The 55443-nt window shown below is 53.8% G+C and carries 57 protein-coding genes, 2 pseudogenes and 3 riboswitches; of the genes and pseudogenes, 21 read left to right on the forward strand and 38 right to left on the reverse strand.

From position 1 onward, the window contains the following. Nucleotides 1–133: pseudogene (locus FCL42_RS19760) on the forward strand (IS110 family transposase); the annotation flags it as partial. A 34-nt stretch (nucleotides 134–167) separates the two neighbouring features. On the opposite strand, the gene FCL42_RS19765 reads toward FCL42_RS19760, so the two are convergent. The 4 genes and pseudogenes from FCL42_RS19765 to FCL42_RS19785 all read right to left on the reverse strand — a co-directional run bounded on the left by FCL42_RS19765 (nucleotide 168) and on the right by FCL42_RS19785 (nucleotide 2928). Next, a complete protein-coding gene (locus tag FCL42_RS19765; protein ID WP_136865159.1) occupies nucleotides 168–674 on the reverse strand; it encodes a hypothetical protein in 507 nt (168 codons plus the stop codon). Between the two features lie 521 nt (nucleotides 675–1195). Then, nucleotides 1196–1483: pseudogene (locus FCL42_RS19770) on the reverse strand (zinc ribbon domain-containing protein); the annotation flags it as partial. A 173-nt stretch (nucleotides 1484–1656) separates the two neighbouring features. Then, nucleotides 1657–1995 carry a hypothetical protein gene (locus FCL42_RS19775; RefSeq protein ID WP_136865160.1) on the reverse strand — a complete coding sequence of 113 codons (339 nt, stop codon included), beginning with the start codon at nucleotides 1993–1995 and terminating at the stop codon, nucleotides 1657–1659. Nucleotides 1996–2130: 135 nt separating this feature from the next. Next, nucleotides 2131–2928, reverse strand: a complete 798-nt coding sequence (locus FCL42_RS19785) for a hypothetical protein (RefSeq protein WP_045390242.1) — start codon at nucleotides 2926–2928, stop codon at nucleotides 2131–2133. A gap of 770 nt (nucleotides 2929–3698) precedes the next feature. Continuing rightward, nucleotides 3699–3895, forward strand: a riboswitch (cobalamin riboswitch). Between the two features lie 106 nt (nucleotides 3896–4001). Here FCL42_RS19785 and FCL42_RS19790 point away from each other — a divergent pair. The 6 genes from FCL42_RS19790 to FCL42_RS19815 are packed head-to-tail and all read left to right on the forward strand — an operon-like array spanning nucleotide 4002 to nucleotide 9039. Continuing rightward, entirely contained in the window at nucleotides 4002–4982 is a 981-nt protein-coding gene (locus tag FCL42_RS19790) for a sirohydrochlorin cobaltochelatase (RefSeq protein ID WP_136865161.1), read from the forward strand. Continuing rightward, entirely contained in the window at nucleotides 4982–5887 is a 906-nt protein-coding gene (locus tag FCL42_RS19795) for an ABC transporter ATP-binding protein (RefSeq protein WP_136865162.1), read from the forward strand. The genes FCL42_RS19790 and FCL42_RS19795 overlap by 1 nt, the downstream gene beginning before the upstream one ends. Next, entirely contained in the window at nucleotides 5880–6629 is a 750-nt protein-coding gene (locus FCL42_RS19800) for an ABC transporter permease (protein WP_205729307.1), read from the forward strand. Before FCL42_RS19795 ends, FCL42_RS19800 begins: the two co-directional genes overlap by 8 nt. Then, a complete protein-coding gene (locus tag FCL42_RS19805; protein WP_136865163.1) occupies nucleotides 6626–7576 on the forward strand; it encodes a FecCD family ABC transporter permease in 951 nt (316 codons plus the stop codon). The genes FCL42_RS19800 and FCL42_RS19805 overlap by 4 nt, the downstream gene beginning before the upstream one ends. Beyond that, on the forward strand, nucleotides 7569–8315 hold the full coding sequence (locus FCL42_RS19810) for an ABC transporter ATP-binding protein (protein WP_136865164.1): 747 nt from the start codon (nucleotides 7569–7571) through the stop codon (nucleotides 8313–8315). The genes FCL42_RS19805 and FCL42_RS19810 overlap by 8 nt, the downstream gene beginning before the upstream one ends. Next, complete coding sequence (locus FCL42_RS19815; RefSeq protein ID WP_169308468.1) at nucleotides 8260–9039, forward strand: ABC transporter substrate-binding protein; 780 nt, start codon at nucleotides 8260–8262, stop codon at nucleotides 9037–9039. Before FCL42_RS19810 ends, FCL42_RS19815 begins: the two co-directional genes overlap by 56 nt. On the opposite strand, the gene FCL42_RS19820 is transcribed toward FCL42_RS19815, so the two are convergent. Further along, complete coding sequence (locus tag FCL42_RS19820) at nucleotides 9036–9998, reverse strand: putative metalloprotease CJM1_0395 family protein (protein WP_136865166.1); 963 nt, start codon at nucleotides 9996–9998, stop codon at nucleotides 9036–9038. The genes FCL42_RS19815 and FCL42_RS19820 overlap by 4 nt on opposite strands. A gap of 212 nt (nucleotides 9999–10210) precedes the next feature. On the opposite strand from FCL42_RS19820, the gene FCL42_RS19825 reads away from it, so the two are divergent. The 3 genes from FCL42_RS19825 (at nucleotide 10211) to FCL42_RS19835 (ending at nucleotide 11639) form a co-directional block, all read left to right on the forward strand. Beyond that, the gene (locus tag FCL42_RS19825) at nucleotides 10211–10447 is read left to right on the forward strand and encodes an RNA recognition motif domain-containing protein (RefSeq protein ID WP_136865167.1); all 237 of its coding nucleotides are present in this window, start codon (nucleotides 10211–10213) and stop codon (nucleotides 10445–10447) included. Between the two features lie 203 nt (nucleotides 10448–10650). After that, entirely contained in the window at nucleotides 10651–11244 is a 594-nt protein-coding gene (locus tag FCL42_RS19830) for a histidine phosphatase family protein (RefSeq protein WP_169308469.1), read from the forward strand. 2 nt (nucleotides 11245–11246) lie between these two features. Continuing rightward, on the forward strand, nucleotides 11247–11639 hold the full coding sequence (locus FCL42_RS19835; protein ID WP_136865169.1) for a hypothetical protein: 393 nt from the start codon (nucleotides 11247–11249) through the stop codon (nucleotides 11637–11639). A 79-nt stretch (nucleotides 11640–11718) separates the two neighbouring features. Here the strand turns inward: FCL42_RS19835 and FCL42_RS19840 are convergent, their stop codons facing one another. The 4 genes from FCL42_RS19840 to FCL42_RS19855 all read right to left on the reverse strand — a co-directional run bounded on the left by FCL42_RS19840 (nucleotide 11719) and on the right by FCL42_RS19855 (nucleotide 15460). Further along, nucleotides 11719–12810 (reverse strand): alkene reductase, encoded by a 1092-nt coding sequence (locus tag FCL42_RS19840; protein ID WP_136865170.1) that lies wholly within the window; start codon nucleotides 12808–12810, stop codon nucleotides 11719–11721. Continuing rightward, nucleotides 12803–13450 carry a glutaredoxin 2 gene (gene grxB / locus FCL42_RS19845; protein WP_136865171.1) on the reverse strand — a complete coding sequence of 216 codons (648 nt, stop codon included), beginning with the start codon at nucleotides 13448–13450 and terminating at the stop codon, nucleotides 12803–12805. The genes FCL42_RS19840 and grxB overlap by 8 nt, the downstream gene beginning before the upstream one ends. Nucleotides 13451–13523: 73 nt before the next feature. After that, the gene (locus FCL42_RS19850; RefSeq protein WP_136865172.1) at nucleotides 13524–14711 is read right to left on the reverse strand and encodes an MFS transporter; all 1188 of its coding nucleotides are present in this window, start codon (nucleotides 14709–14711) and stop codon (nucleotides 13524–13526) included. A gap of 80 nt (nucleotides 14712–14791) precedes the next feature. Further along, nucleotides 14792–15460 (reverse strand): SDR family oxidoreductase, encoded by a 669-nt coding sequence (locus FCL42_RS19855; RefSeq protein ID WP_136865173.1) that lies wholly within the window; start codon nucleotides 15458–15460, stop codon nucleotides 14792–14794. A gap of 109 nt (nucleotides 15461–15569) precedes the next feature. Here FCL42_RS19855 and FCL42_RS19860 point away from each other — a divergent pair, with 109 nt between their 5' ends. The 3 genes from FCL42_RS19860 to FCL42_RS19870 all read left to right on the forward strand — a co-directional run bounded on the left by FCL42_RS19860 (nucleotide 15570) and on the right by FCL42_RS19870 (nucleotide 18730). Continuing rightward, the gene (locus FCL42_RS19860; protein WP_136865174.1) at nucleotides 15570–16499 is read left to right on the forward strand and encodes a LysR family transcriptional regulator; all 930 of its coding nucleotides are present in this window, start codon (nucleotides 15570–15572) and stop codon (nucleotides 16497–16499) included. A gap of 63 nt (nucleotides 16500–16562) precedes the next feature. Beyond that, entirely contained in the window at nucleotides 16563–16901 is a 339-nt protein-coding gene (locus FCL42_RS19865) for a hypothetical protein (protein WP_136865175.1), read from the forward strand. A 317-nt stretch (nucleotides 16902–17218) separates the two neighbouring features. After that, nucleotides 17219–18730 (forward strand): phospholipase D family protein, encoded by a 1512-nt coding sequence (locus FCL42_RS19870; RefSeq protein WP_136865176.1) that lies wholly within the window; start codon nucleotides 17219–17221, stop codon nucleotides 18728–18730. 48 nt (nucleotides 18731–18778) lie between these two features. On the opposite strand, the gene FCL42_RS19875 is transcribed toward FCL42_RS19870, so the two are convergent. From FCL42_RS19875 to FCL42_RS19940, 14 genes are all read right to left on the reverse strand, one after another. Beyond that, nucleotides 18779–20884, reverse strand: coding sequence for an alkaline phosphatase family protein (locus FCL42_RS19875; RefSeq protein WP_136865177.1), 2106 nt, complete (start codon nucleotides 20882–20884; stop codon nucleotides 18779–18781). Nucleotides 20885–21356: 472 nt separating this feature from the next. Next, complete coding sequence (locus FCL42_RS19880; protein ID WP_136865178.1) at nucleotides 21357–23285, reverse strand: TonB-dependent receptor plug domain-containing protein; 1929 nt, start codon at nucleotides 23283–23285, stop codon at nucleotides 21357–21359. Next, nucleotides 23282–24205, reverse strand: coding sequence for an ABC transporter substrate-binding protein (locus FCL42_RS19885; protein WP_136865179.1), 924 nt, complete (start codon nucleotides 24203–24205; stop codon nucleotides 23282–23284). The genes FCL42_RS19880 and FCL42_RS19885 overlap by 4 nt, the downstream gene beginning before the upstream one ends. Further along, entirely contained in the window at nucleotides 24192–24851 is a 660-nt protein-coding gene (locus FCL42_RS19890) for a hypothetical protein (RefSeq protein WP_136865180.1), read from the reverse strand. The genes FCL42_RS19885 and FCL42_RS19890 overlap by 14 nt, the downstream gene beginning before the upstream one ends. A gap of 78 nt (nucleotides 24852–24929) precedes the next feature. Continuing rightward, nucleotides 24930–26273 carry a uroporphyrinogen-III C-methyltransferase gene (gene cobA, locus FCL42_RS19895; RefSeq protein ID WP_136865181.1) on the reverse strand — a complete coding sequence of 448 codons (1344 nt, stop codon included), beginning with the start codon at nucleotides 26271–26273 and terminating at the stop codon, nucleotides 24930–24932. Further along, complete coding sequence (cobM, locus tag FCL42_RS19900) at nucleotides 26266–27054, reverse strand: precorrin-4 C(11)-methyltransferase (RefSeq protein ID WP_136865182.1); 789 nt, start codon at nucleotides 27052–27054, stop codon at nucleotides 26266–26268. The genes cobA and cobM overlap by 8 nt, the downstream gene beginning before the upstream one ends. A 1-nt stretch (nucleotide 27055) precedes the next feature. Next, the gene (cobJ, locus tag FCL42_RS19905) at nucleotides 27056–27874 is read right to left on the reverse strand and encodes a precorrin-3B C(17)-methyltransferase (protein ID WP_136865183.1); all 819 of its coding nucleotides are present in this window, start codon (nucleotides 27872–27874) and stop codon (nucleotides 27056–27058) included. Next, nucleotides 27871–28698 (reverse strand): sirohydrochlorin cobaltochelatase, encoded by an 828-nt coding sequence (locus FCL42_RS19910; RefSeq protein ID WP_136865184.1) that lies wholly within the window; start codon nucleotides 28696–28698, stop codon nucleotides 27871–27873. Before FCL42_RS19910 ends, cobJ begins: the two co-directional genes overlap by 4 nt. After that, a complete protein-coding gene (locus FCL42_RS19915; protein ID WP_136865185.1) occupies nucleotides 28695–29207 on the reverse strand; it encodes an NAD(P)-dependent oxidoreductase in 513 nt (170 codons plus the stop codon). Before FCL42_RS19915 ends, FCL42_RS19910 begins: the two co-directional genes overlap by 4 nt. Next, on the reverse strand, nucleotides 29198–30700 hold the full coding sequence (locus FCL42_RS19920) for a cobalamin biosynthesis protein (RefSeq protein ID WP_136865186.1): 1503 nt from the start codon (nucleotides 30698–30700) through the stop codon (nucleotides 29198–29200). Before FCL42_RS19920 ends, FCL42_RS19915 begins: the two co-directional genes overlap by 10 nt. Next, entirely contained in the window at nucleotides 30700–31470 is a 771-nt protein-coding gene (gene cobI / locus FCL42_RS19925) for a precorrin-2 C(20)-methyltransferase (RefSeq protein ID WP_136865187.1), read from the reverse strand. The genes FCL42_RS19920 and cobI overlap by 1 nt, the downstream gene beginning before the upstream one ends. Next, nucleotides 31464–32720 (reverse strand): precorrin-6y C5,15-methyltransferase (decarboxylating) subunit CbiE, encoded by a 1257-nt coding sequence (cbiE, locus tag FCL42_RS19930; RefSeq protein ID WP_136865188.1) that lies wholly within the window; start codon nucleotides 32718–32720, stop codon nucleotides 31464–31466. The genes cobI and cbiE overlap by 7 nt, the downstream gene beginning before the upstream one ends. Then, nucleotides 32717–33370, reverse strand: coding sequence for a precorrin-8X methylmutase (locus FCL42_RS19935; RefSeq protein ID WP_136865189.1), 654 nt, complete (start codon nucleotides 33368–33370; stop codon nucleotides 32717–32719). The genes cbiE and FCL42_RS19935 overlap by 4 nt, the downstream gene beginning before the upstream one ends. Then, nucleotides 33367–34464, reverse strand: coding sequence for a cobalt-precorrin-5B (C(1))-methyltransferase (locus FCL42_RS19940; RefSeq protein ID WP_205729308.1), 1098 nt, complete (start codon nucleotides 34462–34464; stop codon nucleotides 33367–33369). Before FCL42_RS19940 ends, FCL42_RS19935 begins: the two co-directional genes overlap by 4 nt. A gap of 157 nt (nucleotides 34465–34621) precedes the next feature. Then, a riboswitch (cobalamin riboswitch) is annotated at nucleotides 34622–34796 on the reverse strand. Between the two features lie 244 nt (nucleotides 34797–35040). Here FCL42_RS19940 and cbiB point away from each other — a divergent pair. From cbiB to FCL42_RS19960, 4 genes are all read left to right on the forward strand, one after another. Next, on the forward strand, nucleotides 35041–35961 hold the full coding sequence (cbiB, locus tag FCL42_RS19945) for an adenosylcobinamide-phosphate synthase CbiB (protein ID WP_136865191.1): 921 nt from the start codon (nucleotides 35041–35043) through the stop codon (nucleotides 35959–35961). Continuing rightward, on the forward strand, nucleotides 35958–36953 hold the full coding sequence (gene cobD, locus FCL42_RS19950) for a threonine-phosphate decarboxylase CobD (RefSeq protein WP_136865192.1): 996 nt from the start codon (nucleotides 35958–35960) through the stop codon (nucleotides 36951–36953). The genes cbiB and cobD overlap by 4 nt, the downstream gene beginning before the upstream one ends. Nucleotides 36954–37010: 57 nt before the next feature. After that, nucleotides 37011–37820, forward strand: coding sequence for a helix-turn-helix transcriptional regulator (locus FCL42_RS19955; protein WP_136865193.1), 810 nt, complete (start codon nucleotides 37011–37013; stop codon nucleotides 37818–37820). 79 nt (nucleotides 37821–37899) lie between these two features. Further along, the gene (locus FCL42_RS19960) at nucleotides 37900–38952 is read left to right on the forward strand and encodes a DUF2860 family protein (protein ID WP_136865194.1); all 1053 of its coding nucleotides are present in this window, start codon (nucleotides 37900–37902) and stop codon (nucleotides 38950–38952) included. Nucleotides 38953–39042: 90 nt separating this feature from the next. Here FCL42_RS19960 and azu read toward each other — a convergent pair whose 3' ends face one another. Then, nucleotides 39043–39501, reverse strand: a complete 459-nt coding sequence (azu, locus tag FCL42_RS19965) for an azurin (RefSeq protein ID WP_136865195.1) — start codon at nucleotides 39499–39501, stop codon at nucleotides 39043–39045. A 388-nt stretch (nucleotides 39502–39889) separates the two neighbouring features. Here azu and FCL42_RS19970 point away from each other — a divergent pair, with 388 nt between their 5' ends. Next, nucleotides 39890–40477, forward strand: a complete 588-nt coding sequence (locus FCL42_RS19970; RefSeq protein WP_136865196.1) for a GNAT family N-acetyltransferase — start codon at nucleotides 39890–39892, stop codon at nucleotides 40475–40477. 255 nt (nucleotides 40478–40732) lie between these two features. Here FCL42_RS19970 and cobO read toward each other — a convergent pair whose 3' ends face one another. The 13 genes from cobO to FCL42_RS20035 form a co-directional block, all read right to left on the reverse strand. Continuing rightward, complete coding sequence (cobO, locus tag FCL42_RS19975) at nucleotides 40733–41332, reverse strand: cob(I)yrinic acid a,c-diamide adenosyltransferase (protein ID WP_136865197.1); 600 nt, start codon at nucleotides 41330–41332, stop codon at nucleotides 40733–40735. After that, nucleotides 41319–42314, reverse strand: coding sequence for a TIM barrel protein (locus FCL42_RS19980; RefSeq protein ID WP_136865198.1), 996 nt, complete (start codon nucleotides 42312–42314; stop codon nucleotides 41319–41321). The genes cobO and FCL42_RS19980 overlap by 14 nt, the downstream gene beginning before the upstream one ends. 3 nt (nucleotides 42315–42317) lie before the next feature. Next, nucleotides 42318–43094 carry an adenosylcobinamide-GDP ribazoletransferase gene (gene cobS / locus FCL42_RS19985; protein WP_136865199.1) on the reverse strand — a complete coding sequence of 259 codons (777 nt, stop codon included), beginning with the start codon at nucleotides 43092–43094 and terminating at the stop codon, nucleotides 42318–42320. Then, complete coding sequence (locus FCL42_RS19990) at nucleotides 43084–44454, reverse strand: cobyrinate a,c-diamide synthase (protein WP_136865200.1); 1371 nt, start codon at nucleotides 44452–44454, stop codon at nucleotides 43084–43086. Before FCL42_RS19990 ends, cobS begins: the two co-directional genes overlap by 11 nt. After that, on the reverse strand, nucleotides 44444–45910 hold the full coding sequence (locus FCL42_RS19995; protein WP_136865201.1) for a cobyric acid synthase: 1467 nt from the start codon (nucleotides 45908–45910) through the stop codon (nucleotides 44444–44446). The genes FCL42_RS19990 and FCL42_RS19995 overlap by 11 nt, the downstream gene beginning before the upstream one ends. 50 nt (nucleotides 45911–45960) lie before the next feature. Then, a complete protein-coding gene (locus FCL42_RS20000; protein WP_136865202.1) occupies nucleotides 45961–47025 on the reverse strand; it encodes a nicotinate-nucleotide--dimethylbenzimidazole phosphoribosyltransferase family protein in 1065 nt (354 codons plus the stop codon). Further along, entirely contained in the window at nucleotides 47022–47639 is a 618-nt protein-coding gene (locus FCL42_RS20005; protein WP_136865203.1) for a histidine phosphatase family protein, read from the reverse strand. The genes FCL42_RS20000 and FCL42_RS20005 overlap by 4 nt, the downstream gene beginning before the upstream one ends. Further along, nucleotides 47629–48180, reverse strand: a complete 552-nt coding sequence (locus FCL42_RS20010) for a bifunctional adenosylcobinamide kinase/adenosylcobinamide-phosphate guanylyltransferase (RefSeq protein ID WP_136865204.1) — start codon at nucleotides 48178–48180, stop codon at nucleotides 47629–47631. The genes FCL42_RS20005 and FCL42_RS20010 overlap by 11 nt, the downstream gene beginning before the upstream one ends. Continuing rightward, a complete protein-coding gene (locus FCL42_RS20015; RefSeq protein WP_229359918.1) occupies nucleotides 48180–49016 on the reverse strand; it encodes a cobalamin-binding protein in 837 nt (278 codons plus the stop codon). The genes FCL42_RS20010 and FCL42_RS20015 overlap by 1 nt, the downstream gene beginning before the upstream one ends. Continuing rightward, entirely contained in the window at nucleotides 49016–49552 is a 537-nt protein-coding gene (locus FCL42_RS20020; protein WP_136865205.1) for a bifunctional adenosylcobinamide kinase/adenosylcobinamide-phosphate guanylyltransferase, read from the reverse strand. Before FCL42_RS20020 ends, FCL42_RS20015 begins: the two co-directional genes overlap by 1 nt. After that, the gene (locus FCL42_RS20025; protein WP_136865206.1) at nucleotides 49549–50562 is read right to left on the reverse strand and encodes a FecCD family ABC transporter permease; all 1014 of its coding nucleotides are present in this window, start codon (nucleotides 50560–50562) and stop codon (nucleotides 49549–49551) included. Before FCL42_RS20025 ends, FCL42_RS20020 begins: the two co-directional genes overlap by 4 nt. Beyond that, entirely contained in the window at nucleotides 50534–51349 is an 816-nt protein-coding gene (locus tag FCL42_RS20030; RefSeq protein WP_136865207.1) for an ABC transporter ATP-binding protein, read from the reverse strand. The genes FCL42_RS20025 and FCL42_RS20030 overlap by 29 nt, the downstream gene beginning before the upstream one ends. 134 nt (nucleotides 51350–51483) lie before the next feature. Further along, a riboswitch (cobalamin riboswitch) is annotated at nucleotides 51484–51663 on the reverse strand. 134 nt (nucleotides 51664–51797) lie between these two features. After that, nucleotides 51798–52682: an ABC transporter substrate-binding protein gene (locus tag FCL42_RS20035; protein ID WP_136865208.1), complete on the reverse strand. Its 885-nt coding sequence runs from the start codon at nucleotides 52680–52682 to the stop codon at nucleotides 51798–51800. Nucleotides 52683–52840: 158 nt separating this feature from the next. Here FCL42_RS20035 and FCL42_RS20040 point away from each other — a divergent pair, with 158 nt between their 5' ends. The 3 genes from FCL42_RS20040 to FCL42_RS20050 all read left to right on the forward strand — a co-directional run bounded on the left by FCL42_RS20040 (nucleotide 52841) and on the right by FCL42_RS20050 (nucleotide 55319). Continuing rightward, complete coding sequence (locus tag FCL42_RS20040; RefSeq protein WP_229359919.1) at nucleotides 52841–53746, forward strand: ABC transporter ATP-binding protein; 906 nt, start codon at nucleotides 52841–52843, stop codon at nucleotides 53744–53746. Next, a complete protein-coding gene (locus FCL42_RS20045) occupies nucleotides 53746–54744 on the forward strand; it encodes an ABC transporter permease (protein ID WP_136865209.1) in 999 nt (332 codons plus the stop codon). Before FCL42_RS20040 ends, FCL42_RS20045 begins: the two co-directional genes overlap by 1 nt. 71 nt (nucleotides 54745–54815) lie before the next feature. Next, on the forward strand, nucleotides 54816–55319 hold the full coding sequence (locus FCL42_RS20050; protein ID WP_136865210.1) for a GNAT family N-acetyltransferase: 504 nt from the start codon (nucleotides 54816–54818) through the stop codon (nucleotides 55317–55319). Between the two features lie 7 nt (nucleotides 55320–55326). Here the strand turns inward: FCL42_RS20050 and FCL42_RS20055 are convergent. Further along, the coding region (locus FCL42_RS20055) for a transposase (protein ID WP_136865211.1) at nucleotides 55327–55443 on the reverse strand (117 nt) is incomplete at its 5' end.

The following is a 55443-nucleotide window of genomic DNA, read 5'->3' on the forward strand; positions in this document are numbered from 1 at the left end:
TTATCAACGATTACTCGAAGCAGGAAAACCCAAAAAAGTCGCCATCATTGCGTGCATACGAAAGATGGTCGTCATCCTGAACTCCATGCTCAGGGACGGCGTAGAATGGGACTCCAACAACAGCAAAATTTAGCTATTGACGCCATAGTCTCTTGTTAAGTTTCGACCTAGACCTCTTTAGTCATCGCCTTGATTAAAGCCTCAAACTCTCTTCTTGAATCACTCCACCACTGCTCCTTTCGTGACAGTTCGAGCAGAGGGACGTCAACATCATCACCAAAATACAAGCTAATAAGCTTCAAAGTTGACGAAAATTCGGCATTCAGCTCAGCTCTTACAGTGGAAATTCTAAGGAACTCTTCACGACTAACAGGCTTCTCGCATTCTGATTTATTATTACAAGACTCGTAGGTTTTAGCGATTACAGCCATTTCATTTAAATATCTTTGATGAGCTTGATATTTCAAGGATGAATTCGCCACTTTTGACACGCGCTCAATTAAATCAATCTTCTTTTCTAAAACCACTTTTTCTGCGTTATAAATCAGTGACTTGCTCCAAAGCTCCTCACTTTTTGCTGAAGATAGATATGAACCTCCAATTGCACCAAAGAAAGCTAACAATGCAGATAAAACCGGTATGATAAAATTTACCAAATTCTGTTTGTTTTCCACTGAACCTCCAAGAAACTTAACGCTCCACTTAGCGGGAACAGGCTGGCCGGCTAATCTTTGCGAGGTACGAGCGGAGCCGGCCTGTCTGGAATCCGTCTATAGTGCATTGTTAAGTGCTTTATCCTAATTATTTTTTTCGAGATTCGTCAATTTTGATCATCATGTATAGCACTAAAAATACAAAGGCGATTATCTCTAGCATTAACACAAAAGTACTGCCACCAGAAATAGTCCTTGCTATTTGACGACATTCTTCCGACGTGCAAAATCCACGAGAGAATGATTGTGCTGGAACACATAACCATATAGATAAAATAAATAGTAATCTTTTGAAATAGTGCACAGATTTTCGGTACCTCAGATATAACTTTGCATAGCAATAATTGCTGCTTCAGAAAATGCACTTAACGCTCCGTTCAGCGGGAAAAACTGATTGGCTAAAGTCCACGAGGAACGAGTGATAGCCAACCAGTTTTAAATCCGTCTGCAACGGCTTGTTATTGATCGCCTCAACCTATTTATTAAGCACTTTTAGTGAGGGGTGACTGGCAATGTTTGCAAATTTTCGCCTCAGACTTTACCAATTCCGCACAACTTGGACATTTAATCACTGACCCAGAAGACAAAGCCTCCTTTTCGACGACCGCAGTATTGGGCCCGATAACTATAGCGATAATAAGACCAATCAACGGCGACAATATCAATGAAATAATAAAGAAGAGGAAACCAGGCCTTCCTTTACCACTCGCATACCAGCCAACGAAACCCGCAAGAGCTAGCCAAATAACAATCATGAACATACCATTCTCCTTTTGATTATAACTACCTTGTAAAACTCACTAAACCTAAGCTAACGCGATCAATATGAAAGAGCAATAACGCGCCTGTTTAGCGGCGCAATTGGGCTTGCTAATATCTTGTGAGGCACGAACAACAGCAAGCCCTGTATTGCGTCCGGCTACAACGTCTTGTTATATGCCAATTAACTTGACGCGATTGACTTGAAAAAGATCATAAACCCGACGCCCGCAACCAACGAGCTTGCCATCGTGACACCTATGGGTATCAAGATCGCTTGCCACCATTTCAAGGTCAAAAACCGATTAACTATTAATACGAACAGACCAATGCTTATTAAAGGAACGGCGTTGTCAGCAAGCTCCAAAACTGCTGCCACAGTCGCGCCAATAAGCTGAGTAATCAACAAAGTCAGCGACAGAATGAATGAACGCTTTACTCGCTCATTCTCTACATGCAGCCATTTAAGCACTATGTAGAAAAACAGCGCATAGAGAGGAATTAACAACGGGAGATACAACATAATTCTTCCTTTGGCATATAACGCCCTGTTAAGGTGTGAGCAACGCAATACCAAAGCCGCCGCATACCACCTTAAACACTAAAACCAACGCATAGTAAAAATGCCACGCGTTGCGAATCACTCTTAAACAGTTTGTTAGCTTTTTAATTCAAAGGGGGCAACTGAAATTTCGGATCTTGTAACCGGAATTTCAAGTCCATATTTAACCAATAGATCCTGTATCAGGCTTTCAAACCAACATGGTGCAAAAGGAGACAACCGAATCTCTTCAATAAGTTGTTGAACCCCACCATTTAAGGGTACAACTTTACCTAACTTGTTGTTCACAAGCTCTTTGTTAAACTGTTTATAGTTATCATTGAACTCCTTTAATGGTGGCTCTTGATAAATAACCCTCAATTCTTTTTCATGAGAAAAAGCTAACCTTTTGGTTTTGAATGGAGCTAAAAAGTAGTTCGTCATTACATAATCTGAATCGTAGTTTTTATAAACCACCGGCTCTACGATACCCCCGTCAGGCAATGCACCAACAAGTTTATCAATGTTAGTTTTTATAACTAGAGACTCCGTTATATTTTTTGAATATAGCTTCCACATTGCTTCCGATTCATGCTCACTTAAATGCCAACAGTTAACATAAGTGTATGTCTTCAGCCAATTCAGTGTATTAAACGAAGACTCCCCTATGTTTATATGAGAGCCATCAGCAAACACTACCCACTGACCGTCAAATTTCACATAGCACGCTTCAACTTTTTTCTCTTGCAACTGAGTTTGTATTTTCTGCTCAAACGCTTCGTGTGTCGCTTTGTTAATAGTTCCCTCAAAAGGGTCATCAAAGATATCCGCTCTGGATAGAAACAAACTATCAGTCTGAATAAGCCCTATAAACTTGGCTAAATCTAAATATCGCCAGATTGATTTATTTTCCAAAAGTTACCTCATTGACATAAAAGCTAACAGCTTATTATGCGGAACAAATCCGCCTTTCAAAATCTTAAAAATCCGCTCTTCACGAATTTCCGCTTTTGGACATATCGGCTAACTGCCAGAAAACCCGCCATAAGTCGCTTTCGAATTTCCCTTGATTCCGCCTTTTACAGTAAAAGCGGCATCTATTTTGCGCAAAGGCGGATTCACCACAGACTGTATATTTATACAGGCATCAAAATTCCAATGCATGAAGGCTTTGAACGAACGGAAAGTAGGCTACAGAGCCTTCACCCGCCAAACACCCCAGCTTGGATGAACTTTTGATGCTCAACTCACAGGCATTCTGCACATTGATGCAAACAACCGCTAACCCACAAAAGCCCAATAAATAACGATTTCCAAAAATGAGCTTCAGATTTAGAGTACAGCTCCGCCCATCACTCTGGCTGTGGCTGGCGTCATTGGAAGTATCTAATTTATAAAGAATATTATCGAGTTAACGCCGATTTATAAGCAACATCAAATTGCACTCACCAGTGTGAGAGATCTCTCACGAAGTTCAGTCAACAAAGAAAAACTGTACTGGTATCGTCTCTTGATAAAAGTGCGATGGTCGCAGCCAGAGGCTGCTTGTCGTGTTCTGAGGTGAAAAACAGTTGCAAATCAAATCACTGGTAATTTGTTTTGAAAAATGACGAGCTGGCTCACAACCTTAACAATCTCAACCACATACTGTGACAAACCCCAGTGTTTGCCCTCCCAAATCCCTTTACCCTCGGCAAGTTGAATGTGCCCACGCGGCCGCTCAGATGAGCGAGGGAATCAGATGAGACGTCTGAACTGTACCCGCAACTGTATTCGACTGCCCCGTTAGGGAACCTATTCATGATTGGCCACTGGCGCGCGCTGGGAAGGCAATGAGTAGGGCGCCGAAAGTCAGGAGACCTGCATTCACTGTTGTGCTGACAGCCGGGCGGGCCTACCCGGCTTATGAGCGATGCCGCCCTTTTCGTCGTCAGCAAAGTTTTATCATGGATTGAGGCCGTCCACTGGGTGACACCCTAGGACACGTAATGAAAGCCACCGCGCTCTGTTTCACGTCGCTGTTGCTATTGGCTCCGGCCATGGCCACCGCCGACACCGCCCCCACTAAGCCGCAGCAGAAATCCGCCATCGTGCTGGCCGCTTTTGGCACCAGTTATGATTCAGCCTTAAATTCGCTGTTGCACATTCAACAAGATATTCAAGCAGCCTACCCCAATACGCCGATTCGCTTTGCGTTTACCTCCAACATCATTCGTAAAAAATGGCATCGCCGCCAGCATGATGAGGCCTACAAACAGGCGCACCCAGAAGTCCCCGAGTCTCTGTATCAAGTAAAAAACGTTCTTGGGGCACTGGCGGATCTGCAAAATGACGGGTACAAAAACATCGTGGTACAAACCACCCTGCTCACCCCAGGCGAGGAGTTTCACGATCTCGGCCAGTATGTGGATGCTCTCAATGGCATCGACACGCTGCGGGAAAAGTGGAAACCCTTTAACCACATCGCACTGGGTCGACCATTGATGGGCCAGTGGGGCGTGGATTTTCCATACCATCAGGATCTCAACGCTTTGGCAGGCGCTCTGGCCAAAGACGTTGAGCTGGCCAAAAGCGATGGCGCGGCGCTGGTATACATGGGCCACGGCAACGAGCACCTTTCCACTGGGCTATACTCTGAACTGCAAACCATCATGCAATCTCGCTACCCAAACCAGCAGACATACGTTGGCCTGGTCGAAGGCGCTCCCAACCTAGAGCAGCTCAAAGCTCAGCTAACCCAAGACGGCATCACCAAGGTGCACCTACGCCCTTTGATGGTGGTGGCGGGTGATCATGCCAGCAACGACATGGCGGGTGATGAGCCAGACTCTTGGAAATCTCAGCTGCAGCAGTTGGGTATCAAGGTAACGCCAATTCTGCAAGGCTTAGGCAATAACCCTTCGGTGCGCCAGCGTTACCTGACTCACCTTCAGGATGCGGCATCCAGCGCTGAGATCGTGCTGAACTGATGACTTCACTAGCTTTACCACAGCCAATTTCGGCCTCAAACCAAGAGAGTGCTACAACGCCGATTCTCAGTATCCACAAGCTGCACCGCAGCTTCGGCAGCAAGGTGGCGGTGAATCACCTGAGTTTCGCCCTTGAGCCCGGTCAGATCTGCGCGCTGCTTGGCCCCAACGGCGCTGGAAAAACCACCCTTATCAAGATGCTCACCGGTCTGCTGCAGCCCAACCACGGCCAAATAAGCTACCAAGGGCAAGCCTACCAACCCAACCAGCAGGAGCTAAAACGCCTTATCGGCGTGGTGCCCCAGCACAACAACATCGACCGTGAGCTGACTCCCATCGAGAATCTGAAGGTCCACGGTTTGCTGTACGGGATTCGCGGCAAGGCGCTCACCAAAGCCATCGAACACAGCATTGAATTTTCCGGCTTGGGCGAACATCGCCATCAACCGGCAGAGCGCCTCTCCGGCGGCATGAAACGGCGATTGGTGATTGCTCGAGCACTCATGCATCAACCAAAAATGCTGTTTTTGGATGAAGCCACCGTAGGTCTTGATCCCCATAGCCGCCGCCACATCTGGCAGTTTTTACGCCAGATCAATCAACAGGGCTGCACCATATTTCTCACCACCCACTATCTGGATGAAGCGGAGCAGTTGGCGGATCGAGTCATGCTGATTGAGCGCGGCAAACTCATCGCCGATGCCAGCCCCTCAGCCCTAAAGCAGCAATTGGGCAGTTACGTGGTTGAGACCCAGTCTCCAGCCTATTCGCAAAATTTCTTCCCCAGCCGAGCGCATGCGGTTGAGAGCATCGGCCAATTGCAAAATGCAGCGACGATACGCGAAACCAATCTGGAGGATGTGTTTTTGAATCTCACAGGAAGAAGGCTTAAGCCCCTTGATTAGTCACAATTTTAACGGCATTTCCGGCATCTACTACCGCGAGTTGACCGTGCTACGAAAAAAGCTACTGCGCGTCGTTGCCGCCGCAGCGGTACCGCCCTTTCTCTACTTGATGGCTTTTGGCTTTGGCGTGGGCCAAAACACCGAGGTCAATGGCGCCTCCTATCTGCAGTTTTTGATTCCAGGGCTGATTGCCATGGCCAGCATGAATCAAAGCTACAACATCGCCACTGAGATCAACATCAGCCGCTTCTACCTCAAGATCTTTGAGGAGTTCTTACTGGCCCCCAATGGCCGCTGGCAGATCATGGCGGCGGAAGTGCTCTACGGCATCACCCGAGGTCTTATTCCCGTTGCCATCATTTTGCTCTACAGCTTGGGCTGCCAAGTGGAACTGCACCTAACGCTCTGGACCATACTGGCACTGCTACTGCACCTGTGTGTGTTTGCGCTTATCGGCTTCATTGTGGCCCTCAAGATGAAGCACCACCGCGATCAGGCGTCCATGAACGCCTTTGTGATCACGCCGATGATGTTTCTCTCCGGCACCTTTTTCCCTGTGGATCAGATGCCGCTGGTCATTCAGTGGTTGGCCGCGCTGTCCCCCTTGACCTACAGCGCCGAACTGCTTCGAGATGGCCTATCGAACCAGCCGCTGGAACTTGGCTCCATTTGGGCGCTATTGGGGCTCATCACGGTACTGGCAACCTATGGCATCCACAGCCTGAAGAGGATGGAGCCATGAGGCCGATGGCGCTGTTGATTTTAGCGCTGCTGATCGCGGCAGGCTTACTCTGTGGCCCCCAGTGGCTCAACCCACTGCAGTTAACGGCATTTCAGCAGCAACTGATTGTCGATCTGCGCCTGCCTAGAGTGCTGTTTGCGGCGCTCATTGGCGCTATGTTGGGGCTGTCTGGCAGCATCTATCAGCTCACCTTGAAAAACCCTTTGGCAGACTCATTTACCACCGGCGCCGCCTCTTCATCGGCCCTAGGGGCGGTGGTGGCCATCGCTGTGGGTGTTAATGGCTATTGGGTGTCCCTTTGTGCCTTTGTGGCCGGTCTCTTTGGTTTGCTGAGCGTGTACCACATGGCGCAGGATCGCGGCCAGATAAACCCAGTCACAATGATCCTTGCTGGAGTGGTAATGAACATCGTCGCCTCGGCGGTGATCAGCTTTACCAAATACTTCTATGAAGACTCCCTAACCGCCATCGTTTACTGGTTGATGGGCGGCATCTTTATGGTGAGTTGGGATCGATTGGCGGTATGCGCGTTGGTGCTGAGCTTGAGTGCATTCTATTTCCACCGCCGCTCCACCGCGCTTAACCTGCTGGCACTGGATGAAGCCTCCGCCCAAAGCCTAGGAGTAAACGTACATCGCCTGCGCACCTTGGCGTTTGTGCTGTCAACCCTGCTGGTTTCCATCGCCGTCAGCTTCGCTGGCATCATTGGCTTTGTGGGCCTGATTGTGCCCCACGTGGCTCGCAGCCTGTTTGGCAGTGACATGAAACACAACCTGTTTTACTCCACGGTAATGGGCGCCGGTTTACTGGTAATCGCCGACGGTGCCTCTCGAAGCATCATTCCTGGTGGCGCCGAACTGCCCGTGGGCATTCTCACCGCGTTGGTTGGTGGCAGTTTCTTTTTCTACCTTTTGAAAACCCGTCGCCGGAGTCTGTGGAATGGCTAGAATCGACATCCGTGATCTGCGCTTTAGCCGAGATCAATTCCAGCTTTCCCTGCCGCAATTGCGAATCCATCAGGGAGAGAAAGTAGCACTCATGGGCGAAAATGGCTGCGGCAAAAGCACCTTAATCGCCCTAATGACTGGGCTGCTGCAGCCGGCCACAGGCCAAATCCAATACGATGGCCAGCCTCTGGAGGCCCTAGATTATGGCGAGCGAGCCCGATGTTTCAGCCTGCTACCGCAATTCTCTACATTGGCGTTTCCCTTTACCGTGCTGGAAGTGGTGCAGATGGGCCGCTTCGCCAAACTTCAAAGCAGTGATTACCAACAGGCGGACCTCGACGCCAGCCGTCAGTTGCTGACGCTGATGGACATCGCCCACCTAGAGCACAAAGCGTTCAGTGAGCTTTCCGGTGGCGAGCAGCGCCGAGTTATGCTGGCTCGGGTACTCAATCAGCAAACCCCCATCGTGTATCTGGATGAACCCAACGCCAGTTTGGACGTGCGCCACACTCTAGACACCTTTGCACACCTGTATGAGCTGCCAGCAACGGTGATCACCTCAGTGCATGACATCAACATGGCCCTGCGCTATTTCGACCGCTTCCTGTTCTTTAAAAACGGACAACTGCTCGCCGACCGTCAGCGCAGCGAACTGACTCCCCAACTGCTTAATGAGGTATACGATGTATCCGTGGTTTCTTCTGGTGATGGCTTTAGCTTTCACCGCTCCTGCCGCTAGCTTTGAACGCGTCGTGCTGCTGGCACCGGCGGCTGGCGATATCATGCTGAAACTGGGGTTGGAGCACAAAGTAGTAGGGGTAACTCGCTCCAACTACGACTTTCCCAATGCGGTGAAGGTGGGCAGCCACGTAAAACCCAATATTGAATTGATTCACAGCTTACAGCCGGATCTCATCATCATCGGCAATGCCCGATTTTTCGGCGCGGAGCTGCAGCGGCTGTTTGACGCCAGCATCTACAGCTACCAACCGAAGACCTTGATGCAAATTCAGCAGGCCATCACCGATCTTGGCGCTCAGTTTCAGGTAGTCGAACATGCGCGGTTACTGAACCAACAACTCACGACGGTGCTTAACAAAATAACGCCGGTGAAAAAGACGCCCAACGTGGTGTACGAAATCACTGAGCTGCCTCTAACCATCGCCGGCAGCAACCATATCGTGGCAGACATCATCTCAATCGCTGGAGGCAGATTGCTGGCACCAGAGCAGCGCAGCCTGATTCGCTACAATGTGGAGTCCATCGTCACCAAACAGCCGGATCTCTACCTGTACCAACAGGGACCAATGAACGCCTCGCCAAGCGAGCCAAACTCTCGCCCTCAATATCAAAGCCTAACCATGGAAACATTGAAGGTGGATCAGCTGCAATACACCCGCGCCAACAGCCAATCGTTTTATCTGGCGCTAGAACTCAACCGTTATATTCAACACCGGTTTTAAAGGCGGTCATCCACCACGGTGCCGGAAGGGAAGGCTTGTGACCATGCGCCGCCACTGACGAAACGCTGCTGCAAGCGGTTGGTTTGTTGCTGCTGCAGTGCATCTTCATTGGACGCCTCAACCAAGGTGCTGGATGCGGCCGTTTGCGAATCAGAGCGTGCGCCGCCCTCGGTATTAGGGCGAGCGACCTGTTCACTGGCACCATTGGTTTGAGCCGATGTTGAGGTATCCCCAGACGCTGGCTGCTGAGCTTGAGCATCTTTGGTTTCGGCGTCCTGAGTTTCGGCTTCTTGGGCTTCTTGAGCTTCTTGAGCCTGCTTATCCGCAGCCAACATCATCTCGGTGGTGGCCTGTTGCAAGATGGTGCGCGCCTGAGCCGCCGCTTTGCGATCAGCGCTTGAGGGCTCAATGGGGGCATTGGCAGCCCGAATCACGATCTCCATCTTCTCAATGGTGGCTTCCGGGTCGCCAGGTACTGCGCCGGTATCGATACTGACGCTGCCATCGGTCGCATACATGCGCCCATCTGGGCCTCGGGTGTATTCGTACTGAGGACTGTCGGCATGAACCCCGCCCACGGCAGCATGGGCTTGCTCATGGGTTTTAACTTCCCGATCTCGAGTTTGCAGTTGCTGAATCTGCTGCTGCTCAAGCAGTTCGAGTTGCTGCTGTTTCTGACGAGCTTCGGCAGAATCCCCATTCGCACTGGTACCGCTTCCCTCAGTTTCCCCTTTCTGATTAGCACCGTTTTGCTCGGCCTTTGCGTCAGCAGATTGAGGTGAGTCGGAAGACTTCGATGGATTGGCATCAAAGGCTGACGGCTGCGTATCGCGAGGGGCGGTCACGGCATCGGCACTGACCACCTCCGCCTGAGGCGCAGATTGCACCGCAGCAGACGCATTCACTGGCGTTGCCTGAGTCGGCGCACTCCACGTGGTGGCCGCAGCGATGTTGATCATGGATGTCTCCGTGACAAACTGAATAAAGGAATGGCTGCAGTTTACCCCAATATTCGACGAATATCAGTCGTCTTGATGATAAATCAAACGCCTAACCTCTCCTTAGCAAGCAACTGGCGAAAGTTACTCCACTGAAACTGACGGCACCTTGGTTTCCCCCAGCGCTTCTGGGATAATGGCCGACTTTCCCTCCTTATGAAGAATGGCCCGCCATGAAATTGCTAGTTCGCAACTTATCCCGCTCCATGACCGAAGAGCAGCTGATCGAATTGTTTGAAAAATTTGGTGCCGTTGAGCACTGCAACATCGTCATGGATGAAGACACCGGCGAATCCAAGGGATTTGGTTTTATCGAGATGCCAAGCTACGACAAAGCTCGCAAAGCGATGTTTAAACTGGATGGCAAGCTGATTGAAGGCAAGCTGATCAAAATTCGTCAGCAAAACTAAGCCCTCTGCCATGCCGACGCAGCGATGAAAGGCATGGCAGAACCTTCAATTGCTTTCGTTACAACAAACAATTTACTACCTGATATGTATCGGTATTTCGAAAAAGCCTCTTAAGATAACCGCCACACTGAGAGATATCACACTGTTCACATTGGCCGCTTATGGCAGACTCCTCGGTTCGCAATAAAAACGAGAACCAAAAGATGCAACTGACACTGTGCCGCCACGGCCAAACTGAGTGGAACCTAAAAGGGATCATTCAAGGTCATCAGGACAGCCCGCTGACTCCCCTTGGTCAGCAGCAAGCGAGCGCCCTCTCCTCCAAGTTAATTCCAACTCGATTTGACCGAGTCATCAGCAGCGACCTGAAACGCTGCCTCGACACCGCCAAAGGGGCGCTGGGCAACGACCAAGCGCTATTGGAAACCTCCGCTCTGCTTCGCGAGCGAAACTTTGGCGTAATTCAGGGGCTTAGCCTCAACGAGCACCCGAAATGGAACTCGGCCTTTAACCAACGTTTTTCCCAAAACCGCATCGATATCGAAGGCAGTGAAAGTGCCAGTGACGTGGCCGATCGCATCTGTACCTTGCTGCAGGCGCTGTATCAACAAGGCGCCCGAGATGTGCTGCTGTTCAGCCACGGGGAGTGGATTCGCACCTTAATGAATCTCCACTATGGACATGCTCCTTGGTCCAACGCCTCAACGCTGCCAGGCAACGGCGAGATGATTACCCTAAGGCAGATCAACCCAGAGATTCTTTGGGGCGCATTGAATCGAGCGGAAAACCAGAGCTAGGCGTGTTCGGTTTACACAACCAAGCAGAGATAGAGCGCATTTTGGCTCAAGCGGCAACAGAGAGCCTGCCCTACGACAGCGCCGTAAATCTTGCTCAGCAGCACCAGTTATCCTTCGCCGAATTTGCCGATGGTATTGCACTGGCGATTGCCATCGGCTATCGCCAGCATCGATACCCATTTGAATTCGCCGATGGGGTGGCCAATTGGCTGTTTGGGTTTATGACCAGCGAGGTGTTTTTATCTGCAAACCAAAACACCCTGCCGGAACTGGCGGCTGAGGTTTACGATGCCTTCGACTGTGGTGAATACCTTCGAGAGCAAGACGGTGACGAGATAGACCCTGCCGAAAAGTACACCCGTCCCAGAATCGAAGCGATTCTCGCCGCCCGCTGATTGGCCCAAAGTTACCGCCTCGCTTGCGAAAAAAGCCACATCCGTCGATGTGGCTTTCTCATCTTTTGCAGCGTCACCTTCACGGCGCGGTTGGGTAGTCGATGTAGCCGCGCTCATCCCCGCCAAATAGCGTGGCGCCATCCAGGGGCGCTAAAGGTTGCGTTTGCTTCAAACGATTCACCAGATCCGGGTTAGCCACAAAGGGTCGACCAAACGCAATCAGATCTGCATAGCCTTTTGCCAACACCTGTTCCGCTCGGGCGCGGTCGTAACCTCCAGCAACGATGATGGTTCCACCAAAGCGGCGTCGAAGTGCAATTCGAAACGACTCTGGGATCTGCGGCGCGTCCTCCCAATCGGCTTCAGAAAGATGCAGATAAGCGATGTTCCGTCGCTGCAACTGCTCGGCTGCCTGCAGGATCGTCGGCACAATATCGGGACAATCCATGTCCTTAAAGGTGATAAAGGGAGCCAGTCTCACCCCAACTCGATGGGCGCCAACGGCTTCAATGACCGCGTCCACCACCTCCAGCAGGAATCGAACTCGGTTATCTCGGCTGCCTCCGTAACGATCGCTGCGATGATTGGAGTTGGTCCGTAAAAATTGATCGATGAGATAGCCGTTACCGCCGTGGATCTCCACACCATCAAAACCCGCCTCAATCGCTCGTTTGGCGGCATTGGCAAAATCTTGTATCACTTGCTGAATCTGTTGATGGCTCATGGCCTTTGGCTGGACACAGTCCACCATCTGTCCCCTGCCCTCTTGGTCAGCCACCCACACCTGAGTGCCCACCGGTTTTAACGCGGAGGGCGCCATTGGCGGCTCCCCATTTTGAAAGCTTGGGTGCGAAACCCGTCCCACGTGCCAGAGCTGACAAAACATGGCCGCGCCCTGCGCTTTGACGTGTTGGGTCACGAGCCGCCACCCGTCAACCTGCTTGTCGGTATACACCCCAGGGGTGTAAGAGTAGCCTTGTGCGTCATCGGAGATCTGAGTGGCCTCAGAGATGATAAGCCCTGCACTGGCTCGTTGCTTGTAATAGATCGCCATCAATCGGTTGGGAACGTTGCCCGGTTGGCTGGTTCGAGCTCGAGTCATTGGCGCCATCACCACCCGGTTTTTAAGGGATAACCGCTTTAATTGAGCCGGTTCAAACAAATTAGTCATGGAAGCTTTCCTCCGTCAGCAGGGCTATGTGGGTTTCGGTGCTAATGGCATCAAGCCACTGCTTAACCTCTTTATCCCACTGCACTTCTGGCGCGCTGGCAAACCCTCGTAGGATGGAAAACAGCACCCCTTCATTCACCAGACTCAGCTTCTGAAAGCCACTTATATGTAACAGCGCTTTTGCCTCGGCAATCAAGGCCTGAACCTCGTCGGCAATCTGAGCGGTATCTCGAACTAAGCGTTCAAAGTTGAGCTGTTCGGTCTCCTTTTTTAGCCGCCACGCCAACTGAGAGGCTTGAGTTTGAAACTCAGGCAACCCCATTTGAGCCCAGCGCGGATACCCCAGCTTCTGCAGCGGCAAGAAGGCTTTCTGCTGCCAATCCAATATCTGCTGCGATGGCTGCGGTGATTGTTGGCAATTGGCCACCCTGAGCAGGTAATCAATGATCATTTCGCTTTCAGCTAACGCCTCACCGTTATCCTTAATCAGCAGAGGAACCTGCTTGATGCCGATGATTTCTGTGGTGGTTTGCTCGTCATCATAAGCGATGGGCACCAGTTGCAGAGAAACATTCAACATGGCGGCCACATAACGGACGCGGGCGCAAAATGGGCAATGTTCATAGAGGTAGAGTTTCATGGGTTATCCTTTGGAGTTATGGAAGTTGGCAGAGCCCAGCGGGGCCCCAACCGTCATAGAGATGGGTGGAAAATTAGTGACTCTGACACGGCGTCAATAAGGCAATTTTGCGCTCCGCTCGATTTGCCTTACCAATGAGTACCAGTCCGATTAATGGCACGGCAATGGCCGCAAACGGAATGGCCCCTGCGCCCCAGTGGCTATCAAGCACCGCGCCACCGAGAAAGCCACCAAAGGCATTGGCCAGGTTAAAGGCCGAAATGTTAGCCGTGGCTGCCAGCTCCTGCCCCTCACCGCCATGCTTCATTACCCGAAGCTGCATGGCCGGCACATTGGCAAACGAGGCAATGCCGAAGATAAAGGCGGCAATCACAAACCCCAGTTGGTTGTCCATCACGAGGCCCACCAGCAGCAGCGAGGCGATCATCGCCACCGCCCAAAACATCGAGGCACGGGCTAAGTTGCGATCCGACGAGCGTCCACCCAAGGTGTTGCCCACAATCAAACCGATGCCAACCATGACCAATATCCAGGTCACTGCCGTATCGGCAAAGCCACTGACGTGGATGGCTACCGGCGCCAGATAACCGTACAGCGTCATAAAGCCAGACCAAGCGAACACGGTGATGCCAAGGCTTATGAGCAACATTGGGTTCTTAAACGCCGCCAACTGACGGCCAATGGCTTTGGCCTCGCCATGCCCCTTAGCCGTGATGGCACCAAGGATGAACAGCAGCGCCACCACACCAAAGGCGGCAACGGTCAGGAAGGTGGCGTGCCAGCCAAACTGCAACCCAATCCAGGTGCCACCGGGTACCCCCAGTACATTGGCTAAGGTCAAGCCAGCAAACATCTGCCCCACGGCTCGGCCTGCCATCTTTTCCGACACTAAATTGGTGGCCACCACCGCCCCGATGCCATAAAACGGGCCTTGAACCAAGCCAGCAACCACTCGACTCACCATCAACACCTCATAGTTAGGCGCGAAGGCTGAGAGCAGATTACCGACGATAAACAGCACCATCAGCCCAGCCAGTACCGCCTTTTTGTTGAAGCGAGCCAGATAGATGGTCAGTAGTGGGCCGCCGAACACGATGGCTAAGGCATAAGCGCTGATAAGGTAACCGGCTTGGCCTTCAGTTATCGCCAGCGCAGCTGCGACCTGGGGCAGAAGGCCTGCAATCACAAATTCGGCGGTGCCAATGGCAAATGCAGCAAGCGTAAGGATCCACACCTGAAGCGGCATTTTGTCTTTATTCATTGGAGTTCTCTTTCACAATTTGGGAGGTCATCAAAAGCCGGTATCGGCCTTTATGGAAAATCAAAACCGCAGATTTGGCGTCAACCAAGCAGCGCGCCGCCATCCACATCGATGACTGAACCGGTCATATAAGGATTTTGAATTGCCAATCGATATGCCATGGCCACGTCCGCGGGTTCCCCCACTTTGGCCACCGGCAGACGTTCTTTGGCTTGCTCGAACAGGGCGCCACGCTGGGTTTCACTCAAACCTAGATACGCCTCGGTGTCTGTCAGTCCGGGACTGACGACATTGACCCGAATCGGTGCCAACTCCTTGGCCAGTACCTTTACAACCGCTTCCAGCGCCGCATTGATGGCGGTTTTAACGTATGTATTGGCCACCACTTTTCGAGCTAACATGCCGGAGGTCAGCGTAATCGAGCCGCCTTGTTTCAGATAACGGGCGGCGTGTTTTGCTACAACAATGGAGCCCCAAAACTTGGTCTCAAACGCCCCTTTGGCCTCAAGGGTGTCCACGTCCAACACTCGACCCGATGGAGCCGAGGAGCCGGCGGTGACGATCACATGGTCGATGGGGCCAAGGCGTTCAAAATAGTGATACACAGATTGCTCATCGCTGATGTCCAATCCAGTTTGCCGACTGGCAATGTGTACCTCGCTATTTTCATCTCTAAGTTGATTCGCCAGTTCGGCGCCGATGCCTGAGGTTCCCCCCACGATCAGGTATTGGGTTTTGGTGCGACTCATGGCCGTTTTCTCCGCTGAAATCTCAATATGGCCAGTATATTTATTAGATTTATTTTGATAATTGAGTAATTATTGAATTAATTATTCGAGTGAGGTGAATAGTGAGACGATGGATAAGTTTGCGGATATGACGCTGTTCGCCAGCATTGTTAAGAATCAGGGGTTGGCGGCCGCTGGGCGTGAGCTAGGGCTGTCTCCGGCAACGGTGACCGCACGGCTTCAGGCGCTGGAGGAGCGCTACGGCGTCAAGCTGCTGAACCGCAGTACCCGCCACCTGTCGCTCACCGACTCCGGAGCCCTGTATCATCAGGCGTGCTTGGAGATTATCGACAGCGTAAAGGCGGCAGAGAATCTGCTGCAAACCGGCGTCAAAGAGGTGCGAGGGGTGCTCAAAATCTCTGCGCCCCGAGACATCGGTAAGCAGTATATCTCCCCCATGATCTCTGAATTTTGCCGCCGCTATCCGGACGTTACTCCCTATCTGTATCTGAACGACAACCTCTCTAATCTGGCGGAGTCCGGCCTCGACGTGGTGATTCGCTATGGGGATCTGGCCGACAGTAATCTAGTCTCCCGAAAGCTGGCCTCAAGCCGCCGGGTACTGTGCGCCTCTCCGGACTATCTGGCCAAAAATGGCACCCCATTAGTGCCTCAGGAACTGTCGAACCACGACTGTTTGGCGATGGTTCGTAGTAATCAGGAGCTAAAAACCTGGCACTTTCAAGATGACAATCAGCACAACACCATTACCGTGGTGCCATCAAGATTCTCTGATGATGGCGAGGTGATTCGCCAGTGGGCATTGGAGGGGGCTGGCATCGCCCTCAAATCGATTCTCGATGTTCAGCACGACATCAACCAACAACGTTTGGTCACGGTGTTAAATGGCTACATGAAAAACTTCACCGCTTCCGCCAGCGCCGATCTCAATGCCATCTACCTCAGTCGGCGCCACCAACCCAAGCGGTTGCGGCTCTTTATCGACTTTATTATTGAGCGATTTCAGCAATTGGGTGCTGCTGACCCCGAGCATACCTAAGCCTGCTCGGTCACAGATTTTACTCGCCACTTCGGTATCATTAGAGAAAATTTACAACGCCAAATGACTATGAATCACCTGTTTACCTACGTTCGCGCCATCAACGACGATGCCACCCCCCTTATCGAATCCAGAGTCGTCATTGAGCAGGAGCAACTGGAAGAGGATGGCACCCTCACCGACTATGGCGAATACCGCTACGCCTTCAACAACGGCGTGGTGATAAAACAGACCTTAGAGACAGAGCAAGGCGATGACGCTAACGAGATGACCTGCCCGGAGTGCTGGATAAGTTATGAGGTGCTGTCTCAGCCTCAAGGCATCGAGGTGTCCCCTAAGCAAAAACACTTCATCAACCGCTGCCAGCAATCGTTTTGGCTTAAGATAAGCCAAGCGCAATAACCGCAGGGCAAGCTGGCGGTAGATCCAGCTTGCGAGCTCCATTAAGGCGAGCGTTTATCTGGCTATGCGGCCCATTGAGCAATCCACTTTTTGCTTGTTATACCTTTCTGATTAAGTAAGTGATCTATCTAGTGCGCCGAATAAATCGTTTCAATCAAGACGCGAGACGCCGATGCTAGTGGCTCTAACAACAAGTCTCGCAACAAAGAGTGAAACGATTTAGGCAAGCAATAATGACCAGATATTTATTCAGGATGGTATTAGTCAGGCTAACTCATTGCTAGGCTTAGGATTCATTCCAAACTAGGGTCTGCATCATGCTCAAACTTCGGCTGCTTCTACTCAGCCTTCTCCTCGGAGGCTGTGCCACGTCACTCCCTCAGGTGACCCAGCAAGCCAGTTACCGACTGCCCGCGCCGAGTCACAGTCCCCTGCACCAAGCCTTCGCTCCCTTGGTGGACGAGCAGTCTGGCCTTAGCGGCGTCTACCCCATCTCCGATGGCCGAGAAGCGCTGCTCATCCGCTTGCTGGCCGCCAACCAAGCGGTAAGTAGCATCGACCTTCAAACCTACATCTATCGGGGCGACGATACAGGACGGGCACTGCTTTGGAGCTTATGGCAGGCGGCGGAGCGCGGCGTTCGTGTCCGGCTGCTGCTGGATGACATGCAAAGTGGCAAGGACGATGGCCTGTCAATGCTCAATCAACACCCCAACATTCAGGTGCGCCTGTTCAACCCATTTACCCACCGACAATGGCGCTCGCTGGAGATGCTGACCAGCTTCGACCGCACCAACCGCCGCATGCACAACAAATCCATGGTGGTGGACGCCACCCTCGCCGTTACCGGTGGTCGCAACATTGGCGATGAGTATTTTGCCGCCAATCAGCAGGTCAGTTTCGGCGACTTCGACGTGATGCTGCTGGGGCCGGCGGTCATCGAAACCGCCTCTCAATTCGACCGTTACTGGAACAGTGACTATGCCATCGGCGTGGAGCACCTCATTAGTCAAAAGGAGGCCATCTCCACCTCGAAAGTCACCCGTGAGTTTGCCGACATCATTAAGCAAGATCAGCTCAAGCAGCAGGCCTACATCGGCTCCCTACGGGATACGCCCTTGGTGAAGCATCTGAGCGAAGAGACGCTGCCTCTCTACTGGGGAGAGATCCATGTAGCGGCGGATGCCCCCGAGAAAGCGGCGGTTCAGAGCGACACCCCGACGCTGATGGTGGATGCCCTGAGCCACTACTTCGAAGACACCAAGCACGACCTGCTGTTGGTTTCGCCTTACTTTGTCCCCGGTGACGAGGGCGTTAACGGATTGGCTGAACTGGTTAAGCAAGGCGTTAGGGTGCAAGTGCTCACCAACTCCCTCGCGGCCACCGACGTCGTTGCGGTGCATTCAGGTTACGAGGGCTATCGTCAACCGATGCTGGAAGCAGGCATAGAACTGTGGGAAACCAAACGCTTACCGGGCCTTGAGCCCGGCGCGTGGAACGCCTCGTCTCAGGCCAGCTTGCACGCCAAAACCATGGTGTTTGATGGCAAGGTGGTGTTTGTAGGCTCATTTAACCTTGATCCCCGCTCTGCCCATATCAACACCGAAATGGGTGTGTTTATCCACTCTGATGCACTGGCGACGGCCGTTCAAGCGGGGCTCGAGGGCACTTTGGAGCAGATTGCGTACAAGCTGTCACTGGAGCAAGGTCACCTCAGATGGCATGATCTGGAAACCGGTACGGTGCTCGACAGTGAGCCAGATGCCGGATTCTGGCGCCGATTCGGAGCCTGGTTTTTGCAGTGGCTGCCGATTGAAGATCAGCTCTAAGAAATAATAAAGCGCTGCCAAGCAGCGCTTATCGACTTTCCCCTAGGACTAACTCACCGGTTCAATGGTCCAAAAGTCGCCGCCTTTCTTAGTGGTGATCCACTTTCCTTGCAGCAAGCGATCATCCTGACTCAAGCGCTGATCCGCGAAAGACTGATTCACCAAATACACCTTGTCACCAAACTTGAGGCCCGCGCCAGTGGCGTCCAGCTTCTCGAGTCGCCAGCGCTGCTTATCCGCATGTTCACCGCGCAGATAGAGGTTGTAATAGTAACAGTCGTGGGAGTCTTTCCAGGCACCTAGGTAATTAAAAGACTCCAAAGCAAGCTCGTCGGAAGCGATGCGCAGCACATCTCCGGAGTTTACCTGAGTCGGGTCGGCAACACTGGCGCTTTGGAAGAACAGGTTAGCGGGTTGAGCACCTGAAAGCGTTGGGAAATTCTGCTTTAAGCCCAGATCAAAGGCGATGCTCTCTAAGTCATCGGGAATCACGTCAAAGCCGATAATGGGCGCCTTCACAAACTCAGTCAGATACTCGCCATTTTGATTTTTCAGACGGAAACGGTCGCCGTATAACACCGGTTCGCCGAGGCTGCGCTGCAGATTCATAAAACCGATGTCGCCCGCATCGGTACGGGGCGTTTGCCGTGTTAGCACGTGGGAGAAGGTCGGGGCATGCTGCGCCCGAACGCCAAACTCGGACGCTTTATCCCCAAGCTGACACCAGTCCAGCACCGTGGTAATCACCGAAGCATGATCAAAGGGCATCGGCTTCTCAGATCGGAATACGGTGCCCTTTTCAATCAGAGGCGACACCAGAATCGCCGGCACTCGGCCACCGTAGCGATCAAACTTAAAGCCCTGCTCTAACTCAAACTCTGGAGTGGCATCGCCCCAAGGTGGCTTGGCCGCAGGCGGCGTAACGTGATCAAATGATCCCACTGGCTCATCGAAGGTAATAATAAACAGGGTTTTCTCCCAAGCCGCTTTATTGGCGGTCAGGCTCTCATAGATCCCTTTTAGGTAGTTCTCCGCCTCATTGAGGTTACCAGGTGGATGGTAATCGTTGCCCATGGTGGTCACCAAGCGCTCAAAACCGCGGTCCACCGTGGTGGAGGCGATGGTCCAGCGTGGCTCAATGTAACTAAACTTAGGAAGCTTGCCAGCTCGGGCGAGTTTGTGGAACTCCTCAATTCGGTCAAAGTGATTATCAAGGTCATCAACCTTATTATGAAGCTCCTCATACAATCGGTAACTGTAGACTGAGCTCAAATCGCCCGATGAAATTTCATCGATGTAATTGGCGTAGGGAGCAAGGTCTTTGGCAATCTTATCAATAAACTCAACGGTTTTATGAAGGGCGGGAATGGTGTTGGCCAGGGTTTCCAAGTAACTCAGGGCATCACCGGATTTGTGGAGAAGGTTGGAGATCTTCTCTGGAATCATGCTGGTTTCCCAAAACACCTTCCACTCTTTATGGCCGTTTTCATCCAGCACATTAAAGATGGTTTTGCCAGGGAAACGGTCATCACCAATCCCCATCCCCAATACCTCACCCAACTGTTTGGCGATGGGATTTTTTTCCAGAAAACCGTTGTCCACCAAGCCGTGGGAGTTGCCGATTAAGGCGAACGCTCGGTTGGTATTGGTTTGCGAAGGCACCGATGAGTACCAGTCATCACACACCGCATAGTGCTTGGCAAGCTGGTTTAAGACCGGCAACTGTTGCGGGGTAAAGCTCTGCATCACCATGTCGACCATCTCTTTGGCCGTGGCGTCGTCGTTTTTGGCCTTTTTCAGCATCAGCGCATAGTCGTTCATGTAGCCCTGCATATTGGCTGAGCTTGGTGCACCCGCCTGCGGCTGATTAAACAACTGCGTGGTAACGTGGCTAAGCTCCTCGCCTGGATGACTGTCTGGCACACTGGCGCCAATGGTACCGCGAATGGGCTTTGAAGAAACATCGAGGGCGTCGGCGTGATTAACAAACTCCATCAGATTCACGCCATAAAGGCCTCGAAATTCATCCCCTTTGGCCGCAGCAGGAATATTGTGCTGGGGACGATCCGCTTCATACAGCCAGCCCAACATCGAATCGAAGGAACGATTCTCCAACATCAGGTGGACCACGTGTTCAATTTTATCAAGAGACATGTCGCATTCCTTTATTATTCCATTAATTACAAGGCCTGATTCTCACCAACATCAATTAAATCAACCACAACAAATGGCGTAAAAATTCGGCGTTTTTATGGTTTTTAATGCACGTTGAGGTTAACTGAGTCCGTTCGGCCAAAGATGACTTAAAACGCCTTGAACTCTAGGGTTTAGGATAGAATCCACCATCTAGCAAGGATGATAATTAATCATGGAAAACAGTGGTTTAAAAATCTGGGATCGACAGATTCACATCACCAAGGCGGCGCCAGCGCTAAGCCGTTAATATTAAACGCAACCTCAGTTTATTTATTGGGTTTACGAAAATTATTTATACAGAAAGCAATTGGCCTCAGAGGAAATATCCTACACGCATAACAGAAAATAGCTCAGGATGAATTTAATAAAAATAAAGGCCAAATCAACGTGATTTGGCCTTTGTTATTTCAAGCTTTACTCGTCACTTAATTTAAAAATCAAAAATATAGCTAATTTGCAGGTTACGAGGGGAGCCTAGCGTATCGATGGTGTCGCGATAATCCACTGGCGCATCGCTGCCCGGACGGAAAATACCGGTCACCGCATCGGTATCAAACGCGTTTTCTAGCTTCAGATTAATTCGATGATTTTCCTGTGGGCCGAAGCGATAACTGGCCCCTAGATCCACCAAAGTGTACTCGCCGTAATCTTTATCGTATGCGGTCATGCTGCCCACATAGCTGGATTGCAGCCACAGCTCCCACGGCCGATTATTTGGTTGATAATCAACGCGAATGTTAGCGGAGACATCGGGCACATTCAGCAGCGCTTCATCGCCATTTTCATTTTCAATGTCACTGTACGTGGTGGCCACATCCACCGACACACTGTCGGTCAGCATCCAGAACAGATGCAGATCGACGCCAAGGGTCACCACCTCTTTATCAAGGTTTACGTACTGATCTTTGCCATCCTTAGTGCCAACCCCAATGATGTCACTGATCTCACGCCAGAACAGGTTAACCTGCCACTGAACGTCACTGCGGCTGTAATCCAACCCAGTGTTAATGTTGATGCCGGTCTCAGGGGTCAGATCTCGATTGCCATAGATGCCATCGTCGGCACTGGCATAAAGCTGTTCAGCACTGGGCAAGCCAAAACTGGTTCCCGCAGCGCCATTAATGCCCCAAGTATCGTTCACCATATGACGGGCGCTAAACTCCAATGCCGAGCCACTCTCGCCATCTTTTACTTGGGTGTAACGGCCACCCAGCGACAGCTTGGTATCTGGCAAAGCCGCTAACTGTGGCTGATATTGGGCAAACACGTCGTTAACTTGTTCGGTATTCGACTCAAATTTCATCACCGCATCTTCGCCATAATAGCGCTGATGCTCAATACCATAATTAAAGTGGTGCATTCCCAGTTGAGAGTGCATGGTCACCTTGGCGCCGTAATCTTCGAACCACCAAGGATCGTTGTCGTTTTTAACTTTGATGGAGCCATCTTCATATTGATAGACCCGAAAGTAGTCGGTATCCCAGTTGTGGTAGTAGCCTTTAAATTCAATCTGGTGTTCAGCGCTGATCTCATGCTCTAACTGCAAGGTAACCAGAATCTGGTCTCGACGGTTCTGAGTTTCCACATTGTAGTAAGGGCGCAGATAATCCAGATCAGCCACATTGTATTGGGCCATCAACTGGGCACGGGTCTTGTCCCACTCCTGTGCCACTTTCACCCCTAAATTCTGAACGTCATAGCCACGCTCACGATCGGTGGCAGTCCAGTGGATATCCTCATCGTCCCATGGCTGATACCCATCAGAGAGGTCGCTGGCACCAAATACCGTGATCTCAGTGTCTCCAATCAGCGCGGAGTGGTAACCACTTAGCTGGGTGCTGCCTAGGGTATCGATGCCTGCGCTGATTTGACCAGCATCTGCGCCTTTGTAGCTTCGAGTGACAATGTTCACCACCCCAGCCAGCGCCGTGGTGCCAAACATCACCGACTGACCGGCTTTTAGCACCTCAATGCGTTCGATCATGGCGGTGCTGATGGTGTCCAGATACCCCCCATTAAACAAACGGTTGTTGATACGAATGCCATCAATCAGCCAGAGGATGTCTTGTTTACGAGATCCCTGCAGTGAGTAATTGGCGTAATCATAACGACCGTTTTTGGGGATCACCGTCAAACCGGGGATATTCTGCTGCAAGATGCCATTCAAATCCGACGTCCCCGCGCGCTCAATGGCTTCACGACCAATGGTCACCAGCTCTACCCCAACTTGCTCCTGCTCAAACGCCAAGGCTTGTTCGCGCACGCCAACAATGTTGATGGTTTCGATCTGCTCATCCGCGATTGATGTAAAGGCTCCCATGGCCAAGGTTACGCCTAAGGCCAGTTGACTCGGTTTCATTGTTGTTCCTTATTTTGAAATTCAACCAATGCTTGATTGAGGCGCTGCACTCCTTGAGTTAAGCGAGGCGACACCATGGTTTCGGTAAAGGGGATGGCGACAAAACGCCGGTTAACCACCGCATCAATGCCTTTCAATGCCGGGTGGGTGGTGAGAAGTTCGATGGCTTTATCTGGTGTACTCTCCTGAGAGACGGCAATGGTGATCACCTCAGGGTTCTCCTCCATCACCCGCTCCCAACTGAGGTTGACCCAGCGCTGGTGCAGATTTGCTGTGATGTTCTGCCCGCCCGCCAGACGGATCAGCAGATCGGCGCCACTCCAACCACCAGCGGAGCGGGCTATGGCATCGGCCATGTCGATGTGCAGCACCCGATAAGGTTTCACCTTGCGAAGCTGAGCCAACTGCTGCATTCGCTCAGCTTTGAGGCGCTGCAATTGGGATTGTCGTGCAAACAGCTCAGCCACCTCGGTGATCTCGGTCCAGATGTCCTCCAGTTGCAATCGCCCTTTCACCGGGTTGCAGTAGGACGCGCCAATCAAGGTGCCAATGCCCCATTGATGCCACTGACTTTGCTCACCCAGTGCCGCCGCAGAAAATGCCGACGGGAATCCGGCATAGATAAAATCTGGCTGCGCCAACACCACCTGCTCTTTACTAGGCCAGCGGGTGGCCAATTCAGGAATGCCGGCTAACTTTGGCAATAAACTGGGTTCATAACTGTCGTCCGGATAGGCGGTGCCAATTAAATGATCTTCAAGATCCAGAAGCAGCATATTCTCGGTCGCAAATTGATTTAGCGAAATGACTTTTTCTGGAGTTGAATTGGATACTGGATAATAACATTGTGAATAAACGTAAGGTGCCGGCCCTAACGATAATGCCACCAACATTAGTGATATAAATTTACTTTGTCTCATTAATAAAGAACCGCTCCAATTTTTTATCACTCCAACCAAACAGGTGTTTTGCACTCACCGCTTGACCATCCTGTTTTATCAATTGCCCAGTCCCTAGAACGGAACAATCGCTCTGACAGTCACTGCTAACCACTTTTACACCGTGGGACTTGGCAATGGTGGACACCCGCCGCAACTGCTGGCGATAGTCGTGGCCACAGCTGCAAGGCTGGCGGGAGCACAGCATCAACTTAGGCACAGGCTTTGAGGGCTGAAGAGGCCAAAGAACCTCAATCAAAGACAATGCGTGACTTCCTTGACCGAGACGTTGCACCGACCAAACGCGCTCTAAATCAGCGGTAATAAACACCGCCATCAACGCCACCTCGTAATCACTAAAATATTCATAAACAGAAGGCGAAGGCAGATATTTCTGCATTCGTTGACGCCACTTAGATAAGATACATAGAAGTTGTATGTTTTTATTTTTAGCCCAATAGATAACTGGGTCACACAATAATTCATCTCGAATAACTAGAAATGAAATACCTATTTCAGAATTTAACGAAACCTCATTTAGAGTGTCTAAATTCAAACTTTCTTTTGAATCGACAATGATGTAATTAGCAACTACAGGTTCGTCCTCGAGCGCGCCAGATATCGACACCCTTCTCTCCTATCTATCAATTTCTAATTGCTATTGCGGTTCACTGCTCCCTCAATGCCCCGCAATCAATGCCCCATCTTACGCGACGCTCTGCAGTCCTTTTTCGGCACACTCGTCATGATTGGCCATCGATTCAGCCACGAATCCAAGTTCTTGGGCCAGCTCCAGTACTTCCGTGCATTGGCTCATGACCACCGCTTTAGTGGCCAGCAATTGATTGGAGATCAGAAAGATCAAACTGTGGCAATCGTCGACCAGTACCCGCGATGCCGGTTTGATGGCACTGTTAACCGGATCATAATCGTAATTTATCGCCACCCCCTTAGTGTGCTGCTGTATCACCATCGCGCCCTCCTGAGCAGCGGACTCAACAAACACTCCCTGTTCCGCCAGCAAAGTGACCCCATCGCCCTCCGCTGTTAACGCCCAAGGCAGATCCCTGAGATCCAATCTACGATGACGGCAGGCCGCCAACAGCGCCTCGGCACTGGTACGATCCATAAGGTGCAGCGCAAACTGACTCATTAGCTGTTGCCACAGCCCATCTTCAATATCCAGAGTCACATGACGGGTCACCGGCTCGATGACGATGGCCCCCGCAAGTTTGAGAGGCTCAATCAATTGACGGTGCTCAGTACAGGCGAGAATCTGCACCCCAGACAGCGGCAATTTAGAACGCCAATCCAGCTTGTCCGCCAAAGTCACCACATCGCCAATCACCACCAACATGGGATCGCCATTATCAAACTCCGCAATCTCCTGACCCGCTTTGGCTAAGGTGGAGTGCATCACGCGGTGTCGGGTGCTGGTTGCCGCCGCAATCACCGCCAGTGGTGTATCGGCAGGCTTGCCCTGACTGATCAGCTCCTGGGCATGCAGCGCGATCTTTTTCGCCCCCATGTACAGCACCAAGGTACCCGAACCCTGCCCGAGCGCCGCCCAGTTGGAGATGGTCGTCGAGGCTTTATGGCCACTGGCAAACGTCACGTCCGATGCCATGCCGTTGCTGGTCAGTGGAAAACCGGTGTAGGCCGCCGCGCCCAGCGACGCACTGATGCCAGGGATCACCTGATAATCGATGCCATGGTATTGCAAGCACAGGCACTCTTCGGTGCCCCGTCCAAAGATGAAGGGGTCGCCCGCCTTAAGACGCAGCACCTCATGACCCGCCAGCGCCTGCGCCACCACGTCCGGATGCATGCCATACTCGATGCTGGTGCCACAATAACCACGATAACCCACCGGAATCAGGGTTTTGCCCTGAGGAATTTGCGCCAAAATGGCGTCACTCACCAGCAGGTCATAACAGATCACATCGCAGTGATGCATCAGCTCCAGCGCCCGTTGAGTCAGCAGCCCGGGGTCCCCCGGTCCCGCCCCTACCAAAAATACTCGGCCTGGGGCCATCGCTTGGTCACTCATGGCCAGCTCCACAGCGGCTGGCCGCAACTCTTGCCTTACGGAATCCATGAGTAAACTCGGCGGCATAAAGGCGGGAATCGCGAAAATCGGTCTGACCCAACACCTTAGAGACAATGATCATCGCCGTGGCCTTGATGCCCGCTTCTTCCACCTGCTCCACAATGGTGTCTAGGGTACCGCGCAAAATGCGCTGCTCTGGGTGAGAGGCTTTCTCCACCACCGCAATTGGCCAGTCTCCCGGGTACACCTCTTTTAGCTCGCGAGCGACTTTGCGAATCAAACTGGCGGACAAAAACAGACACAGGGTGGCTTCGTGTTCGGCTAAGGATTTCAGGTTCTCCTTTTCCGGCACCGGCGTCCGGCCACTGGCGCGGCTTAAGATGATGGTCTGACACTCCTCTGGCAGAGTCAGCTCCTGCCCCAGCGCCGCAGCCGACGCTTGGAATGAGCTCACTCCAGGTACCACCTTCCAATCAATGCCTTCCTCGTCCAATCGGCGGGTGGTTTCCGCCAGCGAGCTGTAGATCGACAGATCACCGGTCTGCACTCGAGCCACGTCTTTACCTTCGCCATGGGCATCGCGACACACCGCCACAATCTGATCCAGATCCATGTCTTCCGACGACAGCACCAAGGCGTCTTCACGGGCTCGAGCAACCACCTCTTTCGGTACCAATGAACCGGTGTAGAGCACCACAGGGCACTGCTCAACCAAACGAGCCCCCTTCACAGTAATTAGATCTGGGTCACCTGGGCCTGCGCCAATAAAGAATACGGTCATGTTATTTTTCCTCAGTTTGTAGGGTACGGCCCCGGCGTTGGCCATCTTTTACCTGGCCACTGTCTAGGTGGTATTTGTTGTCATAGCCTCGAGGGGTGATGATCAGCTCCCCGAAACGATAGCTTTGGCTGTTGCCCACGATCACCGCCGCCGTCATGGCAAATTCGCACTGGGTGAATTCGGCTAAGGTGCTCAGCTCAATGCGCTGCTCCGGTCGGTAAGCGTTATCAATGATGGCCACCGGAGTGTCGGCACTGCGGTGCTCAAGCAAGATGCGCTGGGCGATCTCAATCTGATCCACTCGGCGCTTTGAGCGAGGGTTGTAAAAGGTGATGGCAAAATCTGCCATCGCCGCTGCCTCAATTCGTTTCTCAATCAAGGCCCACGGCGTCAGCAGATCCGACAACGAGATGGTGCAGCTGTCGTGCCCCAATGGCGTGCCGACCAAAGAAGCGCAGGAGTTGGCGGCGGTAATGCCAGGCACCATGGTGACCGGAAAGTCTTGGTTGCCGCGCCAGCCCTTGTCACTGAGCACCTCATAAACAATGGAGCCCATGGCGTAGATGCCGGCATCGCCAGAGGAGATCACCGCCACCTTCTTGCCCGTTTGCGCCTGTTCCACCGCCAACCGAGCCCGGTCGACCTCTCGCGTCATGCCGCTGGCTTTGGTTTCCTGTGTGGTCAGCAGTGATGCCACCATATCCAGATAGGGCTTATAGCCCAGCACCAGATCCGCCCCTTCAATGGCAGTTTTGGCCATGGGAGAAACCAGCTCGATGCTGCCGGGGCCAATGCCCACAATCGAAAGTGAACCGCTCACGCTAACGCTCCTAACTTGCTAAATTCGGTATCAATATGTCGCCACAGCACCGCCACTAATTCCGGCAGATCCAGCAGGCAAAATGGCCGCTCTTCGCCGTCATCCTGATCAAACTTGGCAACCTGAGCAGGGGCGATGGGCTCAAGATCCTGTTTGATGCTCTGGACGTCGTTAACAAAGTGATTGCCCGCCACCAACAGCATCGGAATCAAACGCACCCGATGGTCACCGCGCGCGGTCAGCTCGGTGGCCAACTTTTCTTTCACCAATGGGAATGGGCTGGCTCCCTCTAAGGAGCAGCAATGGTTACTGTCGCTCAGTTGACCTAATAGCTGCTGGCTATACCAGATGGCGCTATAACCTGGGTTGGCCAGATCCGGCGCCCCATGATGAATAAACAGGTTTTGAACTCCGGGTTCATTGAAGCGCTGGTTTAGCGCCGTCAAAATGGCGTTCGCGGAATGAACCGGTTGCAGCAGCGCCGGAGTGGCCACAATGCGGCTAAGGCTAAACTGGGAAAAACCAGACACCACCTGAGTCAACTGGTGGTGCTCTTCGGTTGGGTAGAGGTAGACCGAAGCCACCACAATCTGACGATGCCCAGCGCGGTCCAGCGCTGCCAACTGTTCAGGCAAGGTGCAAAGAGCAAACTCTTGATTGCGTTTAAGCACCATGCGGGAGCTTATCGCTAAGCGAACCTCATACTCGGGATAACGCTGCTGCGCCTGCTCAAGCAGTTGTTGGTAGCGATGCTGTGCCACCACGGAGCCAAAGCAGCATAAGATCAGCGCTCGGCCTTGGTTGTAATGTCGATGTCGTTTCATAGTGGGTTTTCTTGTTGTTGAATCTTAGCCAGATGGGCCGCGAGGGAGTTGGTCAGCTCTCTGGTGACAGCTGGCGTATCGCCACTGCCACTTAGCGCCAATTGGTACTCCCCAACCTGACGGACACAGGGGTTAACCACGTTGCCGAGCTCTGGGCGGCAGCTGACGCACAGCAGCCGCTCTTTCGCCATCAATTGATTGCAAAGCTGTTTAAGGTGTTGCTGCTTGTCCTCATCGTGGGGCCATGGCAGCGCCAGATAGATGAGATCGAAGGGCTCGAAGTCCGGCCATTGCCACTGATAGAGATCCCCTTGAACTTGCCAGCACGGCAGTGCGCTGCACTCAGAATTGAAGCGTTCGGACAGCAAGGTCACCAACTGCTTCTGCTTAAGCGCGCTCGAGGCTTTTAGATAGCCTGCACGGCCGCCTCCCACCACCAGCACATTGAGGCTACGGGTGATGGTCAAAGACAGCTTGGGTCGCTCCGTTAGGGGGTGATCTATGCACATGGCGCTTCCTCATCGAACTGATGCGCTGGCCAAAGGGCGGTAATAGACTGCTGCTGTGCCAAGGCGGCAAATGCTTGTCGCCACTGGTCGAAATTCAGTTGCTCCAGATGCTGCATCACCAGGCCATGATTGGGGTCGCTCTGATTGCTCTTGCAATACAGGGTGGCCCGTAGCCCTTTTCGACAGCCTCCAATGCAGTAACTTCGGGTAATCTTAAGCCTCAGATCCGCTCCGCCTTCGCCCATGCCCGCCAACTCGGTGGCCGCTAGGCGGCGCAGTTTCGACGCGAGCGGTTTTACCTCATCGCCGCAGCGATGCCCTCCACATAAGATCAGGTGGTAATCGAAAGGCTTCATGGCTTTGCCGCCTTTGTGGGCAGGCTCTGCGGTAGGACTTAGGGCGTCCCCTTGATGCAGGCAGGCAGCCAAGGTGACGTTGAACCCCTGGGCTTTAAATTTAAACTTAGGTGCCAGTAATCTGGGGCTTTGTGAGGCGTACAGGGACGCCGCTTCCGCTACCGAACTTACGCCAACGCAGCGCTTAACGGTGGCTGAGGGGTTTTCTATGCCCTCGACCCCATCGAGTCGCTCTGCGTCAAAACAATCAAAAGGCAGCTTGAGCCGATTGGCAGTGCCTATCAAGCCAGTTTCATCCGCTTTAAGGCTGATGCTATTAAGACTTCGAAGTGACAGTGGCGACAAGTCATGCTGTTGCAAAAACGCCTCAAGCGCCTGTTCTACCACATTGGCGGGTGTACCGCGGTCGCAGCCGACACCGAGATCAAGCACTTTCGGGCGCCAGATAGCCGTGGGCCCTTGGAACGCAGGTAGGCTCTGACGATGGCTAATGGCAATTCTCGCTTGGGCCGAGGGGCTCGGCTCAGTCTCTAAGTTGGTATTCCAATGCCAGTGACTTGGCCAAGGACGTTGATGGGGCCACCATTTGCGATGACCGCTGTGAACCAAAAATTCCAGCGCTTGACCGTTTACCACCGCCGCACTCACCTGAGTCAAGTCAGGCTCACAAGCTGGGTCAAGACGCCAGCCGTAGGCGGCGCCCAGTAGATCCACGGCCAACGTCTGGCTGGCATCACTGGCGGTGGTCAGCACCGCCTGAGCGCCCAGCAGCTCAGCAACTCGCAGAGCCATGGCATTGGCGCCGCCACGATGACCGCTTAGCACTGGCACCACAAATTGCCCCTGCTCATCGATGCAGATCACCGCAGGGTCTTGACGTTTATCTTTTAAAAGCGGCGCCATCAACCGAGTCACGATGCCCACGGAGCAAAAGCAGATGTGGCAATCAAACCACGCAAACTGCTCCGCCAATACCGCCTTAAAGCTCATGGATTCTGAGCCTTTGGCATCGGAATCCTTAGCGCCGTGCAGAGCAAAGCACTGGCCTTGTCCCAAACGCTGCTGGAGGGAGGCCATCAGTTGCTTGCCATTGGCAGTAATGGCGTACAAGGCGATGTTGCTCGCGCCCCCAGTCATTAGGCGGCCTTACCGTGACGCAGGCGACCTTTGCGGCCACGAATGGACAACTGAACCATGGCAAAGTAACGATGCTCCTTGGGCACCTGACGCAGATCCTCATACACCTCCTGATTGTCACCGGAAGCGTGTGAGACGTAGCGGGCGCACTCCAGCAGCCCCATGGGCTCTAGCTGTTCAATCAGCGCCTCCACCATGCGGCCGGCCTTGATGAGAATGATGGTGTCAAACTCCTCTACGAGGCGGGGTAGCATCTCAATGCCATAGGTCGCCGGTACCACGCAGAAGCGTTCTTGGCCATCGGCCAACGGCACCTGTGTCGCCGCCGGCACCGCCGTAATGGAGCTCACTCCAGGAACAATCTCTACCTCAAGTTCAGGCAACAGCTGCTCAAGTTCCTCCTGCAGGTAGGCCCACGTTGAGAACACCGACGGGTCACCTTCGGTGATAAACACCACATCCAGCCCCTGACGCAGACGCTCGGCGATCTGCAGCGCCGCCCGTTGCCACGCGGGCACCGTTACGTCGATGTCTCGGCTCATGGGGAAGTGTAAAAACAGCTTCTGGCCCTCAATCTGCTCCTCAGGTACCGCGCCTGTGGCGATGGCCCAGGCAAATGAGTCCTTTAGTCCCTGAGTTTTTTCAGGCACGGCGATTACATCTGCGGTGCGCAGCAAATTGGCGGCGCGCAAGGTCATCAGATCGCTGGCTCCAGGGCCAACGCCCACCGCGTAAAGTTTGCCAGTTGAATAGGATTGGGTAGTCAACATGCTGATTCCGCCTTGTCGAAAATAAACAGATGGATAGGGTTATCCCCTTGATATCCGGTGTAGCTGCCGATGCGTCGCTCACTGGCGGCGCTCAGCAGAAGAATGCGTGGAGTAAGGTTGAGCTGTTGGCTTAACTGATGCAGCTCAGCCAGGGTGTCTAGGGTCACGGCGCTCACCACTAGGCGGCCGCCCTCATTGAGGCGCTGCCACATCAGGGGCAATAACTCAGGCATCTGGCCGCGACTGCCACCGCAGAAGATGGCGTCGGGGTTGGCAAGTTGCTCTAGCCCCTCCGGCGCCTTGGCTTGGATGAGCCTGAGGTTATCCACCTTATGAGCGATGGCATTGGCCTCAATCATTGGCCAGCATTCAGGATTGCACTCAATGGCATAGCTCTGACCTTTAAAAGCTTGCTTCGCCGCTTCAATGCCCACGGATCCCGAACCGGCCCCGACGTCCCAGACCACGGAGGTTGGCGTCAGGCCAAGGTTGGCCGTTGCCAACGCCCGCACTGGCGCTTTGGTAATCAAGCCTTTTTTAGGACTGCGCTTAGCGTACGCCTCGTCTGGCTGGTGGCCCTTACACCCCTGCCAAGGCCGCTGGGTTTGCCGCACGCCAATGAGCAGGTTCATGGGGTTGATGTCATCAAGGTTGGTCTCAGCCAGTTGCTCTGGCGTCCAATGCGTCACTCGCTCCTCGGAGCTGCCTAGGGCCTCACACAGGCATAACTGCCACCCTAGTTCCCCATACCGAACCAGTTTTTGGGCAACGGCCACTGGGTTATCGGTGCGATCGGTCAACAGCGCGAACTGAACACAATCTTGAATTCGCGCAATCAGCCCTGGCAGACGGGCTTTATTGACCTGCCCATGCAGGGACAACATCGCCATCTCCTGATGAGGTAACCCAAGGCGAGCACAGGCTTGCTGCACACAACTTAGGTGGGGGATGACCTCCAATTGATGAGGGTAAGACAATTGGGCCAAAGTCTGGCCGAGACCAAAAAACAGCGGATCACCACTGGTTAAGATGGTGATGTCATGGTCGGCGTACTGAGCCAGTAGCTCAGCAATAAACTCGTTGATGGGAAACTGATAGGGAATGCGAATGCCATCAAACTGCGGAAAGAACGCCAGCTGCGATTCCGAGCCCACCAGCACTTCGGACTGCACCACCGAGTTGATGGCCCGGCTGGTTAGGCTAACGCAACCGTCAGCAGCCATGCCCACTAAGAATAATTGCCCACTCATTTGGCGGCCTCAACCATCAGTGCATGCAGCGCCGCCACCACCAAAGGGCTGCCGCCTTTACGGCCATCGCAGGCGATGTAGGGCAGTTGGGTAGCCATGAGATCCCGCTTGGACTCATCGGCTTTCACAAACCCCACCGGCAACCCAATGATGAGTGCGGGGTTTATCTTTCCCTGCTGGCACAGCGACATGGCTTCATACAGCGCCGTAGGGGCATTGCCAATGGCGATGATGCCGCCATCAAGCCACCCCAAGCGGGCAGCATATTGCATGGCGACCTTAGCTCGGGTGGAGCCCTGTTCAGTGGCTTCGGCAATCACCTCCGGGTCGCTGATCAGGCAGTGCGCCTCAACGCCGAACGGCTGCATTCGCCTTGGGGCTAAGCCAGTAACAATCATATTGACGTCGCTGATGATCTTGGCGCCGTTTCGAATCGCCTCGATGCCCCGCTCTACCGCACCATCGCTGAAGTGAAACAGCTTGGCGAACTCAAAATCGCCACTGGTATGAATGGCGCGGCGAACCACCGCCCACTGCTCAGGGGAGAATGAATGTCCCCCGTGGTCCCGCTCAATCTCGTGATCAATGATGGCAAATGAGTCCTGCTCAATCTGTCGGCCTTGAGCGGTGATCTGTTGCATCTGGCTCATTTCAATTCTCCAACTGCGGCAAACGCGAGGGGCGCGCCGTCAAAATCCAGCAGCTCCACCTCAATGGCGAGCTTGTGGTGGGCATAACGATAGCAGTGCGCCGCAGCAAGCTGGCACAGTGCATTAAGAAATTGGGGCTTTAGGGTGCTTGGAATTAGCTCCAACAGATGTCGGCCAGTGTTGGCCTCCCGCACCTGCTGGCATAGGTCAGCGTCGCCGCCGCATTCGGCGAGCGTGTCGGCCATCAACGCAAAGTTAATGGCGCGGCCACTCACGTGGGTCATGGTGGTGCCGCCGGCCAATTTGCACAGCTTGCCAATCATGGTGACTAAGGTAAGACGTTCCATGCCAAAGCGAGCACCGGCACGCAAACCAACGCCGGAGAAATCCCCCGCTTGAATGAAGGCTGACTCGCTCATGTTGGGGCGAGCTAACATGGCGGCACGCTCGGTACGGCTGCCGGTCGTCAACACTGCGTGGTTAAGACCCTGTGCCCGCGCCACCTCAATACCTTGACGCACTGAAGCCGCATAGGCGGATGTTGAATAGGGGTGAACCGTACCTCGAGTGCCCAAAATGGATAGGCCACCGATCAACCCCAAGCGGCGGCCGATGGTCTGCTCGGCCAACTTTTCACCGTCGGTGATCCATACGGTCACTTTCACGCCGCTACCGGGGGGCAGCAATGGCAGCAGGTGCTGCTTAATCATCTTACGGGGCACCGGATTGATGGCAGGCTCCCCCACCGCCAGCTCTAGGCCGGGTTTGGTCACGGTTGCCACTCCGGAGCCAGCGAAAAAGCGAATGCCTGGCGTTTTGGTCAGCTCGACATCGACACCAATTTCGGCTCCGTGGGTGCAATCAGGGTCGTCGCCAGCGTCTTTGATCACCGATGCCTGCCCTGGACGACAGCGATGCAGATCAAATTGCGCCTGCTCACCAATGGGCAGGTCAATGAGACTTTGTGTCTGCGCCTGTCCAGTCAGCAGCGCTTTAAGCGCCGCCAACGCCGCAGCAGTTGCGCAAGCACCCGTGGTATAACCTCGACGCATCTCGCCTTTGTGGCGGCTGCGCTTAATGCTGGTTACGCTCACCGGCATAACCTAGACATGTTTGAAACAGATGAAACACCCGTCATCCTGATACTCCCAATATGGTTTGGGCAGATGGCGAGGCAATTTTTGAATGGAGTGGTGCGCCATAAAATGAGAACAACGCACTTAGCCAGTCATCGAGTAAGCCCGCTCGATCTGCATACTTCGACCTATGGCGGGTATCCTGGCTTGCGACTCAAACGTCAATCCGGCCTTCCCAGCATGTCGCCAGTGGCATGAAAGATTCACTCGTCGCTTACAGTTGCGGGTACAGCTCGGACATCACATCCGATTCCCCTTTAAGCTTGCGCTCCATAAGACAGTTAACACTCTATGACACTCGGGAGGCTTAACCTATGTGAAAAGTGACAGGTTTTTGTTTCCTATAGCAAAATCGTGAGAGTGAACCCATTTCAGCCCAAAAACGGGAGCGAGTTAAAAACTCCGGTTCAGCAGCTAAAAAACTGTGACAAATCCCAGTGACAGTATCGGCCAGATCACCGAACAATAACCTCCATTTGCGATGCGGCTGACAAACAGGCACCATCTCTTCAATTCAGGCAACGACAGATCACTATGGCCTTCGAACTGCTTCACTTAACCCTCGCCATCACCTTGGCTTTGATTCTCGACAAGCTGTTTGGCGAACTCCCCAGATTTCACCCTCTGGTGGCTTATGGCCGCTTCGCTCGAGCCATTGAAAAGCGCCTATGGAATACCACCAAACGCCGCGGCAAGGTGGCCGTCATACTGGCGCTGATTCCGGCGCTGATGTTCCTGCTACTGCCAGAAGTATGGTGGCTTCAAGGATTGGTGCTGTATCTGGTTATCGGAGGTCGCAGTCTTGGGGAGCACGGCCGCATGGTGTCAAGCGCCCTGCGCCAGAACGATCTGAATGAGGCCCGCGCGAAAGTTGGCTGGATCGTCAGCCGAGAAACTCATCAGATGGATGAGAAACAGGTCGTCAGCGCCACCATGGAATCGATGTTGGAAAATGGCAACGATGCGGTATTCGGCGCCCTATTCTGGTTTATCGTTGGCGGAGCCCCAGCCGCCGTGCTCTATCGAATGAGCAACACCTTAGATGCCATGTGGGGCTACAAAAATCCCAGATTCCTTAATTTTGGCTGGGCCGCGGCCAAACTAGACGATCTGCTCAACTACCTCCCCGCTCGCCTGTGCGCCCTAACCTACTGCGTTTTAGGCAGTGCCAAAACTGGATGGCGCTGCTGGCAACAACAAGCCAACGCCTGTGACAGCCCGAATGGCGGGCCAGTGATGACCGCCGGTGCCGGCGCTTTGATGATCACCATTGGCGGAGATGCCGTCTATCATGGCCAACTGAAACAAAAGGCACTGATGGGCGACGGCCCCTACGCTTCGGCGAATGACATCGACCGTGCCATCGCTCTGGTCGAACGCGGTCAATGGCTGTGGCTTGCCCTCATTACCATCACGACCTTACTGGTTTTTACTCCTGAGATAATCCAGCTATGAGCCTACTTCATCATGGTGGCCGGTTGCGCCAAGCAGCCATTGAACACCGCATTCCCTTGTCTGACTGGCTGGATCTCTCCACCGGCGTAGCCCCTTGGACCTACCCGATTCCGGCCATTGAGCTCAGCCACTGGAATCGCCTACCAGAAACCGACGACGGTTTAGAGTTAGCCGCCGCCAAATACTACGGCAGTGAGGTGATGCCTCTGGCGGTTGCTGGCTCCCAAGCGGCCATTCAGCAGCTTCCAAAACACCTCGACGGCAAACGGGTCGCCCTACCTCGCGTGGGTTATAAGGAACATCAAAAGGCGTGGCAACAAGCCAACTGGGAGATAGAGCTTTATGATCTTGAACCTAGCCAAACGCTGCTTGATAGCGTGGATGCTTTGGTGGTGATAAATCCCAATAACCCAATGGCGCACCGAATCAACCCCTCGAATTTGATCCAGTGGCACCAGCAACTGAACGCCAAAGGAGGCACCCTTGTGGTGGATGAAGCCTTTATGGATCTGTGGCCATCGGACTCCATTGTCCACCAAACGGGAACATCTGGGCTGGTGGTACTGCGCTCCATTGGCAAATTCTTCGGTTTGGCCGGTGCCCGAGTAGGCTTTGTGTTTGGCTGGCCTAAGTTACTGGAACAGCTGAGCGCAACCCTTGGCCCGTGGTGCGTCACCGGCCCCGCCCGCCAAGTGGCCAAAACCGCCCTGCTGGACGACCACTGGCAGCAGCAGCAGCATCAACGCATCGATGCCATGGCCAACCAATTGGCAGCGGCCCTGTGCTCACTTCCAGGCACTCACCATCAATGTGGCCTGTTTATCACCGTCATTCACCCGGATGCCCCCCATTGGCACCGTCAATGCGCTCGCCAGGGCGTCTACCTGCGACTCACCGATGAACGCCATGGGCTGCGCTTTGGGCTCCCCAAAGACACACAACAGTTGCAGCGACTGACAAAGGTGCTACAAGGCTTAGTTCCCTCCCGCTAGGGAAACGGCTAAGATCGGTGACTAATGGGCAATTTTTCATGGGTCAGGCTTCGCGCTATGGGTTTGAAAACCGACATCAGCTTTGAGCAGCTGTTGCAGTCACAAGTTCGCTTAATGACCAACTGCAAACCCGCAGAGTTTGAAGCCTGTCTTGAACCGCTGGCTCTGCAAGCTCTGGAGTGGTTCGATCTGGATCGCTGCACCCTATTCCCCAACTCCATGTTATCCATTGAAGAGGATCACAACCTCTCCTTTAACCGCAACGGCATCGCCAAGTTGGTGATAGAGGAGTTTACCCAAGGGGATGCCATCCGCAATGTCCACGACTATCTAAAACTGCTGCGCGCCGATGTTCCCTATCAGGTGTTTACCGAACGCCACCTTGCCAACAGTGACATCGTGGCGCTCAAAACTCTGCATCAGCAAGGCGCTCGCTGGCATTGCATCATCCGTCTGCAGCTATTCGGTCAGGTGTGGGGCGCGTTGGCTTTTGCCCGCTTTAATCGCCCAGGCTCTCCGCCGTCAGAGTCCCAGCTGCTGCGCCTAAAACTGCTGTGCGATGCGTGGCTGGTATACTGGCAGCACGCCAGTGTCGCCAAAGCGCTGAATCACGGCCAAGAGAAGCTCAACGATGAGCAGCAGAAGCTGCAAAAACTCAGTAAAAAGCAGCGGGCGGTCTTGTCTTTACTGGCCCAAGGACTCAGTGCTAAGCAGTGCGCCGAAAGGCTGTTTCTGAGCCCAAGAACCATCGAGTCTCACAAATACCGCATGCTTACTATGTTGGACTTTGACAGCCACTCAGAACTGATTCAATTCGCACTGAGAAATGGCTTAGGCTTTAGCCAGCCCCAAGACAAGGCAGTGTAAAATGCAGTAGATCTACGGTATGGATATTTTTCGCCATTGGTAGAGTTGTCGGCCGTTATCCAACTGAGCCGAACTCACCATGCGTTTATCCGTTACCCCTCTGTTTTTACCGCTGTTTTTCTCTTTCACCAGTGCCGCAAAACTCGCGCCGACGGCGGGCTTTAACGGCGAGGTCAACCTGCTGACTGGCTACTATCGAGACACCAACAACCTCAGTACCAACGCCAGCGCCTATCAGGACAACATCACCTCGAAAGCGAAAACCAATAACGAACTGCACGACAGCATGGACGGGAAAGGCGTATTTGGACTGCTGGGAGAAGTGACCTACACCTTTGGGGAGGAGCTCAATTATCAGCTGTTTCTTGGTACCTCTCGAGAGGAGATCGCCACCGGCTCTCTTGCCTTCGAGCTGGGCTATAAATATGAGCTTGGCGACGGCACCACAGTGGCCATATCCGCGCTGCCAACCCTAGTGTCCGCCGAAGTTTGGCAAGACCCCTATGCGGTGGCCGAGGAGCGACAGGAAACCGATCTCTCTGGCACTGCAGGCCGCATCAAGATTGACCACATCATGGGCACTGGTTTTGGGCTGGATTTTGGCTTTGGCAGTTCCCAAGTGGATGAAGACCGAGCGGGCTTCGATGCGGCTTATGGTAGTGAAGACGTTGCCTCTTTTGATGGCGACCTGTTAACAGATGAGGAACTGGCACGGCTGCAGCGAGATCGAGACTACTTCAGCGTCAAAGCCCAGTACCTGTTCTACTTGCCAAATAAACGCGGCGCCCTGCTGCCCTCGTTAACCGTAGTCAGCTCCGATGCCGATGGCGAAGCCCAGTCCTATAACTCCTATAAAGCAGAGCTGACCTACGTCAAGGTACACAACCAGCACAGCTTTGCACTCACTTTGGATGGGCGATATCGTGAATACAGTGAAGTCAATCCACTGTACGGCACGCTACGAGAAGATCGCCAGTATGGCGCGTTCTTCGTCTACGAATACGCCAATGTCTTTGGGACCCAAAACTGGTCGTTGGTCACCCTCACTGGAGCCAACGTGATCGACTCTAATATCGACTATTACGACGCCGACTTTATGTTTGTCTCCATCGGCGCCAACTACAAATTCTGAGTCAATTTGATCGCCAATTCCCTGCATTCAAAACTTAAAGAGCACCTAATTTAGGTGCTCTTTCTTATTCACGGTTTTGCATCGGCTCCATCAAGCCTTGATGATGAAATCACCCTGCATGATGGCCCAGTGGCCTGGGAACGAGCAGAAGTACTTAAAGCTGTCACCGGCATTCAAGCCTGCGATGCTGAACTCTAGCGTGGTGCTTGCCCCACCGCCAATCACTTCGCTGGCAGCGATCACTGCTGGGTTATCGCGATTTACGTAATCCTTATCAGGACCTGCGCTCATGCCCTCGGTGGCAACCGCTTGCATGTCAGCGGCTTTAGTCAGAACCCAGTTGTGACCCATGGTGGTCTTAGGCAAAGTGCCATCGTGAATCAGGTTAAGCTTAACCTTCTCACAGCTGGCAGACACTTCCAGTACCTTGGTATCAAACTGCATCATATCGTTGGCCTTGATGGTCAACTCACACTCGTTGGCGGCGGCAACGCCACTGAAAGCCCATGAACACAGTGCCAATGCGGCGATGGATAGACGCTTAAACATAGCTGCTTCCTTAATGCTACTAATGAAAAATCTTGCCGAGTATACCCAAGCCAGAGAGTTATTGATAATCATTTTTATTATCAATTGATATTTTAACTCCCTGATCTTTGTAGCTGTTATACGGCCTAGGCACCCTGGCAGTTCAGTGGAGCATAAGAACAAGGCCAACCCCTTATCACTCTAGAATCGCGCTGGCTCCGATTGAGGCAGTCATTCTCTCGACAGAAAAACCGCACCGACAGGGAAAACATGGCCACCTCAAAGCCAGTCAGATTGCCACAAAGGTGTGATACCATATCGAAACTCTGCGGTCGCCATCGCGCAAGCAAAAGCGCAATGCAATTAGCGTGTCAGCGAACAGGCAAAATCATAACAACATAGGTCCGGTATGCTTCCCATCTCCATCTCTTCAGATATAGAGCTCACTCTGGTCTCCCCCAGCTTGGCCCCAGAATATCTGGCCATTGTCGAGGCTCAGCGAGACTATTTGGGCCAATGGTTACAGTGGCCCCACCTTGATTTAGACGAAGCGTTCTTTGTCGGCTTTATTGAGGGCTGTCGCAGAGAGTATGCCGCTGGCGCATCCATGGCCTGCGCCATGCTCTACCAAGGACAATTGGTGGGAAACATTGGCCTTAAAGAGATCAACAACGCTGAGCGCAAAGCGGAGATCGGGTATTGGCTCAGCCAAGATTTTCAGGGTCTTGGAATCATCAGCCAAAGTCTACAAGCGCTGTTGACTCATGCCTTTACCCAACTCGATTTAGACAAGGTCGAATTGGCCATTGCCACTGGCAACCTCGCCAGTCGCCGTGTCGCTGAGCGCAACGGCTTTGCTTTTTCTCACATCGTTGCCAACGCCGAACAGATCCAAGGACGCAGCTTGGATCATGCGTGGTATCGAATCAATCGGGAGAATTGGTCGGCAACTAAGCAAGAGTTAACGTCAAAGTCAAAGCCTGCTGATGTCGCCTAAAATCGTTCAGGGTTGTTTATCTTTAGCCTTTGCATTTAAACCAAGGTTACCCCATCTTTCGACACACAAATGAGCATGGAAGATCAACAGCCCTTAGGGAAGGAAACCGCGGCGAGTATCGGCATAGCTCGCCGCGGCGTTTCATGATTGCAGGGAAATGCGTGATGAAACTGGGGCCAGTGTAGAGAAATCCCCGTCACTTAGTAATGGTGTTTCTCACAGCCTTTTTGAAGAATTTTACGCTTTGTCCCCTTATTACCAATCCACCCCTTTTTGTGCCTTAATGCCCGCTTCAAATCCATGCCTAACCGACTTCACCTCAGACACCGTATCGGCCATCTCCAAAATGGCGCGGTGACAAGCTCGGCCAGTGATCACCACGTGTTGGTGAGCAGGTCTGTTGTTTAGGGCCTCTAGCACCTCATCCAGATCCAGATAACCGTAGCTCAGCATGTAGGTCAGCTCGTCAAGCAGCACCAGATCCACCGACTCATCGGCCAGTGCGGGCTTTATCTGCTGCCACACCTTCTCTGCCGCTTCGATGTCGGCACTGCGATCTTGAGTGTTCCAGGTAAAACCGGTTTTCATCACCTCAAAGGGCACCCCAAGTTTCTCCAGCACATTACGCTCACCGCACTCCCATTGGCCCTTAATAAATTGTGCCACTTTGCAGTTAAGGCCATGACCTACCGCTCGCAACACGGTACCAAAGCCGCTGGTGCTTTTGCCTTTGCCGTTTCCGGTGATCACCAACAACACCCCCTTATCGATGGTGGCGGCTTCTACCTTGGCGTCTACGGTCTGTTTGAGTTTCTGTTGTCGCTGTTTGTGGCGATCGCCATCACGCTGGTTCATGGGATTCCTTTGCAAGATGTGGGGCACCCAGTGCCCGCTGTTGTGTCTGTATGTGCTGTTTCCAGCTAACTAAATCCGGTTGAGCCATCTCATGCACCAAAAACTGCGGCGAGATCTGCTCAAACAGCCGCTGCACCTTGGGAGTGGTAAATGGCAAATGGGGGTCAATACTGCTGACGTGGGTTAAGATCCGTTCGAACTGGGCCCACCAATCTCCTTGAACCTCTGGAGCCTGGGTGCCCGGTGTTAAGTGGTGGCCCCCCAAACTGGCGGTCAGGTGCAGGGTTTTGATCTCCGAGCTTAATTCTAAGCGTTTAAGCTGGGTCAGTAGGTTGTCGATGCCCAGCTCTTGGCAATCCAAACGCCAATCGCACGCCATAAAATGACCCGTGTCGAGGCAGATCCCCACCTTGTGATAACCAATTCGCGATTTGAGGTAATCGTACTCATCGCGGCTGTGGAGGCGAAAACTCTGCTTCCACCATAGGTTTTCCATCAGCAGCCATCCATCAAAAGGGCTGCCAATCAGTGCTCGATTAAGCAGCTCGGCGCACAGCTCTAGGGACTGCTGGAGAGACCACTCAAACTGCTGGGTATAGATGCCATCGCCATCAACGATAGCAGGGTGAAACACCACGTATTTGGCCCCCAACTGGTGAGCCAAATTAAGTTGGAAGCGATACTGTTCAATGAGCCCCTCGATGTCGGTGCAGCCGAACATCTGCTCCACCACCTCCCAACTGCCAAAGCGAGCCAACAGAGCCGCTTCATCCCCTTGCCACAACAGGTGAAACTGAGGATGGAAACTCAAATGAAAGCCGTGAATCAGATCCGCTGGGATCGCGCTGGCCTCGAACCGGCCGTAACTGGCGATCTCATAACCATCAAGGCCAAGCTCCTGCACCAGCTCCCGCGCCTGTTGCCAGTCACTCATCAAGTGCCCGGGCGTCGGTGTGGCGCAAAGATTAATTAACTGCTTCATCGATTAGCTGCCCAGCACGGCCACGGCGATAAGCAAAGTCACAATCTCCACCACCTGCTGGGTCGCCCCCAAGGTATCGCCGGTGTAACCTTGAATATGACGCTTCATTAGCCACAGCATCGCCCCTAAACTCACGGCCCAGCCGATAACAAGGGGCCAGAACAGGGCGCCTAGCCCTGCAGATGCCCCATAAATCAGCATCAATACCGGCGGCGACCACAACGTCAGCAGATGGTCACCTGCAATGGGTTTATTGGCCTGTGGGGTTTTCGATGGCCCCTCCAGTCGAGCGTAACTAAGTAGCTTAGGCACCAAACCGGCTACGGCGCGACTACCGGAGTGGGCCAGTAGCAGTACCGGTAACGCCGCCGCCATTGGTAAGGATGTGATGGCCAGCACCGACAGAGAAAACGCGCCAATCAGCGCCAATACGCCGTAGCTGCCAATCTGTGAGTCTTTCATGATCGCCAGTTTGCGCTCACGCTCCCAGCCCCCCCAAAATCCATCACAGAGATCGGCCAATCCGTCCTGATGCAGGGCACCGGTAAAAACGATGGTGGCAATCACCGCCAGCACCGCAGCTAAGGGCTGGCCCAGCAATGGGGCCAATGCCCAAAGCCACAGCCAACTCCACAGGCCAATCAAAATGCCGATGGTACTGAACCAGCGAGATGCCCGCCCCATATCCGCGCCGTCACACCAGGTCCAAGGCACTGGCACGCGGGTAATAAAACTCAGCGCCGCCGCCAACTCACGACGCCAATTGGACTCATGACTCATGGTCTGCCACCTTAGAGGGGATGATCTCTTCGCCTAAAAACAGCGACACAAAGAATCTAGGCGCACTTGGCAGATACCAGTGCACGTAGGAGGCCAGCAGCCGGTGATGTCGATAAACAGGCTCATCCACTTTAACGATGCCATTTTGCTGGGCGGTGGCGATGTGCTTCAGATCGATGTTGGATTTGGAGAAGTGGAAGCTGTGTCCCCGAGCCGCCTCAATCGCCCTCTCACCACCAAAACCGCTGGTTAGCTCAGCGCTCATCATGCCAATGGCCGCCAAGCGTTTCTGCATTTGCGCTTGCCCAGGAATAACCCCAGCCAGTTGATGACATTGCCCCTCCACCGTCGTCAGTTGATTTAGCAGATACAACATGCCGCCACACTCCGCCAGCGCCGGTTTATCCCCATTCACATGAGCTTGAATATCCTCAATCAGCGCATCGTGTTCTGATAGCACCTTAAGGTGCAGCTCAGGGTAACCTCCGGGCAGATAGAGGGCATCGCATTGGGGTAATCGCTGTTTCGCCAGGGGGGAGAAAAAGCGAAGCTTGGCACCCATCTGCGTCAGGAAATTCAGGTTGTCCTGATAGATAAATGCAAATGCGGCATCATTGGCCACGGCGATGGTTTTCCCCTGCAGTGGCTGACCCAGTTCACTAATGGCAGTATCCTCAGCCACCGACTCAAAGCTAACCGGCGGCGGCAGAGTCAGTGGCACACTGTCCGCCAGCTTGGCGGCAGCGGTTTCTAGCCATTCATCTAATCCAGGGATCTCCTGAGCCTGAACCAACCCTAGGTGGCGATCCGGCAGTGCCAGCGCTTCGTCTCGAGGCAACGCGCCCGCAAAGGTGATGCCTTGAGGCACACTGGAAGCTAACAATTTAGCGTGGCCTGGGCTGCCCACCTGATTGGCAACGACCCCATAAAGGTTGAGCCTGGAATCAAAGTTCGCCAACCCATAGGCAATGGCACCAAAGGTTTGGGCCATCTTGGCGCCGTTTATCACCGCCAGCACCGGCAGGCCAAACTGAATGGCAAACTCCGCACTGGAGCGTTTGCCGTCAAACAGCCCCATCACCCCTTCCACCAAGATAAGATCCGCCTCTTTGGCGGCCTCAGCTAAATGGCGGCGACAGGCGGACTCGCCCATCATACCAAGATCCAACTGATGAGCGGGGTTGCCACTGGCCTGCTCATGAAACTTCGGGTCGATGAAGTCGGGGCCGCATTTAAACACCCGTACCCGCTTGCCTTGGTTGCGCCAGTAGCGGGCCATCGCCGCCACCACCGTGGTTTTGCCACTGTCACTGCTGCCTGCGGCAACCAGTAGCGCTGGGCAGGAGAGTTTATTGGCCATCCTTCACTCCCAAAGACGCCAGCAGGCCATCCACATCCAAATACTGCTCCATGGCATCCGCTAATTGATTGATGCCCTGCTCCTGCAGCGCGCGCACGTCCACCGACCCACCTTGATGGTGGCCAGCCCAACGCAGCAGCAATTCGCAAGCATCGGGGTCATCAAACACGCCGTGTAAGTATGTGCCTAGCACCTGACCGTCGTCACTCAGCGCGCCGTCTAAACCACTTTGCAGCGCAAAAGGTTGCTCACCATCAACATCGGAGACGCCCGCATGAATCTCATAGCCGCGCACTGGGGTGGTTTGCCCCAGCAAGGTCAGCTTGCCTTCACTGCGCTTGAGCTGTTTCTCCGGTGCCAGCGTGGTGGAGATGGGCAGATAGCCAAGGCCGTTGGAACTGCCAGACTCCCCTTCCAGCCCCTCGGGGTCGTGCAGAGTGTGCCCCAGCATCTGGTAGCCACCGCAGATCCCCATCACCTTACCGCCATAGCGCAGGTGCTTGGCGATCTGGCGATCCCAGCCCTCTCGGCGAAGCGCGTCCAGATCGCCGCGTACGCTTTTCGAGCCCGGCAAAACAATCAGATCCGCCGGTGGCAAAGGCTGGCCCGGACGCACAAATTTCAGATCCACTTTGGGGTTTAGCCGAAGCGCATCAAAATCGGTGTGATTGCTGATGCGGGGCAATCCAGGAACCACCACAGTAAACAGGCGATCGCCGTCGGTTTGCTGAGTAGCAATGGCGTCTTCCGCCTCAATGTAGAGGCCTTTCAAGTAAGGCAGTACGCCAATCACCGGCACGCCAGTTTGCTGCTCGAGCCACTCAAGACCGCTGTCGAGCAAGCTAGGATCCCCTCGAAATTTATTGATGACAAAGCCCTTCACCCGGGCCTGTTCACTGGGCGAGAGCAGTTTCAAGGTTCCGTAAAGGTGGGCAAACACCCCACCACGGTCGATGTCGGCGACAATGATAACGGGACAATCGGCCGCTTCGGCAAAGCCCATGTTGGCGATGTCGTGCTCCCGCAGGTTGATCTCCGCCGGGCTGCCTGCCCCTTCCACCATACGAACGTCCGCCTGCTGGCGTAAAATCTCATAACTTTCCAGCACCTTACCCAGTAACTTGGGCTTATGATGGTGGTACTCCTGAGCTTCCATGTTGGTTAGCGCCTTGCCCTGAATGATCACCTGGGCGCCCACATCGGTATTGGGCTTTAGCAACACCGGGTTCATGTGGATAGTCGGCTCAACGCCACAGGCCACCGCCTGCGCCGCTTGCGCGCGGCCAATTTCGCCGCCGTCGGCGGTCACCGCGCTGTTAAGTGCCATGTTTTGTGGCTTAAACGGGGCAACCTTGTAGCCGCGACGTACCAACACTCGGCACAAACCGGCAACCATGGCGCTCTTACCGGCGTCACTGGTGGTGCCCTGCACCATAAGATCGAATTGAGATTTCATGGAAAACTGTCCCTTATCTAGGCTCGCATCCACAAGCCATCGTGCTTTGTTTATTCGATATTCGCCCGAACTCGCTGCCGGTGCGCCTGAATATGTTGACGACAAGCGCCATCAAGCGCCGCCACGATCGATGCTTGGCTTACGCCAAGCTGTTCGGCCAGCACCAAAGTGCCACCGAGACCACACCCTTCTACCACCTGCCCCTGTTCATAGCGGTGCAGGCAGTGATGGTCGGCCTGATTAAAATCCGTACTGTGCTCAAGTAATTGGCAGCGCTGTGGCAGGGACAGCAATGCCTGACTGCCATCGCCCTCCAGTACCCAGCGGGTGGTGGCAATGGTGCTGTCGCCGTCAAACCAGCCGATACGTTGGCACGCCAGCAGTGGCGCCAAAAACATCATGCCGCCAGCCAAAAATGGCAACGGCTTGCCCCTAGGCCAATGACGAAATAGGTGGCAAAGAGCCTGTTGAATCGGGTCGTGGGCACCTTGGGTCGCCAGCATCCGCTCAAGACAGAACTCGGACTCCAGGTGCTCTGCACACAGCTCCGTGAGTAGCGCCTCTTTTTGTGCCAGCTTCTCAGGGTCTTTCGTCGACCCTGCAGGGCTTAGGGCTTTTCCCGTCAGTCCCCTTAGCCATAAGGTGGAAAACGTGGTGCCACCAACGCCGCATTCTGCCAACACACTGTGCTCTGCACGCTGACTTAGATCGATAAGGGTCTCAAGCAGCTGCTGACACAAACGCTGATGATCGGCGCCTTCGCCGCCAAAGTGCTCCACCTTCCACGGGCTTTGGCCCGTTTGGGGCAGCGGATTGCCAAAATTAAAGCTGCGAAATTCCACCTCAAACCCTTGCTCGGTGAGCAGCTGCAGCAACCCGTGAGTCAATACCGACGGGCTGATGCCACCATTGCCCAACAAACCGTCAAATGCCAAGGTTCCAGGCTCAGGCGTCGGCAGATTCAGTTCAGTTAGGGCGCGGCCATAGGCGATCACTTCGCTGTCGCGAGTGGGCGTTAGGTGCATCAGGTTGGCCCCGGCACCGGCATCGGAAAGACGATGCAGCTGCGCCAAAGGGGCGATGCCATTAATGATGGTGAAACCGATGACACTCATGGCAACTCCGGCGTTGGAATCAGGCCTGCCAGCTGCGGCCACAAACAGCCATCGTCATCAAAATAGAGAGTAAGGTGCAGTTGACTGGCATGACCGGCCACCACTTTGGACAGGTGCGCATTGCCGCTACTTTGATTAAACAGCCACGCCAACAGCCCTCGAAGCACACCGCCGTGTGTCACCACCAAAATTCGCTGACCATCACAATCTTGAAACCGATGTAAGCCTTGAACTAAGCGGGCCGTCAACGCCTGCATCGACTCGCCAGATGGCGGCGTAATGGCAAACGGATTTTCCCAATAGGCGGCGAAAGCGCCATCTTGTCGCTGCCACAGTTCCACCAAACTTTGACCGTCCCAGTCACCGAAATTCAGCTCGGCAAAGGCGTCCTCTACCCCGTAGGCTAACCCGCTGGCATCGGCAAACGGCTGGGCAAACTGCTGACAACGCAGCCTTGGCGAACTCACCACTCGGTCAAATTGATGACCGGACACCACCTTGTCGCACTGGTCAAACCCCAACTCAGTTAGGTCGGGGTCAGTCACCCCTAATAACCGGTCGCTTTGCTGCGGTTTTCCGTGCCTGAGCAGCACCAGATTAACTTCACTGGCCATGGTTACCCTCACTATTTGCCTGAGCGGTTTTCACTTCAATGCCTCGCCCAGCGCTGCACCACCACAGGGCATCGGCGATCTCACCAATGCCTTGATGCAGCTCGCCAGCCGCAGCCACGTAATTCTGAGTTAGCGCATCGTCAGGGATCAGCCCATGGCCAACCTCGGTGGATACCAACACCACCTCAGCTTGAGATTTCACCTGAGCCAGCACCTGCAACAGCTTTCGCTGTTCCAAGGCCATATCCGCCTCGGCCAACAACTGGTTGGTGAGCCACAGAGTCAAGCAATCCACCAAGATGAGGGTATTGGGCTTGCCTTCATTTAGCAGCAGCTGCGCCAGTGCTCTTGGCTCCTCGATGCAGTACCAACTGGCGGGGCGACGGCGCTGGTGCAGCTCAATACGCTCGGCCATGCTGGGGTGGCGCTCGGCGGTGGCCACATAGAGTATGCGTTTGCCCTTGGCCTCGACGGCAAAGGCGGCTTCTTCAGCCAAGGTGGACTTACCGCTTCTGGCCCCGCCAAGATACAGCGACAACATCAGGGCTGACCTCGTACGTCATCGATGGCCTGACACACTTGAGCCATGCCAATCAGCACTCGAGGACCGGTGCGATTTAAGGTATCCCCATCCATATCCAAAATGTGATTTCCAGCAACTGCGGGGATCTCCGGCCATCTCGACCAATCCATGGCGTCCAAGTCCATGCCTCCATGGTGTGGGCGGATGATCAGTTGCGGCTGGCGCACCAGCACCTGCTCCACACTGATCTGTGGATACTCTGACGTCATGCCGTTTTCGGCGCCATCGAATACGTTGTCGCCACCACAATCGGATATGATCTGAGACAACCAGCCATTGGCGGTGGTGATCAGTGGCTCGGGAAAGACCTGCAGAAACACCGGCACCGGCGATTGATGGCGATAACGGCTGCGAAGCGCCTTCAATTGATGACGAAACTCTGCTGCCACCTGTTTGGCTTGAGAAGCGTTACCGGTGAGCTCCCCTAAGGTCTCTAGACGATCAGGTACCTCATCGATGGCGTCCACACCGCTGTCCACAATGGGAACCCCAAGTAACTGCAACTGCTGATACAGCTGGGCCGCGGTGTCATTGACGCCCAGTACAATCAAATCCGGTTTGAGCAGCATGATCTGCTCCAGATCCAAGTGATCGTGACGTCCCACTCTGGGGATCGCCTTGGCCGCCTCAGGGTAATCGGCGTAACTCACCGTGGCCACAATGCGCTCGCCTGCCCCGATGGCATAGAGCATCTCCACCGAATGAGGAGTCAGCGCCACAATGCGCTCTGGGGCCGCCAATGCCAGCATCGGTAGAACGAGCAGCACGGCCAGTGCTCGAGACCAGAGCGTCATCACAAGCCCCCCTTCAGTGGCAGCGGTTGACCGGCTATCACCATGGTTACCTGATCGCACAACTCACCGGTTGCCTGCAGCAACCAGCCATTTTGATCCACGAATTGACGGGTTTCGGCGCCCATGGGCACCACGCTTTGCCCTAGTTCATTGCCGATCATCACCAGCTCTTCCACTTGAACCGACTCCAGCGCTTCCAACAGTTCTGCTCTGGCCTCTGCGTAAGCGTCTAGTCCCGATTCCAGCTCATTAGCAAGCCACAGGGTCAAGCAATCCACCATCACAAAACAGGGCTTTCCGTGCAGCTTAGCCAGCGCCAGCCCTAAGTCTCGAGGCTGCTCCACGGTGATCCAATCACTGGGGCGGTTGGCACGGTGGTGGGCGATACGCTCGGCCATAGAGCCACCGCCTTGCCGCAGTTCTGCGGTCGCGATCACCACCACGTCGCCGCCACTGCGCTGCTGCCAATCACTGGCCCATTGCTGTGCCAGTCGGCTTTTGCCGGAGCGAGCGCCGCCAATCACTAATCGCTTCATCTGCGCTCACCTCGACGTTTAATCAGCAGACCTAAAAAGAACACGCTACCCAAGATGGCGGTCACCACCCCCACAGGCAGCTCTTGAGATGGCAACAGCCAGCGAGCCAGCAGATCCACCCACACCATCAGCAGCGCACCGGTAATGGCGGTCACTAAGATGCCTATCACCCCACCACTGCCAATCAGCATTCGTACAATGTGCGGCACCATCAGCCCCACAAAGCCGATGCCACCACAGTTGGCCACCAAGGTGGCAGTCAGCAGCGCCGTCAGCAGCAGCATGCCTAAACGCAGCGGTTGTACCGCCACGCCTTGGGTGTGAGCACTTTCATCCCCTGCCATTAATGCCATCAACGCTCGCTGTTGGTGAGCAATCACAATCAGCGCCACCAGCAAAATCAGCGCGGGTATGCCCAAATCGCCCCAACCGGCACGAGCAAAACTGCCCATGGTCCAAAACAGCACCGCTTGAATGGCTTGAGCTTCAGAGAAATAGAGCACCAAATTGGCCAGAGAACCCAGTAAAAAGGAGATCGCCACCCCAGCGAGAATCAGCCCTTCGATGCGGCCATCTCGAGCCATCACCATCACTACCATCACCGCAATCAGCGCACCAGCGAAGGCCGCCACCGGCAGACCAATGGTGCCAAGGCCAATGGTCAACGCGATCACCGCCCCAAGGGAGGCGCCGGAGGAGATACCAAACAGGTAAGGATCAGCGAGGGGATTGCGAGTGATGCTTTGCAGCACCGAGCCACACACTGCGAGGCCGGCACCGCAGATCATCGCCATCAGCACTCGGGGAAAGCGCAGCTCAATCACGATGCGCTCACCAATGGAGCTGGGTTCGGCGGCACTTAACAGGGTTTTAATGGCGCTGATGACCGTGGAGAACTCCAATTGAGCGCTGCCAATGGCGATGGCAAAAATCGGTGACACCACCAAAAGCGGTGCCAAAATCAATAACATCCACTGAGGTTTAATGAGCGTCACTGGCGACCTCACCATAGCGGAAGGTAATGCGAGGGTGCTTGCCTTGCGGGTGATTATCCACCTGGCTGTCGACCCCATACACGCGGCTGATCCGCCGTGGGCTGAGCACCTCTTTGGGCGAACCAAAGGCCGCCACCTTACCGTGTTCCAGCAGCAATACGTCGTCACAAAACGCCGCCGCCAAATTGAGATCGTGAATGGTGGTTACCACGGAGATCCCCAAGCTTTTCACCAGCTTGAGCACTTCAATTTGATAACGTACATCCAGATGGTTGGTGGGTTCGTCCAGCAGCAACAGGCTTGGCTGTTGCAGCAAAGCTCGGGCGATCAACACGCGCTGCTGCTCGCCGCCGGAGAGCAAGTCAAAGCGCAGCTCGCGCTTATCCAGCAGACCAACGCGCTCCAGCACCTCATCAATGGCGTTGGCGTCGGCTTTGGGATCCGCCCACTGCCAGAAGGATTTTCGAGCCAGCAAACCGGTACTGAGCAGCTGTGCCACCGAGGTTTGAAACCCTTGAGGGGAGTGTTGCAGCACCACCGCAACCTCTCGGGCAAACTGGCGCTGGCTGTATTTGCCAATGGCTTTGCCGCCATAAGCGACCTGACCTTGGCTGGGAGTAAGGTAGCGATATAAACAGCGCAACAGAGTGGATTTTCCCACCCCATTGGGCCCAAGCACTCCGACCATTCGTCCCGGAGCCACTTCGAAGCTGACGTCATCTATGATGGTTTTGCCATCACAGCCCCAACTTATCTGGGACACCGTCAGCGACTTTGATTCTGTTTGTAATTCGTATTGCATGTCGCGTCCGCCAAGACGCGGGCGTGGCCGCAGCCACCTATGAGCAGTGAAACCGGTTTATTGACACTCTCGGTTCAATAAACCCGCTTGCTGTCCAAGAAACCCGCTTGAACATTAATGTAAAACTCAGGGTGCATACACACCCTCCTAGGGCCGGTCTCCTGACTTTCAGCGTCTAGATAAACCCCTTCCCAGCCATGGCCAGTGGTTATGGCTTATCGCTCTGATTACAGTTGCGAGTACAGTTGCGGCCTCTCACCGCATTCCCATGATTCCCAACAGCGTCGGAAATCGCCCAATTCAAAAGACCTTAACACCAAAACGACACTGAAACACGGTGACCGTTAACATTGCCGAAAGATGAGGGTCTGTTTCTCATTGATTGTGAAATCTAACAGGTAAATCACCCGCTTTTGGCACAAAAAAACACCCAAAAGATCAATAATCTCTATTGCCCGTGAATCGCCTCAGCGAAAAGCTGCACCGCCTTTGCCAAACCAGGGCTGGGCTGCTTGGTTACCGCTGAGTCAATAAATCGCACCCCGCCATGTTGCACCGCAGCCACCTTGTCTGCGTCTTTGCGGCCCATGACCTCTTCAATGGTGGTGGTGCCGTTGCCTGCCCGAGGGCCTTCAAATACCGCAGGCTGAGCTCCAGGCCAAATTGGAATCAAAATAACATCTGGATTAGCGGCAACCACCTCCTCCCAGGTTACCGCCGGCGCATTGCCAGGACGCTCGGCAAACAGAGGCTCGCCGCCAGCCAGCTCAATCAGTTCACGAATGTAAGAGTCGGCACCGGGAACGCATTTATAGTAGTAGTTGAGTTCGTAATAGACCTTCGGCCGCTTGCCCTGCTGGTAGGTTTCACTGATGCTGGCGATATCACTTTTGAGCTTATCCACCAAGGCTTTGGCTTGGTCCTGCTTGCCCATGCGCTCCCCCAAGGCCAAAAACTTAGCGTAGATGTCGTCCACACTGCGCTCCTGCATGTGCAAGGTATCGATGCCTTTAGCGTCCAATTTGGCTTTCAGCTCCAACTGCAAAGGGCTGGCGGTGAGCACCAGATCGGGATTTTGCGCCAGAATCTTCTCCAGTTTGATGTCGGTAAAGCCACCAACCACGGTCAGTTCACCACTTCTTACCCGAGCGGGCACCGCTTCAGGGAAACGAGCATACCGAGTCACCCCCACCAGGTTGTCGATGCCCCCCATCTCCGCCACCGTATGACTCCAACTGGGAGCCAGAGTGACGATGCGCTCCGCTGCGGCCCAAACCGACACCGATTGCAGCAAAGCCAACAAACAAAACAGGGAGGAGAAAACGCGCCGCATAGTGACAACTCTGATTCTAAAATGAGCCGTCACTGTGCCGAAATCTGGGGGGTAAAACCAGCAATAAAGCCCAAGAATTGGGGCCTGAACACAGTTTTGCCATGAGCTCAAAAAGTATGTAAAAACTCACAGTGATTCTGAACGGCCAGGTGCAAATAATGCGAGTTAATTTCGATTATTTGACCTTACCTATGCTACTAACCGCGACCCAAATCCGAAAACGCTTTGGCGATCATCAGGCCGTTGATGGGGTTGATATCTCCCTATTGGAAGGCCAATGTCTGGGGCTTTTAGGCCCAAATGGCGCGGGGAAGTCTACCACCTTAGAGATGCTAGAGGGGGTACAGCAACCGGACAGTGGCAGCATTTTATTTGCTGGTCACCCGCTGTCGAACAGTTATCGGGAACAGATCGGCATCCAGTTTCAACAGACCGCCCTGCCCGATTACCTGACCGTTCGCGAATGCATCGAGCTGTTCTCCAGCTTCTACCATCAATGCATCAGTGTGGATGAGTTGGTGGCGCTCTGTGACCTAGGCAAGTTTATCGACAAGCTGCACTTTCATCTTTCTGGAGGCCAGCGCCAGCGATTGCTTTTGGCGCTAAGTTTGGTCAACCAACCCCGGCTGCTGTTTCTGGATGAACCCACCACAGGGCTGGATCCCGTGGCTCGAGCTCAGTTCTGGGAGACCTTAAAACAGCTCAAAGCCCAAGGGCTCACCATGTTGCTTACCACCCATTATATGGACGAAGCCGCCGAACTGTGCGATCGCACCGCCCTGATGAATCACGGCAAGATCGTTGCCGAAGACACCCCTCAAGCGCTGCTCAAAGACCACTTTGCGCCACTGCTGGCGGAACTCGATGGCTCTCTTGAGCTGCCAAGCCCGCTGATGGATCAATACCGAGTGCAAAAACAGAGCGGCAATTGGACCGTTGAATGTGGCAGCGCCGATGAGCTCATCGCCAAGCTCACCAGTCTCAAGGTACCCCTACGAGGCTTCTCCGTGCGCCAGCCCAATCTGAACGATCTCTTTATTAAACTCACAGGACAGGTGCTCTGATGGCCACGTCTCCCCGCTCTCCGCTGTTTAGCCTGATCCATGCTCGCAATAAAGAGTTCATCCGCGACCGCTCGGCCCTCGGCTGGTCACTGCTGTTCCCGCTGATTCTGATTGTGGCTCTGGCACTGGTGTTTGATAACGACGATGCCCCCATGTACCGAGTTGGTATCGTGGGCCAGCCAACAGCGGCCAGCGCCCTATCCGATCTGAAATACATCAACTGGCTGCACTACGACTCCCTTGAGCAAGCCGAGCTGCGTGTGGCTCGCCATCGCATCGATCTGCTGCTTACAGAGCACGGCTATGCCATCAACCCAGATAACCGCAGCGGCTACTTTCTGGAACAGTTGCTGCTGGCAAAAGCGCCGCGGTTAAACAAACTGGTGATCAACGGCCGCTCCATGAGCCACGTAGAATGGTATCTGCCGGGGATCTTAAGCATGAATATGATGTTTTCGGCCCTATTTGGCGTGGGCTATGTGTTAATTCGCTACCGCCGCACCGGCGTGCTCAGACGGATGCAGGTAACGCCGTTAACGGCGAGTCAATTTTTGCTATCACAACTGTTGTCGCGCCTCATTGCCATCATGGCCACCGCCATTTTGGTATTCACCGTGGTGGCGCTCATGTTTGATGTCACCATTCAAGGCAATATTCTGCTGCTGCTGCTCTCCAGCAGTCTGGGCACCGCAGCGATGATCAGCATCGGTCTGTTGGTGGCCTGCCGAACCCGATCCGATGAGCTTGGCAACGGCATACTCAACCTACTGAGCTGGCCGATGATGCTGCTATCTGGGATCTGGTTCTCCATGGAAGGTGCCAGCCCTTGGCTACAAAACCTCGCCAAGCTTCTGCCCCTATCGCACATGAACAGCGCCAACCGCGCCATCATCAGCGACGGCGCAGGGCTAATGGAAGTGTTGCCACAGCTGGCAGGATTGGGTGGCCTAACCCTGGTGTGCTTCGCGGTAGCCGCCTACAGCTTCCGTTGGGATTAACCGGTCAATGATGGCGTAACTGTCTGAATTCGCTATGATGGACTGAGAATAACACCAAACTCAGGAACGCCATGTTAGTTGAAACCCAGCGCCTCACCTTGACCCCATTCACCCTAGACGATGCTCCTTTTATGCTGGCACTGATGAATGAGCCCAGCTACATTCGGGGCATTGCCGATCGCGGCGTCCGCACCCTATCGCAAGCCAAGGCGCAGATCGAAGAGCGCATCCTCTCAAGCTACCAACAGCATGATTTTGGCATGTACAAAGTCAGTCTCAAGCAGACCAATACCCCCATTGGTGTGGCGGGGCTGGTGAAGCGGCCACAGCTTGATGAACCGGATCTGGGCTACGCGTTTTTAGAGGAGTTTCATGGCCAAGGCTATGCCTGCGAAGCAGCAGACGCGGTGCTGAAATACGAGCTCCCTCGACTGGGCATTAAACACGTGGATGCCATCGTCAATGCGGACAACCTAGCTTCCATCGGCGTACTGACCCGTCTGGGCTTCCAATATTGCGATGAAATTCTACTAGAGCCCAGTGTTCTGGTTTCCCGCTACCGTTTAGGCAAATAAAAAAGGTTCATCGCGGATCTCCGGGGAATGCTGATTTTATCTTCAAGAAAAAGTACTCAGTGTCCCGGTAGCCGTAAGCCATGCGCTTAATCAATTTGATTTTGTTGTTCATCCCCTCGAGCCG

Origin of the sequence: Ferrimonas aestuarii (genome assembly GCF_005116665.1) — a bacterium.
GTDB classification, from domain to species: Bacteria; Pseudomonadota; Gammaproteobacteria; order Enterobacterales; family Shewanellaceae; genus Ferrimonas; species Ferrimonas aestuarii.

Coding starts and splice junctions, on each gene's coding strand:
- FCL42_RS19980 (WP_136865198.1), bottom strand. CDS start 42,314: ATGAAGCAGTTAATTAATCTTTGCGCCACACCGACGCCCGGGCACTTG.
- FCL42_RS19920 (WP_136865186.1), bottom strand. CDS start 30,700: ATGACTGGGGGCGCGAGCAACATCGCCTTGTACGCCATTACTGCCAAT.
- FCL42_RS19840 (WP_136865170.1), bottom strand. CDS start 12,810: ATGACTAATTTGTTTGAACCGGCTCAATTAAAGCGGTTATCCCTTAAA.
- FCL42_RS20030 (WP_136865207.1), bottom strand. CDS start 51,349: ATGCAATACGAATTACAAACAGAATCAAAGTCGCTGACGGTGTCCCAG.
- FCL42_RS19875 (WP_136865177.1), bottom strand. CDS start 20,884: ATGTCTCTTGATAAAATTGAACACGTGGTCCACCTGATGTTGGAGAAT.
- FCL42_RS19870 (WP_136865176.1), top strand. CDS start 17,219: ATGCTCAAACTTCGGCTGCTTCTACTCAGCCTTCTCCTCGGAGGCTGT.
- FCL42_RS19910 (WP_136865184.1), bottom strand. CDS start 28,698: ATGAAACGACATCGACATTACAACCAAGGCCGAGCGCTGATCTTATGC.
- FCL42_RS19935 (WP_136865189.1), bottom strand. CDS start 33,370: ATGAGCCAGATGCAACAGATCACCGCTCAAGGCCGACAGATTGAGCAG.
- grxB (WP_136865171.1), bottom strand. CDS start 13,450: ATGAAACTCTACCTCTATGAACATTGCCCATTTTGCGCCCGCGTCCGT.
- cobD (WP_136865192.1), top strand. CDS start 35,958: ATGAGCCTACTTCATCATGGTGGCCGGTTGCGCCAAGCAGCCATTGAA.
- FCL42_RS19865 (WP_136865175.1), top strand. CDS start 16,563: ATGACTATGAATCACCTGTTTACCTACGTTCGCGCCATCAACGACGAT.
- FCL42_RS20035 (WP_136865208.1), bottom strand. CDS start 52,682: ATGCGGCGCGTTTTCTCCTCCCTGTTTTGTTTGTTGGCTTTGCTGCAA.
- FCL42_RS19990 (WP_136865200.1), bottom strand. CDS start 44,454: ATGGCCAATAAACTCTCCTGCCCAGCGCTACTGGTTGCCGCAGGCAGC.
- cobO (WP_136865197.1), bottom strand. CDS start 41,332: ATGAACCAGCGTGATGGCGATCGCCACAAACAGCGACAACAGAAACTC.
- FCL42_RS20010 (WP_136865204.1), bottom strand. CDS start 48,180: ATGTTGTCGCTGTATCTTGGCGGGGCCAGAAGCGGTAAGTCCACCTTG.
- cobM (WP_136865182.1), bottom strand. CDS start 27,054: ATGACCGTATTCTTTATTGGCGCAGGCCCAGGTGACCCAGATCTAATT.
- FCL42_RS19880 (WP_136865178.1), bottom strand. CDS start 23,285: ATGAAACCGAGTCAACTGGCCTTAGGCGTAACCTTGGCCATGGGAGCC.
- FCL42_RS19850 (WP_136865172.1), bottom strand. CDS start 14,711: ATGAATAAAGACAAAATGCCGCTTCAGGTGTGGATCCTTACGCTTGCT.
- FCL42_RS19960 (WP_136865194.1), top strand. CDS start 37,900: ATGCGTTTATCCGTTACCCCTCTGTTTTTACCGCTGTTTTTCTCTTTC.
- FCL42_RS19885 (WP_136865179.1), bottom strand. CDS start 24,205: ATGAGACAAAGTAAATTTATATCACTAATGTTGGTGGCATTATCGTTA.
- FCL42_RS20045 (WP_136865209.1), top strand. CDS start 53,746: ATGGCCACGTCTCCCCGCTCTCCGCTGTTTAGCCTGATCCATGCTCGC.
- FCL42_RS20020 (WP_136865205.1), bottom strand. CDS start 49,552: ATGAAGCGATTAGTGATTGGCGGCGCTCGCTCCGGCAAAAGCCGACTG.
- FCL42_RS19775 (WP_136865160.1), bottom strand. CDS start 1,995: ATGTTGTATCTCCCGTTGTTAATTCCTCTCTATGCGCTGTTTTTCTAC.
- FCL42_RS19825 (WP_136865167.1), top strand. CDS start 10,211: ATGAAATTGCTAGTTCGCAACTTATCCCGCTCCATGACCGAAGAGCAG.
- FCL42_RS20005 (WP_136865203.1), bottom strand. CDS start 47,639: ATGGCCAGTGAAGTTAATCTGGTGCTGCTCAGGCACGGAAAACCGCAG.
- cobA (WP_136865181.1), bottom strand. CDS start 26,273: ATGAGTGACCAAGCGATGGCCCCAGGCCGAGTATTTTTGGTAGGGGCG.
- cbiE (WP_136865188.1), bottom strand. CDS start 32,720: ATGAGTGGGCAATTATTCTTAGTGGGCATGGCTGCTGACGGTTGCGTT.
- FCL42_RS20000 (WP_136865202.1), bottom strand. CDS start 47,025: ATGAGTGTCATCGGTTTCACCATCATTAATGGCATCGCCCCTTTGGCG.
- azu (WP_136865195.1), bottom strand. CDS start 39,501: ATGTTTAAGCGTCTATCCATCGCCGCATTGGCACTGTGTTCATGGGCT.
- FCL42_RS19795 (WP_136865162.1), top strand. CDS start 4,982: ATGACTTCACTAGCTTTACCACAGCCAATTTCGGCCTCAAACCAAGAG.
- FCL42_RS19955 (WP_136865193.1), top strand. CDS start 37,011: ATGGGTTTGAAAACCGACATCAGCTTTGAGCAGCTGTTGCAGTCACAA.
- FCL42_RS19915 (WP_136865185.1), bottom strand. CDS start 29,207: ATGTGCATAGATCACCCCCTAACGGAGCGACCCAAGCTGTCTTTGACC.
- cbiB (WP_136865191.1), top strand. CDS start 35,041: ATGGCCTTCGAACTGCTTCACTTAACCCTCGCCATCACCTTGGCTTTG.
- FCL42_RS19860 (WP_136865174.1), top strand. CDS start 15,570: ATGGATAAGTTTGCGGATATGACGCTGTTCGCCAGCATTGTTAAGAAT.
- FCL42_RS19790 (WP_136865161.1), top strand. CDS start 4,002: ATGAAAGCCACCGCGCTCTGTTTCACGTCGCTGTTGCTATTGGCTCCG.
- FCL42_RS19820 (WP_136865166.1), bottom strand. CDS start 9,998: ATGATCAACATCGCTGCGGCCACCACGTGGAGTGCGCCGACTCAGGCA.
- FCL42_RS20040 (WP_229359919.1), top strand. CDS start 52,841: ATGCGAGTTAATTTCGATTATTTGACCTTACCTATGCTACTAACCGCG.
- FCL42_RS19830 (WP_169308469.1), top strand. CDS start 10,651: ATGCAACTGACACTGTGCCGCCACGGCCAAACTGAGTGGAACCTAAAA.
- FCL42_RS19970 (WP_136865196.1), top strand. CDS start 39,890: ATGCTTCCCATCTCCATCTCTTCAGATATAGAGCTCACTCTGGTCTCC.
- FCL42_RS19995 (WP_136865201.1), bottom strand. CDS start 45,910: ATGAAATCTCAATTCGATCTTATGGTGCAGGGCACCACCAGTGACGCC.
- FCL42_RS20050 (WP_136865210.1), top strand. CDS start 54,816: ATGTTAGTTGAAACCCAGCGCCTCACCTTGACCCCATTCACCCTAGAC.
- FCL42_RS19815 (WP_169308468.1), top strand. CDS start 8,260: ATGTATCCGTGGTTTCTTCTGGTGATGGCTTTAGCTTTCACCGCTCCT.
- FCL42_RS19805 (WP_136865163.1), top strand. CDS start 6,626: ATGAGGCCGATGGCGCTGTTGATTTTAGCGCTGCTGATCGCGGCAGGC.
- FCL42_RS20015 (WP_229359918.1), bottom strand. CDS start 49,016: ATGACGCTCTGGTCTCGAGCACTGGCCGTGCTGCTCGTTCTACCGATG.
- FCL42_RS19855 (WP_136865173.1), bottom strand. CDS start 15,460: ATGAGTCGCACCAAAACCCAATACCTGATCGTGGGGGGAACCTCAGGC.
- cobI (WP_136865187.1), bottom strand. CDS start 31,470: ATGTTGACTACCCAATCCTATTCAACTGGCAAACTTTACGCGGTGGGC.
- FCL42_RS20025 (WP_136865206.1), bottom strand. CDS start 50,562: ATGGTGAGGTCGCCAGTGACGCTCATTAAACCTCAGTGGATGTTATTG.
- FCL42_RS19810 (WP_136865164.1), top strand. CDS start 7,569: ATGGCTAGAATCGACATCCGTGATCTGCGCTTTAGCCGAGATCAATTC.
- cobS (WP_136865199.1), bottom strand. CDS start 43,094: ATGAGTCATGAGTCCAATTGGCGTCGTGAGTTGGCGGCGGCGCTGAGT.